At 72.9% G+C, this 53894-nt stretch carries 59 protein-coding genes and 4 tRNA genes (2 of these 63 cut by a window edge); 28 read left to right on the top strand and 35 right to left on the bottom strand.

The window, feature by feature from the left end:
• Positions 1–208 carry the 3' portion of a hypothetical protein gene (locus tag ABD249_RS06255; RefSeq protein WP_344341621.1) on the top strand. 20 nt of this gene lie to the left of the window's left edge, so only the last 208 of its 228 coding nucleotides appear in the window; the start codon falls outside the window, past its left edge; its stop codon occupies positions 206–208.
• Positions 209–361: 153 nt separating this feature from the next.
• Here ABD249_RS06255 and ABD249_RS06250 read toward each other — a convergent pair whose 3' ends face one another.
• The gene (locus ABD249_RS06250) at positions 362–979 is read right to left on the bottom strand and encodes an ArsR/SmtB family transcription factor (RefSeq protein ID WP_344341618.1); all 618 of its coding nucleotides are present in this window, start codon (positions 977–979) and stop codon (positions 362–364) included.
• Between the two features lie 84 nt (positions 980–1063).
• Positions 1064–1861, bottom strand: a complete 798-nt coding sequence (locus ABD249_RS06245) for a class I SAM-dependent methyltransferase (protein ID WP_344341615.1) — start codon at positions 1859–1861, stop codon at positions 1064–1066.
• Between the two features lie 50 nt (positions 1862–1911).
• On the opposite strand from ABD249_RS06245, the gene ABD249_RS06240 reads away from it, so the two are divergent.
• A complete protein-coding gene (locus tag ABD249_RS06240) occupies positions 1912–3942 on the top strand; it encodes a M3 family metallopeptidase (protein ID WP_344341612.1) in 2031 nt (676 codons plus the stop codon).
• A 22-nt stretch (positions 3943–3964) separates the two neighbouring features.
• Here ABD249_RS06240 and ABD249_RS06235 read toward each other — a convergent pair whose 3' ends face one another.
• A complete protein-coding gene (locus ABD249_RS06235) occupies positions 3965–4369 on the bottom strand; it encodes a DUF6157 family protein (protein ID WP_344341609.1) in 405 nt (134 codons plus the stop codon).
• Between the two features lie 48 nt (positions 4370–4417).
• Here ABD249_RS06235 and ABD249_RS06230 point away from each other — a divergent pair, with 48 nt between their 5' ends.
• The gene (locus ABD249_RS06230) at positions 4418–5227 is read left to right on the top strand and encodes a helix-turn-helix domain-containing protein (protein WP_344341605.1); all 810 of its coding nucleotides are present in this window, start codon (positions 4418–4420) and stop codon (positions 5225–5227) included.
• Here ABD249_RS06230 and ABD249_RS06225 read toward each other — a convergent pair.
• The 4 genes from ABD249_RS06225 to clpX all read right to left on the bottom strand — a co-directional run bounded on the left by ABD249_RS06225 (position 5224) and on the right by clpX (position 10465).
• The gene (locus ABD249_RS06225; protein WP_344341602.1) at positions 5224–7293 is read right to left on the bottom strand and encodes an iron ABC transporter permease; all 2070 of its coding nucleotides are present in this window, start codon (positions 7291–7293) and stop codon (positions 5224–5226) included. The two genes, ABD249_RS06230 and ABD249_RS06225, sit on opposite strands and share 4 nt — an antisense overlap.
• Positions 7290–8264, bottom strand: a complete 975-nt coding sequence (locus ABD249_RS06220; RefSeq protein ID WP_344341599.1) for an ABC transporter substrate-binding protein — start codon at positions 8262–8264, stop codon at positions 7290–7292. The genes ABD249_RS06225 and ABD249_RS06220 overlap by 4 nt, the downstream gene beginning before the upstream one ends.
• 54 nt (positions 8265–8318) lie before the next feature.
• Positions 8319–9125: an ABC transporter ATP-binding protein gene (locus ABD249_RS06215; RefSeq protein WP_344341596.1), complete on the bottom strand. Its 807-nt coding sequence runs from the start codon at positions 9123–9125 to the stop codon at positions 8319–8321.
• 62 nt (positions 9126–9187) lie between these two features.
• Entirely contained in the window at positions 9188–10465 is a 1278-nt protein-coding gene (gene clpX / locus ABD249_RS06210) for an ATP-dependent Clp protease ATP-binding subunit ClpX (RefSeq protein WP_344341593.1), read from the bottom strand.
• A gap of 147 nt (positions 10466–10612) precedes the next feature.
• Here clpX and ABD249_RS06205 point away from each other — a divergent pair, with 147 nt between their 5' ends.
• Positions 10613–11323 carry a copper resistance CopC family protein gene (locus ABD249_RS06205; RefSeq protein WP_344341590.1) on the top strand — a complete coding sequence of 237 codons (711 nt, stop codon included), beginning with the start codon at positions 10613–10615 and terminating at the stop codon, positions 11321–11323.
• Between the two features lie 67 nt (positions 11324–11390).
• On the opposite strand, the gene ABD249_RS06200 is transcribed toward ABD249_RS06205, so the two are convergent.
• The 4 genes from ABD249_RS06200 to ABD249_RS06185 all read right to left on the bottom strand — a co-directional run bounded on the left by ABD249_RS06200 (position 11391) and on the right by ABD249_RS06185 (position 14270).
• Positions 11391–12053 (bottom strand): ATP-dependent Clp protease proteolytic subunit, encoded by a 663-nt coding sequence (locus ABD249_RS06200; protein WP_344341587.1) that lies wholly within the window; start codon positions 12051–12053, stop codon positions 11391–11393.
• Positions 12050–12682 carry an ATP-dependent Clp protease proteolytic subunit gene (locus tag ABD249_RS06195; protein ID WP_344341584.1) on the bottom strand — a complete coding sequence of 211 codons (633 nt, stop codon included), beginning with the start codon at positions 12680–12682 and terminating at the stop codon, positions 12050–12052. Before ABD249_RS06195 ends, ABD249_RS06200 begins: the two co-directional genes overlap by 4 nt.
• A 123-nt stretch (positions 12683–12805) precedes the next feature.
• The gene (gene tig / locus ABD249_RS06190) at positions 12806–14158 is read right to left on the bottom strand and encodes a trigger factor (protein WP_344341580.1); all 1353 of its coding nucleotides are present in this window, start codon (positions 14156–14158) and stop codon (positions 12806–12808) included.
• Between the two features lie 37 nt (positions 14159–14195).
• Positions 14196–14270 (bottom strand) — tRNA-Pro (locus ABD249_RS06185).
• 9 nt (positions 14271–14279) lie between these two features.
• Here ABD249_RS06185 and sigK point away from each other — a divergent pair.
• From sigK to ABD249_RS06155, 6 genes are all read left to right on the top strand, one after another.
• The gene (gene sigK / locus ABD249_RS06180) at positions 14280–15053 is read left to right on the top strand and encodes an ECF RNA polymerase sigma factor SigK (RefSeq protein WP_344341577.1); all 774 of its coding nucleotides are present in this window, start codon (positions 14280–14282) and stop codon (positions 15051–15053) included.
• Positions 15053–15835 carry an anti-sigma factor gene (locus ABD249_RS06175; RefSeq protein WP_344341574.1) on the top strand — a complete coding sequence of 261 codons (783 nt, stop codon included), beginning with the start codon at positions 15053–15055 and terminating at the stop codon, positions 15833–15835. The genes sigK and ABD249_RS06175 overlap by 1 nt, the downstream gene beginning before the upstream one ends.
• Positions 15836–16021: 186 nt before the next feature.
• Complete coding sequence (locus ABD249_RS06170; RefSeq protein ID WP_344341571.1) at positions 16022–17110, top strand: type I restriction enzyme HsdR N-terminal domain-containing protein; 1089 nt, start codon at positions 16022–16024, stop codon at positions 17108–17110.
• A gap of 466 nt (positions 17111–17576) precedes the next feature.
• A complete protein-coding gene (locus ABD249_RS06165) occupies positions 17577–18251 on the top strand; it encodes a fasciclin domain-containing protein (protein WP_344341568.1) in 675 nt (224 codons plus the stop codon).
• A 160-nt stretch (positions 18252–18411) separates the two neighbouring features.
• On the top strand, positions 18412–18945 hold the full coding sequence (locus ABD249_RS06160; protein ID WP_344341565.1) for a hypothetical protein: 534 nt from the start codon (positions 18412–18414) through the stop codon (positions 18943–18945).
• A gap of 23 nt (positions 18946–18968) precedes the next feature.
• Positions 18969–19042, top strand: a tRNA-Gly gene (locus tag ABD249_RS06155).
• 6 nt (positions 19043–19048) lie between these two features.
• Here ABD249_RS06155 and moaA read toward each other — a convergent pair.
• From moaA to ABD249_RS06130, 5 genes are all read right to left on the bottom strand, one after another.
• Positions 19049–20131, bottom strand: coding sequence for a GTP 3',8-cyclase MoaA (gene moaA / locus ABD249_RS06150; protein WP_344341562.1), 1083 nt, complete (start codon positions 20129–20131; stop codon positions 19049–19051).
• 112 nt (positions 20132–20243) lie between these two features.
• Positions 20244–21395 carry a sulfate/molybdate ABC transporter ATP-binding protein gene (locus ABD249_RS06145; protein WP_344341559.1) on the bottom strand — a complete coding sequence of 384 codons (1152 nt, stop codon included), beginning with the start codon at positions 21393–21395 and terminating at the stop codon, positions 20244–20246.
• Complete coding sequence (locus tag ABD249_RS06140; protein WP_344341556.1) at positions 21392–22204, bottom strand: ABC transporter permease; 813 nt, start codon at positions 22202–22204, stop codon at positions 21392–21394. Before ABD249_RS06140 ends, ABD249_RS06145 begins: the two co-directional genes overlap by 4 nt.
• Entirely contained in the window at positions 22201–22992 is a 792-nt protein-coding gene (gene modA, locus ABD249_RS06135) for a molybdate ABC transporter substrate-binding protein (RefSeq protein WP_425546290.1), read from the bottom strand. Before modA ends, ABD249_RS06140 begins: the two co-directional genes overlap by 4 nt.
• Before the next feature lie 2 nt (positions 22993–22994).
• Complete coding sequence (locus ABD249_RS06130; protein ID WP_344341553.1) at positions 22995–23387, bottom strand: TOBE domain-containing protein; 393 nt, start codon at positions 23385–23387, stop codon at positions 22995–22997.
• A 118-nt stretch (positions 23388–23505) separates the two neighbouring features.
• On the opposite strand from ABD249_RS06130, the gene ABD249_RS06125 reads away from it, so the two are divergent.
• Genes ABD249_RS06125 through ABD249_RS06110 form a run of 4 tightly spaced genes read left to right on the top strand, consistent with a single transcriptional unit; the run spans position 23506 to position 26556 of the window.
• The gene (locus tag ABD249_RS06125; RefSeq protein WP_344341550.1) at positions 23506–24615 is read left to right on the top strand and encodes a ThiF family adenylyltransferase; all 1110 of its coding nucleotides are present in this window, start codon (positions 23506–23508) and stop codon (positions 24613–24615) included.
• Positions 24612–25847: a molybdopterin molybdotransferase MoeA gene (locus ABD249_RS06120; protein ID WP_344341547.1), complete on the top strand. Its 1236-nt coding sequence runs from the start codon at positions 24612–24614 to the stop codon at positions 25845–25847. The genes ABD249_RS06125 and ABD249_RS06120 overlap by 4 nt, the downstream gene beginning before the upstream one ends.
• Positions 25844–26323, top strand: coding sequence for a cyclic pyranopterin monophosphate synthase MoaC (moaC, locus tag ABD249_RS06115; protein WP_344341541.1), 480 nt, complete (start codon positions 25844–25846; stop codon positions 26321–26323). Before ABD249_RS06120 ends, moaC begins: the two co-directional genes overlap by 4 nt.
• Positions 26323–26556: a MoaD/ThiS family protein gene (locus ABD249_RS06110; protein WP_344341538.1), complete on the top strand. Its 234-nt coding sequence runs from the start codon at positions 26323–26325 to the stop codon at positions 26554–26556. The genes moaC and ABD249_RS06110 overlap by 1 nt, the downstream gene beginning before the upstream one ends.
• Before the next feature lie 22 nt (positions 26557–26578).
• Here ABD249_RS06110 and ABD249_RS06105 read toward each other — a convergent pair whose 3' ends face one another.
• The 5 genes from ABD249_RS06105 to ABD249_RS06085 all read right to left on the bottom strand — a co-directional run bounded on the left by ABD249_RS06105 (position 26579) and on the right by ABD249_RS06085 (position 31373).
• Positions 26579–27007, bottom strand: coding sequence for a molybdenum cofactor biosynthesis protein MoaE (locus ABD249_RS06105; protein WP_344341535.1), 429 nt, complete (start codon positions 27005–27007; stop codon positions 26579–26581).
• Positions 27004–27483 (bottom strand): MogA/MoaB family molybdenum cofactor biosynthesis protein, encoded by a 480-nt coding sequence (locus tag ABD249_RS06100; RefSeq protein ID WP_344341532.1) that lies wholly within the window; start codon positions 27481–27483, stop codon positions 27004–27006. The genes ABD249_RS06105 and ABD249_RS06100 overlap by 4 nt, the downstream gene beginning before the upstream one ends.
• Positions 27484–27533: 50 nt before the next feature.
• The gene (locus ABD249_RS06095; RefSeq protein ID WP_344342536.1) at positions 27534–29132 is read right to left on the bottom strand and encodes a molybdopterin-dependent oxidoreductase; all 1599 of its coding nucleotides are present in this window, start codon (positions 29130–29132) and stop codon (positions 27534–27536) included.
• A gap of 100 nt (positions 29133–29232) precedes the next feature.
• On the bottom strand, positions 29233–29901 hold the full coding sequence (locus ABD249_RS06090) for a Pr6Pr family membrane protein (protein WP_344341530.1): 669 nt from the start codon (positions 29899–29901) through the stop codon (positions 29233–29235).
• A 74-nt stretch (positions 29902–29975) separates the two neighbouring features.
• Positions 29976–31373 carry a GH1 family beta-glucosidase gene (locus tag ABD249_RS06085; protein WP_344341527.1) on the bottom strand — a complete coding sequence of 466 codons (1398 nt, stop codon included), beginning with the start codon at positions 31371–31373 and terminating at the stop codon, positions 29976–29978.
• Positions 31374–31443: 70 nt separating this feature from the next.
• Here ABD249_RS06085 and ABD249_RS06080 point away from each other — a divergent pair, with 70 nt between their 5' ends.
• Positions 31444–32073, top strand: coding sequence for a hypothetical protein (locus ABD249_RS06080; RefSeq protein ID WP_344341524.1), 630 nt, complete (start codon positions 31444–31446; stop codon positions 32071–32073).
• Positions 32074–32085: 12 nt separating this feature from the next.
• Here ABD249_RS06080 and ABD249_RS06075 read toward each other — a convergent pair whose 3' ends face one another.
• Genes ABD249_RS06075 through ABD249_RS06065 form a run of 3 tightly spaced genes read right to left on the bottom strand, consistent with a single transcriptional unit; the run spans position 32086 to position 34181 of the window.
• Entirely contained in the window at positions 32086–33060 is a 975-nt protein-coding gene (locus tag ABD249_RS06075) for an Fpg/Nei family DNA glycosylase (RefSeq protein WP_344341521.1), read from the bottom strand.
• 15 nt (positions 33061–33075) lie between these two features.
• A complete protein-coding gene (locus tag ABD249_RS06070; protein ID WP_344341518.1) occupies positions 33076–33558 on the bottom strand; it encodes a ribose-5-phosphate isomerase in 483 nt (160 codons plus the stop codon).
• Entirely contained in the window at positions 33555–34181 is a 627-nt protein-coding gene (locus ABD249_RS06065) for a mycothiol-dependent nitroreductase Rv2466c family protein (protein WP_344342534.1), read from the bottom strand. The genes ABD249_RS06070 and ABD249_RS06065 overlap by 4 nt, the downstream gene beginning before the upstream one ends.
• Before the next feature lie 82 nt (positions 34182–34263).
• Between ABD249_RS06065 and pepN the strand changes: the two genes are divergently transcribed.
• The 4 genes from pepN to ABD249_RS06045 are packed head-to-tail and all read left to right on the top strand — an operon-like array spanning position 34264 to position 39850.
• On the top strand, positions 34264–36810 hold the full coding sequence (gene pepN / locus ABD249_RS06060; protein ID WP_344341515.1) for an aminopeptidase N: 2547 nt from the start codon (positions 34264–34266) through the stop codon (positions 36808–36810).
• A 20-nt stretch (positions 36811–36830) separates the two neighbouring features.
• The gene (locus ABD249_RS06055; RefSeq protein ID WP_344341512.1) at positions 36831–37805 is read left to right on the top strand and encodes a mechanosensitive ion channel family protein; all 975 of its coding nucleotides are present in this window, start codon (positions 36831–36833) and stop codon (positions 37803–37805) included.
• A gap of 1 nt (position 37806) precedes the next feature.
• Positions 37807–38211, top strand: coding sequence for a globin (locus ABD249_RS06050; protein WP_344341509.1), 405 nt, complete (start codon positions 37807–37809; stop codon positions 38209–38211).
• 10 nt (positions 38212–38221) lie between these two features.
• Positions 38222–39850, top strand: a complete 1629-nt coding sequence (locus ABD249_RS06045) for an FAD-binding dehydrogenase (RefSeq protein ID WP_344341506.1) — start codon at positions 38222–38224, stop codon at positions 39848–39850.
• On the opposite strand, the gene ABD249_RS06040 is transcribed toward ABD249_RS06045, so the two are convergent.
• Positions 39847–40461: a DUF8185 domain-containing protein gene (locus ABD249_RS06040; RefSeq protein WP_344341503.1), complete on the bottom strand. Its 615-nt coding sequence runs from the start codon at positions 40459–40461 to the stop codon at positions 39847–39849. The two genes, ABD249_RS06045 and ABD249_RS06040, sit on opposite strands and share 4 nt — an antisense overlap.
• A gap of 117 nt (positions 40462–40578) precedes the next feature.
• On the opposite strand from ABD249_RS06040, the gene ABD249_RS06035 reads away from it, so the two are divergent.
• On the top strand, positions 40579–41442 hold the full coding sequence (locus ABD249_RS06035; RefSeq protein WP_344342533.1) for an acyl-CoA thioesterase: 864 nt from the start codon (positions 40579–40581) through the stop codon (positions 41440–41442).
• Positions 41443–41445: 3 nt separating this feature from the next.
• Positions 41446–42018 carry a GNAT family N-acetyltransferase gene (locus ABD249_RS06030; protein ID WP_344341500.1) on the top strand — a complete coding sequence of 191 codons (573 nt, stop codon included), beginning with the start codon at positions 41446–41448 and terminating at the stop codon, positions 42016–42018.
• Between the two features lie 29 nt (positions 42019–42047).
• Here ABD249_RS06030 and ABD249_RS06025 read toward each other — a convergent pair whose 3' ends face one another.
• From ABD249_RS06025 to msrA, 6 genes are all read right to left on the bottom strand, one after another.
• A complete protein-coding gene (locus tag ABD249_RS06025) occupies positions 42048–43574 on the bottom strand; it encodes a CoA-acylating methylmalonate-semialdehyde dehydrogenase (protein ID WP_344341497.1) in 1527 nt (508 codons plus the stop codon).
• A 125-nt stretch (positions 43575–43699) separates the two neighbouring features.
• A complete protein-coding gene (locus ABD249_RS06020; protein WP_344341494.1) occupies positions 43700–44170 on the bottom strand; it encodes an acyl-CoA thioesterase in 471 nt (156 codons plus the stop codon).
• A complete protein-coding gene (ettA, locus tag ABD249_RS06015; RefSeq protein WP_344341491.1) occupies positions 44163–45845 on the bottom strand; it encodes an energy-dependent translational throttle protein EttA in 1683 nt (560 codons plus the stop codon). The genes ABD249_RS06020 and ettA overlap by 8 nt, the downstream gene beginning before the upstream one ends.
• Before the next feature lie 20 nt (positions 45846–45865).
• Positions 45866–46306, bottom strand: coding sequence for a DUF6993 domain-containing protein (locus ABD249_RS06010; RefSeq protein ID WP_344341488.1), 441 nt, complete (start codon positions 46304–46306; stop codon positions 45866–45868).
• A gap of 62 nt (positions 46307–46368) precedes the next feature.
• The gene (locus ABD249_RS06005; RefSeq protein ID WP_344341485.1) at positions 46369–46878 is read right to left on the bottom strand and encodes a single-stranded DNA-binding protein; all 510 of its coding nucleotides are present in this window, start codon (positions 46876–46878) and stop codon (positions 46369–46371) included.
• An 89-nt stretch (positions 46879–46967) separates the two neighbouring features.
• Complete coding sequence (msrA, locus tag ABD249_RS06000; protein WP_344341482.1) at positions 46968–47492, bottom strand: peptide-methionine (S)-S-oxide reductase MsrA; 525 nt, start codon at positions 47490–47492, stop codon at positions 46968–46970.
• 86 nt (positions 47493–47578) lie between these two features.
• Here msrA and ABD249_RS05995 point away from each other — a divergent pair, with 86 nt between their 5' ends.
• Positions 47579–47815 carry a hypothetical protein gene (locus tag ABD249_RS05995; protein ID WP_344341479.1) on the top strand — a complete coding sequence of 79 codons (237 nt, stop codon included), beginning with the start codon at positions 47579–47581 and terminating at the stop codon, positions 47813–47815.
• A gap of 15 nt (positions 47816–47830) precedes the next feature.
• On the opposite strand, the gene ABD249_RS05990 is transcribed toward ABD249_RS05995, so the two are convergent.
• Positions 47831–48391, bottom strand: a complete 561-nt coding sequence (locus ABD249_RS05990) for a YceI family protein (protein WP_344341476.1) — start codon at positions 48389–48391, stop codon at positions 47831–47833.
• A gap of 164 nt (positions 48392–48555) precedes the next feature.
• Between ABD249_RS05990 and ABD249_RS05985 the strand changes: the two genes are divergently transcribed.
• The 6 genes from ABD249_RS05985 to ABD249_RS05960 all read left to right on the top strand — a co-directional run bounded on the left by ABD249_RS05985 (position 48556) and on the right by ABD249_RS05960 (position 51790).
• Positions 48556–48628 (top strand) — tRNA-Arg (locus ABD249_RS05985).
• Position 48629: 1 nt separating this feature from the next.
• Positions 48630–49280: an HAD family hydrolase gene (locus tag ABD249_RS05980; protein ID WP_344341473.1), complete on the top strand. Its 651-nt coding sequence runs from the start codon at positions 48630–48632 to the stop codon at positions 49278–49280.
• 75 nt (positions 49281–49355) lie between these two features.
• A complete protein-coding gene (gene orn, locus ABD249_RS05975) occupies positions 49356–49955 on the top strand; it encodes an oligoribonuclease (protein ID WP_425546302.1) in 600 nt (199 codons plus the stop codon).
• Between the two features lie 34 nt (positions 49956–49989).
• Positions 49990–50065, top strand: a tRNA-His gene (locus ABD249_RS05970).
• Between the two features lie 259 nt (positions 50066–50324).
• Positions 50325–51419 carry a fatty acid desaturase family protein gene (locus tag ABD249_RS05965; protein WP_344341467.1) on the top strand — a complete coding sequence of 365 codons (1095 nt, stop codon included), beginning with the start codon at positions 50325–50327 and terminating at the stop codon, positions 51417–51419.
• 17 nt (positions 51420–51436) lie between these two features.
• Complete coding sequence (locus ABD249_RS05960) at positions 51437–51790, top strand: metallopeptidase family protein (protein ID WP_344341464.1); 354 nt, start codon at positions 51437–51439, stop codon at positions 51788–51790.
• Positions 51791–51826: 36 nt separating this feature from the next.
• Here the strand turns inward: ABD249_RS05960 and ABD249_RS05955 are convergent, their stop codons facing one another.
• The 3 genes in view from ABD249_RS05955 to ABD249_RS05945 are tightly spaced (at most 42 nt apart) and all read right to left on the bottom strand, a layout consistent with a single transcriptional unit that may run on beyond the window.
• Positions 51827–52852 carry a Gfo/Idh/MocA family protein gene (locus ABD249_RS05955; RefSeq protein WP_344341461.1) on the bottom strand — a complete coding sequence of 342 codons (1026 nt, stop codon included), beginning with the start codon at positions 52850–52852 and terminating at the stop codon, positions 51827–51829.
• 42 nt (positions 52853–52894) lie between these two features.
• Positions 52895–53371 carry a nucleoside/nucleotide kinase family protein gene (locus ABD249_RS05950; RefSeq protein ID WP_344341458.1) on the bottom strand — a complete coding sequence of 159 codons (477 nt, stop codon included), beginning with the start codon at positions 53369–53371 and terminating at the stop codon, positions 52895–52897.
• Positions 53368–53894 carry the 3' portion of an energy-coupling factor transporter transmembrane component T family protein gene (locus ABD249_RS05945; protein WP_344341455.1) on the bottom strand. Its footprint extends 253 nt past the window's final position, so only the last 527 of its 780 coding nucleotides appear in the window; the start codon falls outside the window, past its right edge; the stop codon is at positions 53368–53370. The genes ABD249_RS05950 and ABD249_RS05945 overlap by 4 nt, the downstream gene beginning before the upstream one ends.

Genomic DNA, 53894 nt, shown 5'->3' with positions numbered 1-53894 from the left:
GCCGGTCGGCGACGACGCACCCGCGTCGCTGCCGCCGATCCTGCGCGAGGCCGTCGCGGCCGAGGAGCGCGCGCTCGTCGACCTCGGCGCCGACACCACCGGCTGGGGCTGGACGCTCACGTTCCTCGAGGGCTCCCCCGTCGTCGAGTGCGACGACGGCACGCGCATCGCGCTCGAGGGCGACGGGGTGCTGGTCGAGCGCGACTGACCGCTCCGGACATGACGAAGGCCCCCGCGGATCCGCGGGGGCCTTCGTCGTGTCGCGTCGCTGCTCAGCGCATCGGGCGCGTCAGGATCTGCGCGACGACGAACGCGTCGTTGACGATGGCGATCGGTCGCGTGACCGGCTGCTCGTGCTTCCTCATGGTGCTCCTCTCGTGGATGCTCGGGTGGCCCGGTCGGCGACCGGGAAGACATGGAGCTGCACGAGGACGCGCAGCGCGTCCTCGTCGCCCTCGTGGATGCGGGACGTCGCGAGCCGCTCGAGCACGAGCGCCTCGACGTCGGCGGTCAGCGCCCGCAGCTCGTCGACGGCGAGATGGCCGTGGAGCGTCGCGATGCGTGCCGCGTCGTTGACCTCCGGCGAGAAGTCGTCCTCGCCGTGGTCGATGAAGTGCTGCAGGAGGCGCGAGCCCTCGTCGCTCCAGGCGCCGAGCACCGCGGCGGCTGCCGCGCGCCCCTCGCGCATGCCGACGAGCTCGGGCGTCCACACGTCGACGGGGCCGATGGCCCGCTCCCACCAGCGCTCGCGCGCGGTGCCGCGCTCTGCGACCTCGCGCACGAAGCCCGCGCGCTCGAGCTGCCGCAGGTGATAGCTCGTCGAGCCGCTCGACTCCCCCAGCCGCTGCGCGAGCGCCGAGGCCGTCTGCGCACCGTGCGTCGTGAGCGCATGCAGCAGCGCCACCCTCAGCGGATGGGCGAGGGCCTTGAGCGAGGGGAGGTCGACGGATGCGCGCCGACCATCGTCGGCGACGGGCATGGCTCCAGCATAGCCGAGTGCAAAGCGTTCTTTGCAAAGAGGTCGCTGCGTTCGCGCAGGGCGAGCGCGGTGCGCCGCGAGGCGTCAGGCGCGGGCGACGATCCACCCGTGGATCATGGCCATCCAGCCGTCGGGATCCTCGGCCCACGCCGTCCAGGCGTCGGCGATGGCCGCGCGGTCCGCAGGCGACGCGAGGCCGCGCTCCTGCGTGCCGGTCGCGAAGCTCGACGCCACGGCCCGCTCGGCCCACTGGTGCCCCCACCACGTCCGCGCCGCATCCGACTCGAAGCACCAGGTCTCGACGTCGGTCGCGATCGTCGAGAGCTCGGCCGCCCGCGCCCACGCCTTGAGGTGGGTGCCGGCGTCGGCCTGGCCGCCGTTCGCGTCCTGCAGGGCGACGACGAGTCGGCGCCATTCGCGCAGCCCCTCGGTCGCGGGGTGGATGGCCGTGGCCGAGTAGACGACGTCGCGGGCCGCGACGATGCCGCGCGAGACGCGACGCCACTCGGCGAGCGCGGCGACGGGGTCGCCGAGGTGCTGGAGCACCTGGTGCGCGTGCACGACGTCGAACGCGTCGTCCTGCGCGTCGACGGCGTAGGCGTCGCCCACCTCGAAGCGCACGTTGCGCACGCCGGAGGCCTCCGCGAGCGCGCGAGCCTGCGCGATGACGTCGGCGCTCGCATCGATGCCGACGACCTCGCCGTCGCCGAGACGACGCGCGAGGTCGATCGTGATCGAGCCGGGCCCGCAGCCGACGTCGAGCACGCGCTGGCCCGGCTCGAGGTACGGCAGGAGGTAGGCGGCGGAGTTCTCGACGGTCCGCGCGGCGTGCGCGCGGGTGACCGACTCGTGATGCCCGTGGGTGTAGACGGCGTTCGACACGAGGCGAGCCTAGACCGGCGTCGTGCGAGGCACGCGCCTAGGCTCGTCACATGACGAACCCGTTCTTCGAGCCCTCTCCCCTGCCGTACCAGCTGCCGCCGTTCGCCGACGTGCGCGACGAGCACTACCGGCCGGCGTTCGAGGCGGGGTTCGCGCAGCAGCTCGAGGAGATCGCCGCGATCACGGCGCAGGACGGGCCGGCCACGTTCGACGACACCATCGCGCCGCTCGAGGCATCCGGCGGCATCCTCGGCCGCGTCGCGCACGTGTTCTTCGCGCTGTCGTCGTCCGACACCACGCCGTTCCTCGACGAGCTCGAGGCCGAGATCGCGCCGCGCTGGGCCTCGCACTCCGACGCGATCGAGCTCGACCCCGCGCTCTACGCCCGCGTCTCGCAGCTCCACGAGGCGCCCGACGCCTCGTGGACGCCCGAGCAGCGCTGGGTCGTCGAGCAGTGGCACCTGCGCATGACGCTCGCGGGCGCCGGGCTCGACGAGGCGAGCACGACGCGCCTCAAGGAGCTGAACCAGCGCCTCGCGACGCTGACGACGACGTTCGACCAGCAGCTGCAGGCCGACACCAACGAGCTCGCGGTCGTCGTCGACGACGCAGCCGACCTCGACGGCCTCAGCGCCGTCGACATCGCCTCGGCGGCGCAGGCCGCGACCGACCGCGGCCTCGAGGGCACGCACCTCATCACGCTGCCGCTCTTCACGGGGCACCCGTGGCTCGCGCAGCTCACGAACCGCGACGTCCGCCGCCGCGTCATGGAGGCGTCGCTCGCCCGCGGCACGCGCGGCAACGCGCACGACAACCGCGCCGTCGTGCTCGAGATCGTCGCCCTGCGCGCCGAGCGCGCCGCGCTGCTCGGCTTCGCGACGCACGCGCACGTCGTGACCGCCGATGCGACGGCGAAGACGCCCGAGGCGGTCGACGCGATGCTGTCGCGCCTCGCGCCCGCCGCCGCGCGCAACGCCCGCGCGGAGGCGGCAGACCTCCAGGCGCTCGTCGACGAGGCCGGCGAGGACTACGCGATCGCGTCGTGGGACTGGTCGTTCTGGACCGAGCGGCTGCGCACGGCGCGCTACGACGTCGACACGCAGGCGCTCAAGCCGTACTTCCCCGCCGAGCAGGTGCTGCAGGAGGGCGTGTTCGCGGCCGCGACGCAGATCTACGGCGTGACGTTCACCGAGCGCGACGACCTGCACGGCTACCACCCCGACGTGCGGGTCTTCGAGGTGCACGACGCCGATGGCAGCGCGGTCGGCCTGTACCTGCTCGACCTCTACACGCGCGACGCGAAGCGCGGCGGCGCCTGGATGAACCCGCTCATCTCGCAGAACCGCCTGCTCGACCAGCCGACGGTCGTCATGAACAACCTCAACGTGCCGAAGCCGCCCGCCGGCTCCCCCACGCTGCTGACGTTCGACGAGACGAACACGCTCTTCCACGAGTTCGGGCACGCCCTGCACGGACTCTTCGCGATCGTCGACTTCCCGAGCGTCGCGGGCACGAACGTGCCGCGCGACTTCGTCGAGTTCCCGAGCCAGGTCAACGAGATGTGGATGCTGTGGCCGGGCATCGTCGAGCGCTACGCGCGCCACGTCGAGACGGGCGAGCCCATCCCGGCCGACGTGCTCGAGCGCATCCGCGCGACCGAGACGTTCGACCAGGGTCACGGCACGAGCGAGTACCTCGCCGCCGCGCTGCTCGACCAGGCCTGGCACACGCTCGCGCCGGGCGAGACCGTCGACGACGTCGCGGCCTTCGAGCGTGCGGCGCTCGAGCGCGTCGGGCTGCTGAGCGACACGGTGCCGACGCGCTACTCGTCGGGCTACTTCCAGCACATCTTCTCGGGCGGATACTCGGCCGCGTACTACTCGTACATCTGGTCCGAGGTGCTCGACGCCGACACGGTGCAGTGGTTCGAGGAGCATGGCGCGACGCGCGAGTCGGGCGCTCGGTTCCGCGAGCGGCTGCTGGGCGTCGGCGGGTCGAAGGACCCGCTGGAGGCGTACCGCGACTTCCGCGGCCGCGACGCCGAGCTCGCCCCGCTGCTGCGTCGCCGCGGCCTGGAGTGAGCCCGGGCTCGTCGCGGGGCGCTCAGCCCCGCGACGAGCGCATCGCGCTGCGATGCTCCAGCGAGGGGTCGGCGGCGAGCCGTGCGTACTCGGGCGTGCCGATGCCCACGAGCGCCACGCGCCCCTCGGCGTCGTGGTGCGTGCCCCATCCGTACCGCTTGCCGAGCGGCGATGCGCGCAGGCACGCCTGGTCGCGTGCGAGGAACGCGGCGCGTGCCGCATCCCGATCGGCCTCCCCGACGCCCGTGCGCATCGCGTGCACCTCGAACAGCAGCTCGTCGGACGTGTAGGCGTACGGATGCGCGGCGAGCAGTCGGTGCTGCAGCTCGGCGACGCTCGGCGTCGCACGCGAGGGCGGGATCTGGGCCGCCGTGGTCGTCGAGTCGGGCGCGACCTCGATGAAGGTGCCCAGGTAGTCGGTGCTCATGGCACGATCCTCGGCGCGGACTCGGCTCGCGTCTTGCAGAATGCCGACATGAGCGAGCCCATCGACCCCGCCGGGCGCTCCGGCGTCCTCGAGCCGGCGAACCTCGAGCGGTTCTCCGCGACCTGGCACGCGCCGCATCCCGCGCTCGTCGACGTGGTCGAGACGTGCTGGCACGTGCGGTGGTCCCTCGGCGACGAGGAGATCGTGCAGCGCGTCATCGAGGCGCCCGCCGTCACGATCACGATCGAGCGCGGCGACGTGCCCGCCGCGCTCGTCCGCACGACGCCGGGCCCCAGGGCGTGGTCGCGCACGATCCGAGGCGCCGGCGAGGTGCTCGGCATCCGGCTGCGGCCGGCGGGCCTCGCCGTGGTGTCCGACCTCCCGGTGGGCGCGCCGGGCACGACGCGGGTCGACGCCGACGATCCACGACTGCTCGCGATCGCCGAGGCCATCGCGGCTGCGGACACGCTCGAGGATCGACTGCGCGTCGTCGACGACCGGCTGCGCGCGGCAGCGGCCGACCGCCCGCCGACGAGCGAGGGACTGCTCGCGAACGCCGCCGTCGCCGAGCTGACGCGAGCCGTGCACCTGCGCACCTCCGGTGTCGTCCCTGGCGCGAGCGACCGTGCGGTGCAGCGTGCCCTGCGCGCCACCCTCGGCATGGGCCCGAAGGCCGTCGCCAGACGCATCCGGCTGCAGGAGGTCGCCCGCCTCCTCGCAGCGCCCGGCGCCACCCCCGCCGCGGTCGCAGCCGAGCTCGGCTACGCCGATCAGGCGCACCTCACGAACGACCTGCGCGGCGTCGCAGGCGTGACGCCGGCCGCCTACGTCCGCTCGCTGCGGGCGCTCGGCGGCTAGCGCGCGGGCCGCCGCGACTGCAGCACGAGCAGGATGAAGTACGGCACGCCCACGAGCGACGTCATGACGCCGGCGGGCAGCTGGTCGGGGAAGACGAGCCTGCGTCCGAGCAGGTCGGCGAGGCCGACGAGCGCCGCGCCGAGCAGGATGGCGAGCGGCACGAAGCGGTGGTGGGCGGAGCCGACGAGGGCGCGCGCGGCGTGCGGGGCGATGAGGCCGACGAACGCGACGACGCCGACGGCGGCGACCGCGGTGCCGGTGAGCAGGACGGCGAGCACGAGCGCGAGCAGCTGCAGGCGCGCGAGGCGCACGCCGAGCAGCCGTGGCGTGTCCTGGTCGAGCTGCACGAGGTCGAGGTCGTGGCGCAGCGCCCAGGCGACGACGCCGCAGGCGACGATGGCGACGAGCACCGGCAGCGAGTCGTCGAAGCCGCGGCCGTAGGTGCTGCCGGCGAGCCACGTGATGGCCTTCGCGGCGTTCCACGGATCCGTGGTCGTGATCAGCATGCTCGTGAGCGCGCCGAAGGCGGCGCTCACGCCGATGCCCGTCAGCACGAGCCGCAGGGTGCCGAGCATCCGCCAGCCGACGACGACGAGGACGATGGCGGCGGCGAGGATGCCGCCGGCGAGCGCGCCGCTCGCGACGAGCCAGCCCGAGGCGCCGGAGACGAGCGTGATGACGGTGACGGCGCCGAACCCCGCGCCGTTCGCGACGCCGAGGAGGTACGGGTCGGCGAGCGGGTTGCGTGCCACGGTCTGCACGAGCGAGCCGGCGAGCGCGAGCGCGGCACCCGCGAGGACGCCGGCGACGACGCGGGGTGCCCCGGTGTCGAGGGCGATGGTCACCTGCCTGCCCGCGGCGCCCTGCAGCCAGTTGAGCAGGTCGCCCAGCAGCATGGGCCGACCGCCCACGAGCAGCGCCGTCACGACGACCGCGAGCACGAGGAGCGCCGCGGCGACCATGGGGATCCACGGGCGGCGGAACGTGGAGCGCTCGCCGAGGGCCGACATCGGCTCGGCCTGGTCGGCACCGGGCAGCGTCCGCGCGAGCACGACGAGGAAGACGGCGCCGACGATGCTCGTGACGACGCCGGTGGGCACGTCGAGCGAGGCGGTGCCCTGCAGCACGGCGCGCAGCAGCACGTCGGCGACGAGGACGAGCGCCGCGCCGGCGAGCCCCGCGATGGGCAGGGCGACGACGTGCCGGTGGAGGCCGCCGATGCGCGAGCCGGCGAGGCGGATGGCGGCGGGGGCCGCGAGCCCGACGAAGCCGATGGGCCCCGCGACGGCGACGGCGCTCGCCGCGAGCAGCACGGACGCGACGAGCGTCACGAGCCGCAGCCTCCGGACGCCGACGCCCAGCAGCGACGCGGTGTCCTCGCCGAGCGCGAGGAGGTCGAGGCGGCGCGCGAGCAGCAGCAGCGCCGCGATGGCGACGAGCACGATCGGCAGGGCCTGCGCGACCGTGCCGATGCCGTTCTGCGACAGCCGCCCGACGCCCCATGCGAAGAGGCCGCGCGTCTCCTGCTCGTTCAGCAGGATCGTGACGGTCACGACGCTCTGCAGCGCGAGCGCGAGCGCGGTGCCGACGAGGATGAGCCTCGTGCTCTGGCCCTTCCCCTGACCGATCGCGACGACGACCGCCGCGGCCACGAGGCCGCCGACGAAGGCGACCGCGGCACCGCCGACGAAGGGCAGCGTGATGCCCAGGGCCGCCGAGAGCCCGAGCGCCGCTGCCGCGCCGCCGTTGACGGCGAGCGTGTCCGGCGAGGCGAGCGGGTTGCGCACGAGCGACTGCATCGCGTAGCCGGCGACGCCGAGCGCGAGGCCGACGAGCAGCGCGGCCGCGAGCCGCGGCACGCGGCCGTCCTGCATGATCGCGTCGAGACGATCGTCGCCGAGCGCCCAGCCGACCACGTCGGCGAGCCCGAGGGACGTCGTGCCCTGCGCGAGGTGCCAGATCGACAGCGGCAGCAGCAGGGCGACGAGCGCGACCGCGAGCACGCCCACGCCGGCACCGATGCGACGGCGCTCGACGACGGGCGCGCTCGCGGTCGCGACGCTCATGCCTGGATGGCCGCGACGAGCTCGTCGAGGTACGTCGAGACGGACGAGACGCCTCCGAACAGCCAGATGCCGTCGGGCAGGCGCGCCACGTCGCCGGCCTGCACGGTCGGCAGGCCCGTGTAGATGGCGTTCGACTGCAGCGCGCCGGCGAACACGTCGCCGTCGCCGACGGTCATGTAGACGAGCCACGCATCGTCCGGCAGCGCCGTGAGGCCCTCGACGTCGGACGAGCCGAGGCCGTACTGCGGGTCGCCCTCGCTCGTCCAGGCGTTCGCGAGGCCGATGCGCTCGAACGACGCCGCGAGCAGCGACCCGCTCGCGTACGTGCGGATCTCGATCTGCCCGCCGTTCTCGAAGCCGTCGACGTGCGCGATGGGCGTGCCGGCGATCCCCGACTCCTCGACGGTCGCGGTCAGCTCGTCGAGGTGCGCCTCGAACTCGCCGATGGCGGTCTCCGCCGCCTCCGCGCGACCCGTGGCCTCGCCGACGAGGCGCAGGTCGTCCTCCATGGTCCCGATGGGGTCCTCGCCGTTCGCGCCCTCGAGCACGAGCAGCGGCGCGATGGACTCGAGCGAGTCGTAGAGCTCCTCGTCGCTGCCGGAGACGGCCACGATGAGGTCCGGAGCGACCTCGGCGATCGCGTCGATGCTCGGCTCGGTGCGCGTGCCGACGTCGACCGGGTCGCCCTCGAGCGGCGCGGCGGTGCCGGACCAGTCGACGTAGCCGTCGACGTCCGCGACGCCGGCGAGCTCGAGCCCGATGGTCTGCACGTGCTCGACCGCGACCCACTCGATCGCGACGACGTCCTCGACGTCGCCGTCGATCGTGACCTCCTCGCCGCGCGCGTCGGTGACGGTCACGGAGGCGCCGGACGTCGAGCCCTCCTCCTCGGGTGCCTCGGTCGTGCCGCAGCCTGCGAGCACGACGACCGCGGCGCAGGCGATGGCTGCGACGGACATGGTTCGACGCATGCGCCGACTCCTCTCCTCGGGCGCGCCGGACGCGCCCATCGATGCTGCGCCCGGTCAGGCGGCAGCGGGGACGCGCCGACGGCGCGTGGGGCGGACGTGCAGATGCCCGTCCATGTCGGTCGTGACGTCGATATCGACGCCGTAGGCGGCGCTCAGCCGCTCGGCCGTGAGCACCTCGCGCGGTGAGCCCGCGGCGACGATGCGACCGTCGACGAGCAGCACGGCGTCGTCGGCGACGTCGGCGGCCTGGTCGAGGTCGTGCAGCACGACGCCCACGGCGACGCCCTGCTCGGCGAGGTCGCGCACGATGTCGAGGATCTCGACCTGGAAGCGCAGGTCGAGGTACGTCGTCGGCTCGTCGAGCAGCACGATGCCCGTCTGCTGCGCGAGGCACGACGCGAGCCAGACGCGCTGCCGCTGGCCGCCGGAGAGCTCGGCGACCGGGCGCTCCGCGAGGTCGTCGACCCCGGTCGCGGCGAGCGCGCGATCGACGATCGCCGGACCCTCGGGGTCGCGGCGACGCAGCCGCCCGCGATGCGGGAAGCGGCCGTACTCGACGATCTCGCGCACCGTCACGCCCGAGGGAGTCGGGCGCGACTGCGAGAGCATCGCGACGCGCTGCGCGAGCTGCCGCTCGTCGAGATCGGCGGCGAACGCGCCGTCGCCGTAGGCGATGACGCCGTGCGACGGGCGGTGCAGGCTCGTCAGGCCGCGCAGCAGCGTCGACTTGCCGCTGCCGTTCGGGCCGACGAGCACCGTCACGCGCCCGGGCTCGAGCGTGATCGATGCGTCGTGGACGACGTCGCGCCGGCCGTAGGCGAGGCGCAGGTCGGTCGCGGAGAGTCGCTGCGGATCGGTCACCAGGTAAGGATAGCCTCACCTGACCCCGAGGGCCACATCGGCCCTCGAGCGCCCCCGCCGCGTCAGGCCGAGAGCTGCTCGATGTCGTCGGCGGTGAGCATGACGGGCGTCTCGCCCGTGGTCACCGACTCCTCCGTCACGATGACGCGCGCGATGCCCTCGACCGACGGCACCTCGAACATCACGGGAGCGAGGATGTCCTCGAGGATCGCCCGCAGGCCGCGCGCGCCCGTCTTCCGCAGCACGGCGAGGTCGGCGATCGCGTCGAGCGCGGCCGGCTCGAAGTCGAGCCGCACGTCGTCGAGCTCGAACATGCGCTGGTACTGCTTGACGAGCGCGTTGCGCGGCTCGGTGAGGATCTCGACGAGCGCGGAGCGATCGAGCGGCGACACCGTCGCGATGACGGGCAGACGACCGATGAACTCCGGGATGAGCCCGAACTTGTGGAGGTCCTCCGGCAGCACCTCGCTGAAGATGTCGAGGTCGGCCTTCGCCGACGAGATCTCGGCGCCGAAGCCGATGCCGCGCTTGCCCGCGCGGCTCGCGATGATGTCCTCGAGGCCGGCGAACGCGCCCGCGACGATGAACAGCACGTTCGACGTGTCGATCTGGATGAACTCGGAGTTCGGGTGCTTGCGGCCGCCCTGCGGCGGCACCGAGGCGACCGTGCCCTCGAGGATCTTCAGCAGCGCCTGCTGCACGCCCTCGCCCGACACGTCGCGCGTGATCGACGGGTTCTCGGCCTTGCGGGCCACCTTGTCGATCTCGTCGATGAAGATGATGCCCGTCTCGGCGCGCTTGACGTCGAAGTCGGCGGCCTGGATGAGCTTGAGGAGGATGTTCTCGACGTCCTCGCCGACGTAGCCGGCCTCGGTGAGCGACGTCGCGTCGGCGACGGCGAACGGCACGTCGAGCCGCCTCGCGAGCGTGGAGGCGAGGTACGACTTGCCGCAGCCCGTCGGGCCGACCATGAGGATGTTCGACTTCTGCAGCTCGACCTGGTCGCGCACGGCGTCGGCGCTCGAGATCGACTGCATGGCCTGCACGCGCTTGTAGTGGTTGTAGACCGCGACCGACAGGGAGCGCTTCGCCGAGTGCTGCCCGACGACGTACTCCTCGAGGAAGTCGTAGATCTCCTTGGGCTTCGGCAGGGGCATGTCGCCGTCGACGGGCGCCTCGCCCGCCTCGGCGAGCCGCTCCTCGATGATCTCGTTGCACAGCTCGACGCACTCGTCGCAGATGTACACGGCAGGGCCCGCGATCAGCTGCTGCACCTGCTTCTGGCTCTTGCCGCAGAAGGAGCACTTGAGCAGATCGCCGCTCTCTCCGAGTCGTGCCATGGCACCTCTCCGTCCCGGTTCGGGTGCCACAGAGCCTACCGCCGCGCGCTGACAGGGCCGTGCAGCATGACGCGTGGCGTCGGATCCGCCCTCCGCGGACGCGCTCGCGTGCACGCGAGCGTCCGAGCCCGCGGCTACCGTGGAGGGGTGATCCACTCCCTCGCGCTCGCCGCCGTCGCCGCGGCCCTCGTCCTGCCGATGCCGATGCACGCCTCGATCGTCGGCACGACCCCGGAGGACGGCTCGACCATCTCGACGCTCCCCGAGGCGTTCGCCGTCACGGCGAACGAGGACATCGTGGCGATCGACGGATCGAGCTCGAACCTCATCCTCATCACCGACCAGGACGGCCTGTACTACGGCGACGGCTGCATGGCCGTCGACGGCGCGACGCTCTCGACGGCGGCGACGCTCGGCGAGGCGGGCGTGTACACGATGCGGTACGGGCTCGTCTCGGCCGACGGCCACCCCATCGAGGGCGCGGCGACCTTCGCCTGGGAGCCGGGCGAGGACGCCGCAGCCGTCCCGGGCGCCGCGCAGGCCCCCGAGTGCGGCGCGGCCGCGCCCTCGGCCTCCGCGTCGGCGGAGCCGTCCGCATCCGCCTCCGCCGACCCCGGCGCGACCGCCGAGCCCTCCGCGTCGGCGACGAGCGAGCCGCCGTCGTCGTCCACGGCACCGTCGGCGTCGCCGAGCGGCGCCGAGTCGGAGGAGGACGAGGGCGGCCTGCCCTCGCTCGCCTACGTCGGCATCGGCCTCGCGCTCCTCGCGGCCGTCGCGGCCGTGCTCGTCATCACGTGGCGCCGCGGCCTGCGCCGCGAGCACGGCGCCGAGGAGCCGCGCGACCCCGACGCCCGCTGACGCGCCCGAGCACCCCGGACGCACGACGGCCCCCGCCCGATGGGCGGGGGCCGTCGTCTGCGCGAGGTCAGCCGAGCAGTGCCGGCTGGGTCTTGCGCGAGGTGAGCACCTGGTCGATGAGGCCGTACTCGAAGGCCTCCTCGGCCGAGAGGAACGTGTCGCGCTCGATGTCGCGCGACACCTGCTCGACGTCCTTCTTCGAGTGCGCCGCGAGCGTCTGCTCGAGCCATCCGCGCATCCGCAGCACCTCGCGGGCCTGGATCTCGATGTCCGAGGCCTGGCCGCGGGTCGCCTCGCCCGTGGAGGGCTGGTGGATGAGGATGCGGGCGTTGGGCAGCGCGAGGCGCTTGCCGGGCTCGCCCGCCGCGAGCAGCACGGCCGCGGCCGATGCGGCCTGGCCGAGGCACACCGTCTGCACCTGCGGACGGATGTACTGCATCGTGTCGTAGATCGCCGTCATGGCCGTGAACGAGCCACCGGGCGAGTTGATGTACATGACGATGTCGCGGTCCGGGTCCTGCGACTCGAGCACGAGCAGCTGCGCCATGATGTCGTCGGCCGACGCGTCGTCGACCTGCACGCCGAGGAAGATGATGCGGTCCTCGAAGAGCTTCGCGTACGGGTCCTGGCGCTTGTATCCGTAGGCCGTGCGCTCCTCGAACGACGGCAAGATGTAGCGTGCGCCGGGCATCTCGAGCGAGCGTCCGCCCGCCTCGAACGTCGGGGTCATCGGTTCTCCTCCTGGTCGGTGCCCGATGCGTCGGGATCGGTGGCTGCGGGGTCGGTGCCACCGCCGCCCGCGACCTCGGTCGCCGACTCGCGGAGGTGGTCGACGAAGCCGTACTCGAGGGCCTCCTGCGCGGTGAACCAGCGGTCGCGGTCGCCGTCGGCGTTGACCTGGTCGACCGTCTTGCCCGTGCGCTCCGCCGTGATCTCGGCGAGGCGGCGCTTCATGTCGAGGATGAGCTGCGCCTGCGTCTGGATGTCGGACGAGGTGCCGCCGAAGCCGCCGTGCGGCTGGTGCAGCAGCACGCGAGCGTTCGGCGTGATGTAGCGCTTGCCGATCGTGCCCGACGTGAGCAGCAGCTGGCCCATCGAGGCGGCCATGCCGATGCCCACCGTGACGATGTCGTTCGGGACGAACTGCATCGTGTCGTAGATCGCCATGCCCGCGGTGACCGAGCCGCCGGGCGAGTTGATGTAGAGGTAGATGTCCTTGTTGGGGTCCTCGGCTGCGAGCAGCAGGATCTTCGCGCAGATCTCGTTCGCGTTGTCGTCGCGCACGTCCTCGCCGAGCCAGATGATTCGGTCGCGCAGCAGTCTGTCGAAGACGGTGGGCGGGAAGGCGGTTTCAGCCACGTCATGCTCCTTCGGTCGGTTCAACACTACGGTCATGCAACGCACGCTCCAGGGCCTGTTCGCCGCAGGCGTGCGGGGACGACGAAGGGGCCGGACCGCGTGCGGTCCGGCCCCTCCGGTCGGTCACTCCTGGTCGTCGGCGGCGATGCGCGCCTCGGCCTGACGGATCGCGGCCTCGACGTCGCTCTCGGTCGTCTCGGGCTCGGTGCTCGTGAACTCGGAGAGGTCGATCGTCTCGCCGTTCGAGTCCTTGACCTCGACCTGGCCGAGCGCCCACGTGAGCGCCTTGCCGCGCAGGAGGTCGGCGAGGATCGTCGGCAGCTGGCCGTTCTGCTGCAGGATCTCGACGAGCTCCTGCGGCGGCATCTGGTACTGCTGCGCCATCTGCATGACGTACTGCGACAGCTCGGTCTGCGAGACCTGGAGGTCCTGCTCCTCGGCGATGCGATCGAAGAGGATGCCGGAGCGGATCTGCTTCTCGGTCTCCTCCTTGACCTCGGCGCGGTGCACGTCGTCCTCGAGGCGGTTCTCGCCCTCGAGGTGACGGTGCACCTCGTCCTCGACGGCCTGCGAGGGCACGGGGATGTCGGCGTCGGCGACGAGCGCCTGCTGCAGCGCCTCGCGGGCCGCCTGCGCCTGGCCGAGGGTCTCGCGACGCGCGACGGTGCTCGAGAGGTCCTCGCGGAGCTCGGCGATCGTGTCGAACTGGCTGGCCATCTGCGCGAAGTCGTCGTCGGCCTCCGGGAGCTCGCGCTCCTTGACGGCCGTGACCGAGACCTGCACCTCGGCGTCGGAGCCCGCGTGCTCGCCGCCGACGAGCGTCGACGTGAACGTCGTCTCCTCGCCCGCGGTGAGCGACTCGACGGCCTCGTCGATGCCGTCGAGCAGCTCGCCCGATCCGACCTCGTACGAGACGCCCGCCGCGCGGTCGACCTCGGCGCCGTCGATCGTGGCGACGAGGTCGAGCGTGACGAAGTCGCCGGTGGCCGCAGGGCGGTCGACGGTGACGAGCGTGCCGAAGCGCGTGCGCAGCGTCTCGAGCTCGGCGTCGATCGCCTCGTCGCCGACGGCGACCGCGGGGATCTCGACGACGCGGCCCTCGAGGGCCGGCATCTCGAACTCGGGGCGCACGTCGACCTCGATCTCGAGGACGAGGTCGCCCGAGAAGTCCTTCGCGTCGGGCCACTCGGCGATGTCGGCGCTCGGACGGCCGAGGGGCTTGATGCCCGACTCGGCGACGCCGGCGCGGTAGTGCTCGTCGATCGACTCGGACACGGCCTGGCTCAGCACCTGGTCGCGACCGATGCGCTGATCGATGATGGGAGCCGGGACCTTGCCCTTGCGGAAGCCGGGGATCTGGATCTGCTCCGCGATCTCCTTGTAGGCGGCATCGATGGCGGGGCGCAGCTCGTCCGGCGTCACCGCGATGGTGAGCTTCGCGCGCGTGGGCTCGAGCTGCTCGACCGTGGTCTTCACGTGGTCGTCTCCTGGATTCGGATCGGTGGTCTTGGAGTCGGGGCGACGGGATTCGAACTCGCGACCTCCCGCTCCCAAAGCGGGTGCTCTAGCCAGGCTGAGCTACGCCCCGTGGGCGCTCGTGCTCAGGCAGGAAGCGCACCGAGCGAGTCTAGCCCACCGTGTCCAGCGGGAGGACAGCGACGGTCGAACGGTCGGACGTCTGGACAATCCAGGTGGCGTGCGGCTCCGAACCCCTGCCATGACGACGATCGCGATGGGCTGGTCGCTACCGGCTCTGCCGCGGGCGCGTGGGATGCTGGTCGATGTGACAGCTGTCCCTGAGCCGAGCCCTGTTGTGCCCCAACGGCGCGCGACCGACGTCGACGATGCGCTGATGCGCGTCGCCGCCGGCGATCGCGAGGCGTTCGCGACGGTCTACGACGCGCTCTCCGCCCGAGTCTTCGGACTCGTGCTGCGAGTGCTCGTCGACCGATCGCAGGCCGAGGAGGTGACCCAGGAGGTGTTCGTGGACATGTGGCGCAAGGCCCCCACGTACGACTCCGCACGGGGCTCCGCCATCGGGTGGGCGCTCGCGCTCGCGCATTCGAAGGCGGTGGACCGCGTGCGGTCCTCGCAGTCGCAGCGCGACCGCGACGAGCGGATCGGCATCCGCGACTCCGTGGCGCCGTTCGACGTCGTCAGCGAGGCCGCCGACGTGCGGCTGGAGGGCAAGCGCGTCCGCGAGGCGCTCGAGACGCTGACGGAGGCGCATCGCGAGGCGATCGTGCTCGCCTACTACGGCGGGCTCACGCAGACGGAGATCGCCGAGCGGCTGCAGACGCCGCTCGGGACGGTGAAGACGAGGCTTCGAGACGGCATGATCCGTCTCCGAGCGGCAATGGGGGTGTCGTGATGACGCAGGATCGAGAGGACATCGCGGGACGGGCGCTCGACGCGCTCGACCACGAGGAGCGGCGACGCTTCGACGAGCAGGCCGACGAGGCCACGCTCGCCGAGCTCGCCGACATGCAGGAGACGGCGGCGGCGCTCGGCGCCGCGGTCGCGGTCGCGCCGCCTGCGGAGCTGCGTGCGCGCATCTTCGAGCAGGTCGCGGCGACCGAGCAGGTGCGGCCCGAGGTCGCGGTCGTGGGGGGCCGCGACGACGAGGCTGCCGCGCAGGACGCCACCGAGCGCGAGCCCGCGCACGTCGGTGCCGGTGCGTCGACGGCCGGACCGCGCGAGCTCGCGGCGCAGCGTCGCTGGTTCCAGCGTCCCGCCTCCGTGCTGGCGGCGGCCGCGGCAGCCGTCGTGCTGCTCGTCGGCGGCGTCGGCATCGGCCAGGCCATGCGCGGACCCGACGAGGTCTCGGCGCTCGTTCACGCATCGGACGTCAGCACCCAGACGGCATCGCTCGCCGACGGCACGCGCGCCACGCTGATGTGGTCGCACGAGCAGGGCGACGTGGCGCTGGTGTTCGAGGGCCTCTCTGCGCTCGACCAGGAGCAGGTCTACGAGGCGTGGCTCATGCGCGACGGCGAGCCGATCGCCGCAGGCGTCTTCGAGGGCGGCGACGGCAGCGTCGTCCACGTCCTCGACGGCGAGCTGCAGGAGGGCGACGGCGTGGCCATCACGATCGAGCCCGCCGGCGGCTCCGAGCAGCCGACCTCGCAGGCGCTGCTCGTCATGACGACGTAGCCCAGCGCTCCCGCGACTCGACGCCCCCGGTCCGCCGACCGGGGGCGTCGTCGTGCGTGCGGGGCATCGTGCCGAGGGCGTCGGCGTCGACCGGCGACCTGCTGGCTCCCGAGATCGAGTTGCGATGTACCGACAGATGAGGACTCCACAGGGATAGTCTCGGCGCACAGACCTGCAGGAGGAAACGTGGAGTTCCAAGATCGGCTCGCCGCACTGGCGACGAAGGTGTCGAACCAGGCAGCCGCGATCGGCACCGAGGAGGCGACGAAGAACGCCTTCGTGATGCCGTTCATCTCGTCGATCCTCGGCTACGACGTCTTCGACCCTCTCGAGGTGGTCCCCGAGTTCACGGCTGACGTGGGGATCAAGAAGGGCGAGAAGATCGACTACGCCATCATGCGCGAGGGCGAGGTGCAGATCCTCATCGAGTGCAAGGCGTCGACCGGTGCCCCGAAGATCGAGCACGCCTCGCAGCTGTACCGATACTTCGCGACGACGAACGCGCGCATCGCGGCGCTCACCAACGGCGTCATCTGGCAGTTCTTCACCGACCTGGATGCGCCCAACCGGATGGACGCGAAGCCCTTCCTGGTGCTCGACCTGCTCGACATCGACGACACGTTGATCACCGAGGTGCAGAAGCTGAGCAAGGCGAGCTTCGACCTGGAGTCGATCATCAGCTCCGCGGAGGAGCTGAAGTACGTCGGTGCGCTCAAGCGTGAGATCGCCGGACAGTTCCGCGAGCCGAGCGACGAGTGGATCAAGTTCTTCGCACAGCGCGTGTACGAGGGCTCCTACACGCAGCGGGTGCGCGAGCAGTTCACCGCGCTCGTGACCAAGGCCTCGCGGCAGTTCCTCACCGAGAGCGTCAACGATCGCCTGAAGACGGCCCTCGGAGCAGGTGTGAGCGTCCGCTCCGAGGCTGGCGACGCCGGTGCGGTCACGAGCGGCCCCGTCGCCCAGGGCGATCTCGACCGGGACACCGAGGTCGAGACGACGCTCGAGGAGCTCGAGGGCTATCAGATCGTCAAGGCGATCGCGTGCGGCGAGACGAAGCCGCAGCGGGTCACCCACCGCGATGCCAAGAGCTACTTCGCAGTCCTCCTGGACGACAACAACCGCAAGCCCATCGCGCGCCTGCACTTCAATGGCCGGCAGAAGTACCTGGGACTCCTCGACGAGCAGAAGACCGAGGTCCGACATGCGATCGACGAGCTGGACGAGATCTACAGCCATGCAGATGCGATCCGTGCGGCGGTGATCCGCTACCGCTGACCGCGGATGGGCTCGGCCGAGGTCGAGCACGAGGGGCGCGACACGACGACGGCCCCGCCGTCTGGCGGGGCCGTCGAGGTTCGAGCACGGCGAGGACACGAGGACAGGAGGTGCCCCCGCCGTGCGCCTAGGTCACCCGGAGGTGTGCTCGCGGGACGGAGGAGAGGGCGCGTCGCGATGCGACGTCGGCGTGTGCGCCGATCCCTGCGGTGATGACGAGCATGTGCTCCTCCTCGCGTCCCGAGTGGTTCGGCGCCGGGCGCTCGCCGGATGGGTCGCGGTTCGCGCGTGCCTCCCGCTCGCGCTCGCGGACCGGCGTGCACGCGTGCAACAGCGGGGCTGCCGACCGGATTCCCGACGGATCCGACGAGTTTCCAATCCATCGTGACGAGCACGCCGAAGCCTTGACATGCCCGGCGCTCGTCGGGAACCCGTTCCAGTGATGGACAGTGGAAGGAGAGCTGTGATGCTCACCCGAAAGAACCCGCTCACCGCCGGTCTCGTGATGGCAGGCGTCGCAACGTTCGCGCTCGTCGGCTGCTCGACCGGCACGGACTCCGGCTCGGAGGAGTCCTCGGCTCCCGAGTCGTCGGCTCCCGAGTCGTCGGCACCCGAGACCAGCGAGGCCACGGCCGACCCGGCCGCGAACCTCGTGGGCACCGGCTGCGCCGCGTACGCCGAGGCAGTGCCGGATGGCGCCGGCTCGGTCGAGGGCATGTCGCTCGACCCCGTCGCCGTCGCCGCGAGCAACAACCCGCTCCTCACGCAGCTCACCGCTGCCGTCTCCGGCCAGCTGAACCCCGACGTGAACCTCGTCGACACGCTCAACGGCGACGAGTTCACCGTCTTCGCTCCGGTCGACGACGCCTTCGCGGCGCTGCCGGCCGACACGGTCGCACTGCTCCAGACGCCTGAGGGCGCTGCGACGCTGACCTCGGTCCTCACGTACCACGTGGTGCCCGGCCAGATCGCTCCGGCCGACATCGTGGGCGAGCAGACCACGGTGCAGGGTGGCACCGTGACCGTCGAGGGCTCGGGCGACAACCTGACCGTCAACGGTGCGAACGTCATCTGCGGTGGCGTCCAGACGGCGAACGCGACCGTCTACCTGATCGACCAGGTGATGATGCCCCCGATGTGATGACGCCACTGGCGTGATCGACACGGGATCATGACGGGGTCGGCCTTCGGGCCGGCCCCGTCTGTCGTGCGTGCGGCGACGGCTGCCGCCCCGCCCCGCGGGCGTCGTGCATGCTGGATGCTCGGCCGACGCACGAGCGACAGGACACGGAGGCGCGACCATGGGACTCCCAGGCGACCTCGACGCGCGTCCCGGCCTGCGGCCGCCGCGCGATCCTCGACGCAACGAGTGGTCGCTCGTCGACCTCGGCGTCGGCTGGCTCGCCGGTGCCGCGACCATGACGGTCGTGGCGCTGATCGTCGGTGCCGTCGCCGGGCTGTCCGACGGCGGGACGGACTGGATCGGCGGAGCTGCCATCGCCGTCCTCTTCGGCCTGCCGGTGCTCGGCTGCTACGGCATCCCGATCGCAGCCGTCGCCGCGTCGCTGCTGCGTCCGGTGCGTGCGGAGTGGATCCACCTCGCGGTCTTCGCGGGCCTCGGCGCCATCGGCTGCGCGCTGTTCTCGCTCGTCATGAGCGAGGGCGGCATCGGACTCATCCCCGCCACGCTCCCCTACGGCGTCCCCTCCGCGGTCGTCGCACGCCTCGTCGCGAAGCGCATCGCGATCCGAGGGCACGACGCCAGGACGCGGGGCGCATCGAGGATGCCGGACCGGGCCGAGCCGGCGGACCCGGGCGGCCCTGCGAGCGTGTAGCGTGGAGTCGCCGGTCAGGCGCCGGGGATGTAGCTCAATGGTAGAGCCACAGTCTTCCAAACTGTTTACGCGGGTTCGATTCCCGTCATCCCCTCCACCGGCGTCAGCCGCCGATGGCGTTCATGCCGCGAGACGGCTGCAGGAAGCTCGGGTCGTCGATCGCGTGGCCGGGCAGCTTGCCGCGGATGCAGGCGCGCAGCACGCGGTCGATCGCCGCGTCGCTCGCGTCGTCGCCGCGCAGCACGGGCAGCAGGTCGTACTCGCTCGTCGAGAAGAGGCAGTTGCGCAGCTGGCCGTCGGCCGTGAGGCGCAGCCGGTCGCAGTCGCCGCAGAACGGCGCCGTGACCGACGCGATGACGCCCACGGTGTGCGGCTCGCCGTCGCTCGCGGTGCTGCCGAGCGTCCACCGCTCGGCGGGCGCCCCGCCGCGTCCGAGCACGGGCGTCAGCGTCCAGCGCTCCTCGAGCGCCGCGAGGATCTCCTCGCGCGTCACCATCGTCGTCCGGTCCCACGTGTGCCCGGCGTCGAGCGGCATCTGCTCGATGAAGCGCAGCTGCGCGTCGTGCGCGATCGCGAACTCGACCAGCTCGACGATCTCGTGGTCGTTGACGCCCCGCATCGCGACGGCGTTGAGCTTGAGCGGTCGCAGCCCCGAGGCCTGCGCGGCGCGGATGCCGGCGAGCACGTCGTCGAGCCGGTCGCGTCGCGTGAGCGCGCGGAAGCGCTCGCGGTCGATGGTGTCGATCGAGATGTTGAGGCGCCGCAGCCCGGCGTCGACGAGGTCGGGCAGCATCTCCTCGAGCCGGATGCCGTTCGTCGTCATCGTGAGCTCGAGCGGCTCGCCGTCGATGCCGACGATGCGGCCGAGCCTGCGCACGACCTCGACGATGTCGGGCCGCAGCAGCGGCTCGCCACCGGTGAGCCGCAGGGTCGTGATGCCCGCCGCGGCGGCGACGCGCGCGACGTGCTCGATCTCGTCGAGCGTGAGGATGCTGCTGCGGGCGAGCCACTCCATGCCCTGCTCCGGCATGCAGTACGTGCAGCGCAGCGAGCAGCGGTCGGTGAGCGAGATGCGCAGGTCGCGGTGGACGCGACCGAAGCCGTCGAGCAGCGGTCCGGTCGTCGCGTCGCCGGCGTCGGCGAGCGGGACGGGACGTCGCCCGATCACGACCGGGGTGACCGTCATGAGGGCTGCTTCGGGCGCATGCGTCGACGCTACCCCGCCGTGCGCGCGCCACCGAGCGCTCGAGCCTGCTTCCGCCCGTGGCAGAACGGGCAATCCGATGTCGCGAGGAGCCTCAGCGGCGGAGGAGGCGCACGTGCCGACGGTCGATGCGCAGCACGACGCGATCGCCGGGCGCGAGCGCGAGCTCGGCCATCGCCGCCACGGGCACCTCCGCCGAGACGGACGCCGCGTCGACGCGCGGCCCCGGCTGCGCCCCGGCCGATCGACCGTCAGCGTCGACGGGCGTCGTGACGACGCGGACGCCGCCGACCGTCGCCTCGAGCCGCACGACCCGCGCCCGCCATGCGTCCGAGCCCGCGCCCGCATCGGCGGTCGCGCCGTCGGCCGCGTCGATCCGCACGGCGGACGGCGGCAGCACCGCCACGAGCGGCGTGCCGTCGACGGCGGCCGCCGCGACGGACGCGGCATCGTCGGCCTGCAGCACGAGGCCGGAGACGTCGTGCACGAACGCGCCCCCGCTCGCGACGCCCTCGAGTCGATCGAGGCCCGCGAGGGCGGCGGCGAAGCGCGTGGCGGGCACCGAGAGCACGTCGCGCGTCGCACCCACCTGCGTCACGCGTCCGTCCTCGAGCACGACGAGCCGCGCGGCGAGCGCGACGGCATCGACGGCGTCATGCGTCACGAGCACGGCGGTCGTGCCGCTCGCGGCGAGCTCCGCCACCAGCAGCGTGCGGACGTCGGCGGCCGTCTCGGCGTCGAGCGACGTGAGGGGCTCGTCGAGCAGCACGATGCTGGGCGCCGCGGCGAGCGCACGGGCGAGCGCCACGCGCTGCTGCTGGCCGCCGGAGAGCGCCGCCGGTCGCGCCGTGCCCAGCTCCGCGAGCCGGACGCGGTCGAGCCAGGCCGACGCCTCCGCGCGCGCCTGCGCACGCCCGATGCCGCGCGCCCGCAGCGAGAACGCGACGTTCTGCGCCGCCGTGAGGTGCGGGAAGAGGCGCGGCTCCTGCCCGAGCAGCACGACGCCGCGTCGCATGGGGGGCACGTGCGCGCGACGCGCGCCCGGCTCGTCCACCGTGCGGTCGCCGACGCGGATGCGGCCGGACGTCGGGCGCACGAGCCCGGCGAGCGCCCCGAGCAGCGTCGACTTGCCGGCGCCGCTCGGCCCCATGACGGCGACGATCTCGCCGGCTGCGACCTCGAGCGTCGCGTCGAGCCGGAACCCGCCGCGATCGACGACCACGTGCGCCTCGAGCGCGGCGCTCACCGCACGGCTCCCGGCCGCCACGCGCGCACGAGCAGCAGCACGGTCACCGCGGTGACGAGCAGCAGCAGCGACAGGGCGACGGCCGTGCCCTGCGAGACGCCGGCGCCGTTGAACGCCGTGTAGATCGCGAGGGGCATCGTCTGCGTCACGCCCGGCGCGTTGCCGGCGACGAGCGCCGTCGCCCCGAACTCCCCCACGGCCCGTGCGAAGCACAGCACGATCCCGGCGACGAGGCCGGGCGCGGCGAGCGGCAGCGTGACGCGGGCGAGGATGCGCCAGCGGCCCGCGCCGAGCGCCGCCGCGGTCTCCTCGTAGGCGACGCCCGTCGATCGCAGCGACCCCTCGACGGCGAGCACGAGGAACGGCAGCGCGACGAACGTCTGCGCCAGCACCACGGCGGTCGTCGTGAACGGGATGCGGATGCCCCACTCGGCCAGGAGCGGTCCGAGCCACCCGGTGCGGCCGAGGAGGAACAGCAGCGCGACGCCGCCGACCATGGGGGGCAGGACGAGCGGCACCGTCACGATCGCTCGGAGCAGCGCCGCCGTGCGGGTGCCGGCTCGCGCGATGGACAGGGCGATGGGCACGCCGAGCACGACGCACGCCAGGGTCGCGACGAGGGCGGTGCGCAGCGAGAGCCACAGCGCGGCGAGCGCGGTCGGCGACGTGACGTCGGCGAGCAGCGTCGACCACTCGACGCGGCCGACGAGCGCGACGAGCGGCACGACGAGCAGCGCGAGGCCGAGCACGGCCGGCACGAGCAGCACCTGCGGCACGAAGCCGCGCGGCTGCGCGTCGAGGCGGCTCATGGTGCGCCGAAGCCGAGGCCCGAGAGCACCGCCCGTCCTTCGTCGTCGAGCACGAAGGCGACGAACGCGTCGGCGATCGCGGCGTCGCCGGCGTCGTCGAGCGCGACGATCGGGTACGTGCTCACGACGTCCTCGGTGCCGTCGACCGCGACGGTCTCGACGTCGGCGGTCGTGGCGGCGTCGGTGACGTAGACGAGCCCGGCGTCCGCCTCCCCCGCGGCGACCTTCGTGAGCACGGCCGTGACGGACTGCTCGGCGCTGTCGATCGACGCGACGACGCCGGCCTGGGCCAGCAGCGCCTCGGAGGCGGCGCCGCACGGCACCTCGGGCGCGCACAGCACGACGGCGAGGTCGGGATCGGCGAGGTCGTCGAGGCCCGTCACGCCGCCCGGGTTGCCTGCGGGCACCACGAGGGCGAGCGTGTTCGTCGCGAACGGCTCGGGCTCGACCGCGAGCCCCGCCTCGACGACGCGCGCCATCGTCGCCTCGTCGGCGGCGGCGAAGACGTCGGCGGGCGCGCCCTCGACGATCTGGGTCGCGAGCGTCGAGGAGCCGTCGTACGAGATGGGCAGCACGTCGACCTGCGGGTGCAGCGCCTCGAACTCGGTCGCGAGCTCGTCGAACGCGGCGGTGAGCGAGGCCGCGGCGAAGATCGTGAGCTCGCCGGAGAGCTCGCCGGCCGTCGCGCCGTCGTCGTCCGCGGGCGCATCCGCCGCGGGCGACGCGCATCCGGACAGCAGGGCGAGGGCGACGACGCCGAGGGCGACCGCGGGCAGCGGGGCGCGCACGATCAGCCGGCCGGCGCGTCGACGATGACGGTCGTCGCCTTGACGACCGCGACGGCGAGGGATCCCGGCTCGAGCCCGAGCTCGTCGACGGCCTCGGCGGACATGAGGGAGACGACGCGGTGCGGACCCGCCTGGATGTCCACCTGCGCCATGACGCCGTCGCGCTGCACGCGCGTGACGAGCCCGACGAAGCGGTTGCGGGCGCTCGAGAGCCGATCGGAGGGGTCGGCGGCCGCCTGCGCGAGGTCGGCGGCGTGCGCCGCGAGCGCTGCGCCGGGGATGCTGGTGGGTGACCCGCCGGTGGTCGGCAGCGTCCCGTGCTCGACCCATCGGCGCACGGTGTCGTCGCTCACGCCCAGCAGGCGCGCGGCCTCCGCGATCCGATAGGTCGTCATGGCGCCATCGTAGCCGCATGTGCGGCAGGATCGTGCGCTTCGATCCGCACATGCGGGACGAGCGCCGACGCGAGCGACCGTCGCTCCGACCGGACGACCCACGGCATAGCCTGATCCCATGCCCCTGCCCCCGCTGGTCGAGCCGGTCGCGGCGCTCTCCCCCGCCGAGCGCGAGCGCACCGCGCGACATGCGGTGCTCGCGGGCTTCGGGGAGCTCGGGCAGCGCAGGCTCGCCGCGGCGCACGTCGCGGTCGTCGGGGCCGGAGGCCTCGGCTCGCCCGTGGTGCTCGCGCTGGCCGCGGCCGGGGTCGGCACGATCACGATCGTCGACGACGACGTCGTCGAGGCCTCGAACCTGCAGCGCCAGGTGATGCACCGGCACGAGGACGTCGGCGCCCCCAAGGCGGCGTCCGCCGTGCGCGTCGCGGCGGGCCTCGCCCCCGAGGTCGAGGTGCGAGCGGTGCAGCGACGGATCACGGCGGAGAACGCGCTCGAGCTGCTCGCCGGCGCCCACGTCGTCGTCGACGGCACCGACACCTTCGCGACCCGCGCGGTCGTCGCGGCAGCCACCGAGTCGCTCGGCGTGCCGCTCGTGTGGGGCGTGCTGCAGGAGTTCCACGCCCAGGTCACCGTGCTGTGGTCGGCGCCGCCCGCCGGCGCGCCCGCCGTCACGCTCGCCGACCTCTACCCGCCCGACCGCGTCGGGGAGGTGCCCACGTGCGCGCAGGTCGGCGTGCTCGGCGCGCTCTGCCTGCAGGTGGGCGGCCTCATGGCCCTCGAGGTCGTCAAGCTCGTCGCCGGCATCGGCGAGCCCCTCCTCGGCCGCGTCGTCGTCATCGACGCGCTCCGTGCTCGACAGACCGAGGTGCCGCTGCGCGCGTCCACGACGGCCCCGGGCACCCCGGCGACGCCGCCCGCTGCCGCCGCGCCTCCCATCCCCCACCTGAGCGTCGATCAGACGCTCGCGGCACGGGATGCGGGCACGCGGCTCCTCGACGTGCGCGAGCCGGAGGAGACGCGGCTGGGCACCATCCCGGGCTCGACGCTGCTGCCGCTCGCGACGCTCCTGGCGGACCCCGCGGCGATCGGGCCCGGCCCCGTCGTCGTGGTGTGCCAGCGCGGCGCACGCGCGCTCCGGGCGGCGCACGCGCTGCGCGCCGTCGGCGTCGAGGCATCCGTCCTCGCCGGCGGCATCGAAGCCCTCCCGAACGAGGGGGGCCGTCGGTGAGCGAGCTGCGCAGCGTCGAGGAGCATCTGGCGACCGTGCTGGCCGCCGTGGTGCCGCTGCCCACGAGCGCCGTCTCGCTCGCCGACGCCCACGGCCTCGTGCTGCGCGAGCCCGTGCGCGCGGCCATCGACATCCCCGCCTTCGACAACTCGTCGATGGACGGCTTCGCCGTGCGGCTCGACGACGTGGCGGCCGCCGGCGAGGACACCCCCGTGACCCTCGCGGTCGTCGCCGACCTGCCCGCCGGCTCCCCCGACGATCCCCCGCTGCACGCGGGCGAGGCGGCGCGCATCATGACCGGCGCGCCCATGCCGACCGACGCCGACGCCATCGTGCCCTTCGAGGACACCCTCGGGGGTCTCGACGACTCCCTGTCGACGACCGTCGTGCTCGCCGCTCCCCGTGCCCGCGGCGCGTTCGTGCGCCGCGGGGGCCAGGACGCTCGCGTCGGCGACGAGATCCTCGCCGCCGGCGTCCGCCTGGGGCCCCTGCAGCTGTCGGCCGTCGCGGCCGCGGGCGTCGCGACCGTCGTCGCCGCGCGGCGACCGCGCGTCGCCGTCGTCTCCACCGGCTCCGAGCTCGTGGCCGCCGGCGACCCCGTGCGCCGCGGGCAGATCCCCGACTCGAACGGCATCCTGCTCGCGAGCCTCGCAGCCGAGGCCGGCGCGACCATCGTGCACCGCGGCGCCGTCGACGACGACGGTGCGGGGCTCCGCGCCCTGCTGGCCTCGCTCGTCGGCGCCGCCGACGTCGTGCTGCTCTCCGGCGGCGTCAGCGCCGGCGCCTACGAGGTCGTGCGGATGGAGCTCGCGAGCAGCATGGACTTCGTCCGCGTCGCGATGCAGCCCGGCAAGCCGCAGGGCTTCGGCCGCCTCCCCGACGGGCCGCTGCTGTTCGGCCTGCCCGGCAACCCCGTGAGCTCCGCCGTCTCCTTCGAGACGTTCGTGCGCCCCGCGCTGCTCGCGATGCAGGGGCGGAGCGACCTCGCGCGCCCCGTGCTGCGCCTGCCCGCCGCCGTCGCCTGGACGACGCCCCCGGGGCGCCGACAGTACCTGCCCGCCGTGATCGACCGCACGGATCCGACGCGGTGGACCGTGGCGCCCGCGACGGCGGGCGGATCGGGATCGCATCTCGCCGGCGGGCTCGGCCGCGCGGAGGCCTACGCCGTCGTGCCGGCCGACGTCGCGGCGGTCGCGGTGGACGACCTCTGCGATGTCATGCTGATCGCATGAGCCTCACGCATCTGGACGCCGCCGGCAACGCCCGCATGGTCGACGTCACGGCCAAGCAGCCGACCGTGCGCGCCGCCACGGCCCGCGGGAGCGTCCGATGCTCGCCCGAGGTCGTCGCGACGCTGCGCGACGGCTCGGCGCCGAAGGGCGACGTCCTCGCGGTCGCCCGCATCGCCGGCATCCAGGCGGCCAAGCGCACCCCCGACCTCCTGCCGCTCGCGCACGTCATCGGCGTGCACGGAGCCGTCGTCGACCTGCGGATCGTCGACGAGGGCGTCGAGATCGCCGCGACGGTGCGCACCGCCGACCGCACGGGCGTCGAGATGGAGGCGCTCGTGGCCGTGTCCGTCGCGGCGCTCGCCGTCGTCGACATGGTGAAGGGCATGGATCGCTCGGCCTCGATCGAGCACGTGCGCATCACCGCCAAGGAGGGCGGGCGCTCGGGCTCGTGGACGCGCGACGAGGGCGACGCCTGATGGCGCGCGTGCGGTACTTCGCCGCGGCCGAGGAGCTCGCCGGGTGCGCGCAGGAGCAGCGCGACGAGCCGACCCTCGCCGCGCTCCGTGCGTCGCTCGCCGCCGAGCGCCCCGGGCTCGGCGACCTCCTGCCGCGCTGCGCCGTGCTCGTCGACGGCGTCCGCACCGACGCGGACGTCGCGCTCGCTGCCGACGCGCTCGTCGACGTGCTGCCGCCCTTCGCGGGCGGCTGACGCCGGCGACGGCGCGACGGGATCAGCCCCCGATGCCCTTCCAGGCGGTCGTGCCGTCCGCCTCGACCTGGCGCTTCCAGACCGGGAGGTCGGTCTTGATGGCCTCGATGATCGTGCGGCACACCTCGAACGCCTCGGCACGATGGGGCGACGAGACGGCGATGACCACGGCGGCGTCGCCGACGGCGAGCCTGCCGATGCGATGGCTCACGGCCGCCCGAGCGGGCGTCCCAGCCACGGCCCGCTCGGCGATGGCGCGCAACGTCCGCTCGGCGTCGGGATGCGACGAGTACTCGAGCGCGACGACCGCCGTCGAGGCATCCGGGTCGTGATCGCGCACGCGCCCGACGAACGACGTCGTGGCGCCCGCCGTCGCGTCGTCGACGGCGTCGAGGTGCTCGGCGACGTCGAGCGCACGGTCGCTCAGGCGCGCGATCGGGACGGCGCTCACGGGTGGTCGGCGCCGTCGAGCTGGCGCACGACGTGGCTCGCGACCGACAGCACGACCGGCATGCCGGTGGTGACGGCGTTGGGCGATCCCGGCAGGTTGACGACGAGCGCCCCCTGGGCGATGCCCACGAGGCCGCGCGAGAGCATGCCCTGCGGCAGCTCGGCCGCGCCGAGCCTGCGCAGCTCCTCCGCGATGCCCGGCACGTCCTGCTCGATGACCTGCGCCGTGCCCTCCGGCGTCTCGTCGCGCGGGGCGACGCCCGTGCCGCCGGTCGTCACGACGACGCGCGCACCCGCCGCGATGGCGGCGCGCAGGGCTGCGGCGACGCTGTCGGCGCCGTCGGGCACGATCGTCGCGGCGTCGCACGCGAAGCCCGCGCCCTGGAGCGCTGCGACGGCGATGGGGCCGCCCGCGTCATGGCGCTCGCCGCCTGCGGACCGGTCGGACACGGTGATGACGGCTGCTCTGTGCGACATGGCCACAGACTAGGCCCGCGCCGCCGCGGCGCGCGCGGGCGTGCCGTGCGTCACGTGACGGTGATGAGGGGGCGCTGGATGCCGCTCGACCCGTTCGGCGCGATGGGCGCGCGCTCCTCGATCTGCGTCTCGCCCGCCTTGTTGACCGCACGGCACGCGATGTAGTGCGTGCCGGGCGTCGCATCCCACTCGAGCATCCACTGCACCCACGTGTCGTCGTTCACGGGGTTCGAGAGGGTCGCGGCCTGCCACTCGCCGTCGTCGATCTTGACCTCGACGCGCTCGATGCCCACCGTCTGCGCCCACGCCATGCCGGCGATCGGCACGGTGCCCGCGGAGACGGGGGTGCCCACGCGCGGGGTGTCGACTCGCGACGAGAACTTGATGGGCGCCTCGGCGCTGTAGCCGCGCGGCGTCCAGTAGGCCTCGTCGTCGGCGAAGGTCGTCACCTTCAGCTCGGTGACCCACTTCGTCGCCGACACGTAGCCGTAGAGGCCGGGCACGACCATGCGCACGGGGAAGCCGTGCTCGAGCGGCAGCGGCTCGCCGTTCATGCCGACGGCGAGGATCGCGTCGAGCCCCTCGTCGGTGAGCGAGGCGAGCGGGGTGCTCGCGGTGTAGCCGTCGACGCTCGTCGAGAGCACCATGTCGGCACCCTGCTGCGGCCCGGCCATCGCCAGCACGTCGCGGATCGGCAGGCCGAGCCACATCGCGTTGCCGACGAGCCCGCCGCCGACCTCGTTCGACACGCACGTGAGCGTGATGGCGTACTCGTCGAGACCCATGTCGAGCAGGTCGCGGAAGGTCAGCTCGACGCGCTGGTCGACCATCCCGTCGATGACGAGCGTCCACGAGTCGGGATCGATCGTCGGCACGGTGAGCGCGGTGTCGACGCGGTAGAAGTCGTCGTTGGGGGTGAAGAGCGGGCTGATGCCGGGCACGTCGAGCTCGGCGCCGTCCGGGATCGCCACGGTCGCGCCCGGAGCGGGCAGTCGCAGGGCGCGGCGGATGGCCTCGACCGACGACGTCGCCATGGTGACGGTGCGTGCACCGATGCCGACCACGACGGCCGCGACGCTCGTGACGCCGGCGAGGACGAAGAAGCGGCGGCGGTCGACGCCGGGTCGCGGCGCGTCGACGTGCTCGCCCGCCTGCGTCCGCTGCGTGCGGCGTGCGGAGGTCGCGGTCGTCGCGTCGCGCCAGGCGCGGAGCCTGCGGACGAGGAGCACGAGGACGAGGCACGCGACGACCGCGCCGAGCACGGGCGGGAGGAAGCCGAGCGGCTCGGCGCCGGTGCGCGTGAGCGTCGCCGCGGTCGCGAGGGCGCCGGCGATGCCGAGGATCACGAGCCCGAGCGGCGGGCGCACGAGCTGGAGGATGCCGGCGAGGGCCGAGGCGATCACGACGGCGAGGCCGAGGCCGGCGAGCAGCGCGACCTTGTCGTTCTCGCCGAAGGTCGCGATCGCGAACTCCTTGAACGGCTGCGGCACGATGTCGATGACGAACGAGCCGACCGCGAGGATCGGGCTCGCCGACCGCGCCGCGAGGAGCGCGACGAGCTCTGCGAGCGCGAGGAAGACGGCGCCCGAGACGATGCCCGAGAGGGCCGCCCATGCGAGGAACCGCTTGGTGCTGGGGCCGGTGGCCATGGTGTCCTGCTCTCCGCCGTCGAGATCGTCCATCAGTGGTTCGGAGCGGCGGCCCGAACGGATGCGCGACCGCCCCGGATGCCTCGCGGCGAGCCCCGCGTCACGCGGTCGAGGCGACGGGCGGATCGGTCTCCGCCTCGTCCTGCCAGCGCCGCTCGCTCAGCCAGTTGCCGATCGCGCGGATGCCGAGCGCGAGGATCAGGAAGCCGACGACCATGCCGACGCACAGCAGCGCGACGCCACCGTAGCCGCCCGAGGCGGCCGGGTCGAAGAACGGGTACGGGTAGAACCCCGTGATGGCGCCGCGGACGACGGCGGCGATCGCGTACACGGCCGGCCAGATCATCCACCAGCCGACGACCGACAGCGGCAGCCTGCGCCGCGGCGGCCACAGGATCCAGTCGACGAGCCCGAGCACGGGCAGCAGGAAGTGGAGGATGCCGTTGACCCATGGCAGCAGGTCGCCGAGGTCGACGTCGCGCAGGAGGGTGTTGAAGACGAGCCCGACGAAGAGGATGTAGACCACGACGCCGCCGCGCAGCGCGACGTCGGTCGCGCTCGGATCCGTGCGTCCGTCGATGAGCCGCACCGCGCTCACGACGAACACGATCGCGATCATGATGTTCGACAGGTTCGTGAAGTACGAGAAGAAGTTGAGGACGCTGTAGCCCGCCGGGATGTGGACGGCCAGCAGCTGGTAGCCCATCGCGAACAGTGCGAGCGTGGCTCCCGCGAGGCGGAGCACGATGGCGGCGGTGCGAGAGCTCATGGGGGAACCATAGCCCGCGCGCAGGGCATCGGCTCGGAGGTGCGCGGCGGAGCTGCCGAGGATCCGCCTCCGCGTCAGAGCGTGCGGTCGCGCGCGATGCGCTGGAACGCGAGCGCCGAGTCCTTCAGCGTGCGCTGCTGCGTCTCGTAGTCGACGTGCACGAGGCCGAAGCGCTTGTGATAGCCCCACGCCCACTCGTAGTTGTCCATCATCGACCAGTAGAAGTAGCCGTCGACCGGCACGCCGGCGTCGATCGCGTCGAGCACCGCCCCCAGGTGCGCCTCGAGGAACGCGACGCGCTCGGCGTCGTGCACCCCGCCATCCTCCGCGACCACGTCGTCGTAGGCGGCGCCGTTCTCGGTGACCCACATGTCGACCATCGCCGGGCCCGTGTACTCGGCGTGGATGCGCTGCAGCAGGCGCGTGAGCCCCTCGGGCTGCACCTCCCAGCCCATCGACGTCGTCGCGAGGCCGCGCGGGTGCATGTGCACGCCGTCGGCCGCCGGATAGGGCGAGCGGATGGCGCGCGACGTCGGCGCGTCCTGCTGCAGCTCGACGGCAGGCGGCTCGAACGAGACGGCGTCGCCGTGGTAGTAGTTCACGCCCAGCACGTCGATCGGCGAGGAGATCGAGCCGAGGTCGCCCGGCTGGATCGCGTCGGCCAGGCCGAGGTGCCCGACGTCCGCCAGGAGGTCCTCCGGGTACTCGCCGCGGAAGATGGGGTCGAGGAAGAAGCGGTTGAACTGCCCGTCGATGCGACGTGCGGCGTCGCGGTCGCCCTCGCTCTGCGGGTCGACCGGGTCGGCGACCGTGAGGTTGAGCGTGATGCCCACCCATGCGTCGGGCGCGTGGCCGCGGATGACGTCGACGCCGAGGCCGTGCGCGAGCAGCAGGTGGTGCCCGGCGACGAGGCCGTCGCGCACGCTCTGCCGACCGGGCGCGTGCGCGCCGGCCGTGTAGGACAGGAAGGACGAGCACCAGGGCTCGTTGAGGGTCGTGATCGTGGGCACGCGGTCGCCGACGGCCTCGACGACGGTCGTGGCGTACTCGACGAATCGGTCGACGGTCTCGCGCGACGTCCAGCCGCCCTTCGCCTCGAGCGCCTGCGGCAGGTCCCAGTGGTACAGCGTGAGCCACGGCGCGATGCCCTGCTCGAGCAGCTCGTCGACGAGGCGTCGGTAGAAGTCGAGGCCCTCCTCGTTGACGTCGCCGCCGTCGGGACGCACGCGCGACCAGCTCGTCGAGAAGCGGTACGACTGCGCACCCATCTCGGCCATGAGGGCGACGTCGTCGGGGTACCGGTGGTAGTGGTCGCAGGCGACGGCGCCGTCGTGGCCGTCGACGACGGCCCCGGGCACGCGAGCGAACGCATCCCAGATCGAGTCGGTGCGACCGCCCTCGTGGGCGGCTCCCTCGATCTGGTAGGCCGCCGTGGCGACGCCGAGCGTGAAGTCGGAGGGAAGGTGGCGCACGCGCTCAGGCTACCGACCTATCGTGGAGGTGGGCGACGCGACGTGCGGCGTCCAGCGACGCGTCAGGAGCATGGTGCACGAGAAGACCCGTCCGAGCGCTGGGCGCCGGCTCGCAGGCATCGGCATCGTCGCCGTGTTCGTCGGCCTCATCGTCGCGTGCGTGCCCGCTCCCGTGGTCGCGCCGACCGATCCCGACATCCCCAACGCGTCGTCGACGCCGGCGTTCCCGAACCTCACGAACCCGCCGACGACCGCGGGCCCGAGCACGCCGCCCACGCCGACGACGGCACCGGGCGACTTCGCGTACGGCGACACGATCGTCATCCACACCGACCAGGGCACGACGTGGGAGATCACGCCGCTGCAGTCGATCGACCCCGCCGACTCCGTCCTGCAGGCGAACGGCTACCAGCCGACGCAGGGCAGCCGCGCCGTCATCCTCGAGCTGACCATCCGCAACGTCGGCGTCGTGACGACGCACCCGTACTACGACATGGCCTTCGCCTACCAGCCGGACAACGCCCCTCGGTACGACCAGAACTCCGGCGCCCTCGTCGCCGCGCCCGACGACCTCGGCTACTACCCCGAGATCGCGATCGGCGAGTCGGTGACGGCCGAGATCGTCGTGCAGGTGCCCGAGAGCGCGCCCGAGGGCTCGTGGGTCATCGGCGACGGCACGAGCGAGTACCGCTTCCGCTGACGCGGGCCCGGCTCACACCTGGCAGCCGGGGCACCAGTACAGCTTGCGCTGCTGCATGAGCTCGAGCGCGACGGTCGAGCCGCAGCGCAGGCACGGCAGCCCCTCGCGCTTGTAGACCCAGTGACGGTCGGCGCGGCTCGCCATCGCCGCCTCGAGCCGCTTGCCGCGGAGGCGATCGATCGTGAGCATCTGGCCCGTCTCGACGCCGATGCGCAGCAGACGCACCCAGTCGCGCCACAGGCCCTGCAGCTCGTCCTCCGTGAGCGACGAGCCCGTGCGGTGCGGCGAGATGCGCGCGCGGAAGAGCAGCTCGGCGCGGTAGACGTTGCCGATGCCCGCGACGACGCTCTGATCCATGAGCAGCTGGCCGATCGCCTGCCGCGAGCGTCCGGCGCGTGCGACGAAGCGTCGCTCGGCGGCCGCCTTCGTCTCGAAGAGCGCCTCGGGGTCCGGGCCGAGCCGCTGCGCGACGGCCTCGACCTCGCTCGGATCGAGGACCTCGCACGCGGTGGGGCCGCGCAGGTCGGCGACGGCGGAGGGCGTGAGGATGCGCACGCGCACGGCGCCGACGGGCTCGGGAGGGAACGCGACGGCCTCGAGCCGCGCGTCGGACTCCCCCATGCGCAGCCGGGCGAGGCGCGGCGCGCCGATCGACGCGAGCGACTCCTCGTGCGCACCGTCCGCGATGGTGCCGCGCATGCCGGTCTGCCCGGCACGACCGCCCGCCGAGCGCAGCGTCGCGTCCTCGGTGATGCGGCCCGCGAAGTCCCACGCGCCGTAGAGGCCGAGGTGCACGTGGAGCCAGCGACCGTCGAAGTCGAGCAGGAGGTGCTTGCCGATCGCCCGCGACGCCGTCATCGTGCGGCCGTCGAGGGACGCGGCGCCCTCGCTGAAGCGCCCCTGCGGCGACGAGAGCGCGCATGCGTCGCCGACGAAGTTGGCGTCGAACTGGCGCGCGATGCGGTGGACGGAGTGACCCTCGGGCACCGTGGTCGCCTGCGACTACTCGAGCAGGCCGGCGATGCGGCCCGTCGTCTCGTACTCGGCGAGCTGCGCGATGCGACGCGCGTGGCGCTCGACGCCGGGGAACGGCGTCGCGACGAAGAGGTCGATGAGCGCGAGCACCTCGGCCTCGTCGTGCTGCCGCGCGCCGATCGCGATGACGTTGGCGTCGTTGTGCTCGCGGGCGAGCCGTGCCGTCGCCTCGCTCCACACGAGCGCGGCGCGCACGCCCTCGACCTTGTTCGCGGCCATCTGCTCGCCGTTGCCCGAGCCGCCGAAGACGACCCCCAGTGCCTCGACGCCCGCGCGCTGGTCGGCGACGACCGCTCGCGCGGCGTCGATGCAGAAGGCCGGGTAGTCGTCCTCGGCGTCGTACGACGTCGGCCCGTGGTCGACGACCTCGTGGCCGGCGGCGGCCAGGTGCGCGACGAGGGTCGTCGAGTACTCGAAGCCCGCGTGGTCGGTCGCGACGTGGATCCTCATGCGCCGTCGGCCTCGTCGTCGGCGGAGCCGCTCGTCGCCTGGCCGTCGTCGAAGATCGGGTCGCGGGTGCGCGAGCGCTTGAGCTCGAAGAAGCCGTCGACGCTCGCCGCCGCCACGATGCCGTCGAAGAGGCGCAGGGCCTCGTCGCCCGTGGGCGCCGGGCTCACGACGGGGCCGAAGAACGCGACGCCGTCGACCGAGACGACGGGCGTGCCCACGTCGTCGCCGACGAGGTCGATCGCCTCCTGGTGGCTCGCGCGCAGCTGCGCATCGTGCGCGTCCGTCTCCGTCGCGAGCGACGCGTCGAGGCCCAGCTCGGCGAGCGACTCGGCGACGATCGCGTCGAGGTCGCGTCGGCCGCCGGGGTGGATGCGGGTGCCGAGCGCGTCGTACAGCGGCTTGACGTGCTGCGCGCCCGCCGTCTCCTGCACCGCGATCGCCAGGCGCGTGAGGCGCAGCGAGCGCGGCATGAGCCGCGCGTAGGACTCGGGGAGGTCACGGCCCTCGTTGAGGATCGAGAGGGACATCACCCGCCAGTCGACCTCGAAGCCCCGGACGTCGGCGACCTCGCCGAGCCATCGGGACGTCATCCAGGCCCACGGGCAGGTCGGGTCGAACCACATGCGTACCGTCGTCGTCGTCACAGGACCAGCGTAGCCGCGCGACTACGCTGGACGGACGCCCACGGACCATGGAGGAGCGAGCGTGCCCGGAGAGAACCTCACCCGTCAGGAGGCCCAGGAGCGCGGTGCGCTCGTCGACGTGCGCTCGTACGACGTGGCCCTCGACCTCACGACCGGCGACGAGGTGTTCCGGTCGACGACGACCGTGCGCTTCGCGGCGCACGTGCCGGGAGCCTCGACCTTCGTCGACCACATCGCGCGCGACGTGCGCAGCGTCGTGCTCAACGGGGTCGAGCTCGACGTCGCGACCGTCGTCGACGGCCCCCGCATCCTGCTCGACGACCTCGCCGCCGAGAACGAGCTCACCGTCGTCTCCGACGCGCTGTACGTCAACACCGGCGAGGGCCTCCACCGCTTCGTCGACCCGGTGGACGGCGAGGTCTACCTCTACTCGCAGTTCGAGGTACCCGACTCGCGCCGCGTCTTCGCGGTCTTCGAGCAGCCCGACCTCAAGGCGACGTTCCGTCTCACGATCACGGCGCCCGCGCGCTGGCAGGTCGTCTCGAACCAGCCCACGCCCGAGCCGACGATCGACGGCGAGGTCGGCACGTGGCGCTTCGGCGAGACCCCGCGCATCTCGTCGTACATCACGGCGCTCGTCGCCGGGCCCTACTGGGTCACGCGCGACTCGCTCACGAGCGCCTCGGGCGAGGAGATCCCGCTGGGCATCTTCTGCCGCGCCTCGCTCGCCGAGCACATGGACGCCGACGCGATCTTCGCGACCACGAAGGCAGGCTTCGCGTTCTACGAGGAGCAGTTCCAGGTCCCGTACCCGTTCGCGAAGTACGACCAGCTCTTCGTGCCCGAGTTCAACGCGGGTGCGATGGAGAACGCCGGCTGCGTGACGTTCACCGAGGCGTACGTCTTCCGCTCGAAGGTCACCGACGCCATCCGCGAGCGCCGGGTCGTCACGATCCTGCACGAGCTCGCGCACATGTGGTTCGGCGACCTCGTGACGATGCGCTGGTGGAACGACCTGTGGCTCAACGAGTCGTTCGCCGAGTGGGCGTCGACGCTCGCGACCGCCGAGGCCACCGAGTGGACCCACGCGTGGACGACGTTCCAGGCCATGGAGAAGACCTGGGCCTACCGCCAGGACCAGCTGCCCTCGACGCACCCGATCGTCGCCGAGATCCGCGACCTCGAGGACGTGCAGGTCAACTTCGACGGCATCACGTACGCCAAGGGCGGCTCGGTGCTGAAGCAGCTCGTGGCGTGGGTCGGCATCGAGTCGTTCATGCGCGGCCTCGGCGAGTACTTCCGCACGCACGCCTTCGGCAACACCGAGCTGTCGGACCTGCTCGTCGAGCTCGAGGCCGCCAGCGGTCGCGACCTGTCGGGCTGGGCGTCGCTGTGGCTCGAGACCGCGGGCGTCAACACGCTGCGGCCCGAGATCGAGACGACGCAGGACGGCATCGTCACCGCCTTCTCGATCGTGCAGACGGCGACCGCCGAGCACCCCACGCTGCGCCCGCACCGCATCGCCGTCGGCTTCTACGACGAGCGCAAGGGGCGCCTGCAGCGCATCCACCGCGTCGAGCTCGACATCGACGGCCCCTCGACGACGGTGCCGCAGCTCGTGGGCCACGAGCGCCCCGCGCTCGTGCTCATCAACGACGACGACCTCGCCTACGCGAAGATCCGACTCGACGACGCCTCGATGTCGGTCGCGCTCGATCGCCTCTCCCGCATCGAGGACCCGCTCGCCCGCGCGCTCGTGTGGGGCGCGGCATGGGATGCGACGCGCGACGGCGAGACGCCCGCGAGCGACTACGTCGAGCTCGTGCTCGCGAACATCGGCGCCGAGACGGAGTCGACGACCGTGCGCCTCGCGCTCGCGCAGCTCGGGCAGGCCGTGCGCACGTACGTCGCGCCCGAGCGCCGTGCGGGGCTCATCGAGACGACCGGCGACCGCCTGTGGCAGCTCGCCCGCGCCGCGGACGCCGGCTCCGACCTGCAGCTGCAGCTCGTGCAGGCCTTCGCGGGCCTCGCATCGTCGCCCGCGCACGTCGCGACCCTCCAGGGGCTGCTCGACGGCTCCGAGACCCTCAAGGGCCTCGAGGTCGACGCCGACCTGCGCTGGCAGATCCTCGACGGCGTCGTGCTGAACGGCGCCGCGGGCGATGCCGAGATCGACGCGCTGCTCGCGACCGACGACACGGCGACGGGTCGACAGCTCGCCGCCCGCGCCCGCGCGACCATCCCCACCGCCGAGGCGAAGGAGCGGGCGTTCGCGTCGGTCGTGGACGAGGCGGGCTCGTCGAACCTCATCGTGCGCTACACCGGCATGGGCCTGCAGCACGTGAACGACCCCGCCGACCTCGCGACGCTCGTCGACCGCTACCACGACGCCCTCATCCCGATCTGGGAGTCGCGGACGTACCAGATCGCCGAGGGCCTCATCGTCGGCCTCTACCCGTCGGTCGTCGCGACGGAGCAGCTCGCCGCGGCGACAAGGCGCTGGCTCGACGCCCACCCGGACGTGCCCGCGCTGCGCCGACTCGTGGGCGAGCAGCTCGCGGGCGTCGAGCGCGCCCTGCGGGTGCAGGAGCGAGACCGGCAGCGGTGATGGCGGCGACCCTCGCGCTCGTGAGCGACCCGACGGCCGTGCCGAGGGACCTCGTGACCTGGCTGTCGGCCACCCTCGGGTTCTGGTGGCAGCCGGTCGCGATCGTCGTCGTGCTGCTCGTCGCTCCGGTCGTGTGGTGGCTCGTGCGCATCGTGATCGATCGCGTCGTCCGCAACATCGTCTCGGGCGTCAAGCGCAAGGCGTCGGTCGCCGACACGGAGGCCCTGCACCGCTCGCCGCTCTACCACGTGCGGATCGTGCAGCGCACGAAGGCGATGGGCGGCGTGCTGCGCACCGTGGCGGCCTGGGTCATCGTGCTCGTCACGATCATCTCGATCCTGTCGATCGTCGGCGTCGAGGGCTCCGCGCTCATCACGGCGGCCGGCCTCTTCGCCGCCGCCCTCGGCATCGGCGCGCAGAACGTCGTGAAGGACGTGCTCACGGGGCTGCTCATGGTGCTCGAGGATCAGCTCGGCATCGGCGACATCGTCGACCTCGGGCTCGCGACGGGCGTCGTCGAGCAGGTCGGCATCCGCGTCACGCAGGTGCGCGACGTCAACGGCACCCTCTGGTACGTGCGCAACGGCGAGGTCAACCGCGTCGGCAACATGTCGCAGGGGTGGGCGCGCGTCATCGTCGACCTCGGCGTGCCGTACGCGTCGGACGTCGACGCGGCGCAGGAGCGCATCCTGCGCACCGCCCGCGAGCTCGCGGCCGAGCCCAAGTGGGCCACGCGCGTGCTCGACGAGCCCGAGCTGTGGGGCATCGAGTCGGTCTCGGCCGACGTCATCGTCGTGCGCGTCACGATGAAGGTGCGCACCGCATCGCGCGACGACGTCGCCCGCGAGCTGCGCTCCCGGCTCGCCCGAGACCTCAAGGCCGCCGGCATCCCGCTGCCGTCGCTCGAGCAGGTCGTGCTCGAGGGCATCGACGGCGCGGCGAGCGTCGCCGGCTCGCGGCCGCCGCGCACCGCCGAGCTGCCGAGGCAGGACTGACGTGACGACGTTCTACGACGAGGTCGGCGGCCGCGCGTTCTTCGAGCGGCTCGTCGACGCCTTCTACGAGGGCGTCTGGACCGACGAGGTGCTGCGGCCCATGTACCCGCAGGACGACTACGACGGCGCGAAGGAGCGGCTCACCGGCTTCCTCGAGCAGTACTGGGGTGGCCCCGGCACCTACAGCGAGCAGCGCGGGCACCCGCGGCTGCGGATGCGCCACGGCCCGTTCCCCATCGGTCCGGAGGCACGCGACCGGTGGCTGCACCACATGATGGCCGCCGTCGACGTCGTCGATCCCTCCCCCATGCACCGAGCGCTGCTCGTCGACTACCTCGACCGCGCCGCCCACGCGATGGTCAACCGGAACCCGGCGTTCCGCACGGGTCCGACCCTCGAGACCTAGGAGCCGCAGGATGTCCCGGACGCACAGCGACGTGCTCGTCATCGGCGCGGGCCTCGCGGGCCTCGTCACGGCCCGGGAGGCGCTGCTCGCAGGGCGCTCCGTCACGATCGTCGACCAGGAGCCCGCGGCATCGTTCGGCGGACAGGCGTGGTGGTCGTTCGGCGGGCTGTTCCTCGTCGACTCCCCCGAGCAGCGACGGTTCGGCATCCGCGACTCGTACGACCTCGCGCGCGACGACTGGCATCGCACCGCCGGGTTCGAGGAGACGGGCGACGAATGGGGCGCGCAGTGGGCGGATGCCTTCTGCGCCTTCGCCGCCGGCGAGGCCGGGCCGTGGCTGCGGCAGCTCGGCGTCCGCATCTTCCCCGTCATCGGTCACGCCGAGCGCGGCGACGGCACGCGCGGCAACTCGGTGCCGCGGTTCCACATCGTCTGGGGCTCCGGGCCGGGAGTCGTCGCACCGTTCACGCGTGCCGTGCGCGACGGCGTCGACGCGGGGCTCGCGTCGGTGCGCATGCGGCACCGTGTCGATGCGCTCGTCGTCGAGGGCGGTCGCGTCACGGGTGCGCGCGGCGCCGTCCTCGCGCCCGACGTCGCGGTGCGGGGCGAGCCCTCGAGCCGTGCGGTCGTCGGCGAGTTCGCGCTCACCGCAGACCACGTCGTCGTCGCGACGGGCGGCACCGGCGGCGCGCTCGAGGCCGTGGCCCGCGACTGGCCGGACCGGCTCGGCTCGATGCCGGCCGCGCCGCTCGTCGGCGTCCCCGCGCACGTCGACGGCCGCGGCATCGACATCGCCGAGGCCGCAGGAGCGCGCGTGGTGCACCGCGACCGCATGTGGCACTACACCGAGGGCCTCGCGAACTGGGATCCCGTGTGGCCGAACCACGGCATCCGCATCCTCCCCGGGCCGTCGAGCCTGTGGGTCGACTCGCTCGGCGATCGGCTGCCCGCGCCCTGCTACCCCGGGTTCGACACCCTGTCGACGCTCGAGCACCTGCGCCGCGGCGGCCACGAGCATTCGTGGTTCGTGCTCACCGAGACCATCCTGCGCAAGGAGATCTCGCTGTCGGGCTCCGAGCAGAATCCCGAGTTCTCGGATCGCAGCATCCGGCTCGTCATCGACCGCATCCGCAACGGCTCGCAGGGCGTGCAGGGCTTCCTGCACCACGGCGAGGACGTCGTCGTCGCCCCGACCCTGCCTGCGTTGCTCGAGGGCATGCGCGCCCTCGAGCCCGGGCTCGACGCCGGGCGCGTCACGGCCGCCGTCGCCGCGCGCGACGCGGCGATCGACGACCCGGGCTCCGACCCGCAGATCGCGGCGATCCTTCGCGCACGCGAGCTGGTCGGCGAGCGGCTCGTGCGCACGGCAGCGCCGCACCGCCTGCTCGACGAGGCCCACGCTCCGCTCATCGCCTTCCGCCTGCGCACCCTCACGCGCAAGTCGCTCGGCGGCATCCTCACCGACCTCGACTCGCGCGTGCTCGGCGCGGACGGACCGATCCCGGGCCTGCACGCCGTCGGCGAGGCCGCGGGCTTCGGCGGCGGCGGCGTCCACGGCTTCCGCTCGCTCGAGGGCACCTTCCTCGGCGGCTGCCTCCACTCCGGGCTGCGCGCCGGTCGCGCGATCGCGCGCGGCTAGCGAGCGAGCACGTCGCCGAGGCGCGTGGAGGCGCGCGTCCATGCGCCGACGCCCGAGACCTCCACGGGGTCGGCGCCGAGGAACCCGAGGCCGTCGAGCGCGGCGCAGTGGCCGAGCGTCAGCTGCTCGCCGTCGAGCCCCTGCCCCCAGACGGCGCGGCGCACGCGCCGCACGACCGCGTCGCCCGGGCTCGCCGGCAGCTCGCGCTCGATGCGGGCGGCCGCGGCGCTCGCGCCGAGTCGCACGTCGTCGGCCGACACCTCGCCGAGCGGTCGCCATCCCTGCCTCGGCGCCGAGATCGATGCCCACGCCGGCAGCGTCGCGGCAGCGGGCACGTCGAGGTCGGCGCCGTCGCCCAGGGCCTCCATCACGGCGTCGGCGGGCACGACCGCGTCGAACTCCGCCGCCTCCCGCATGCGCACGACCCGCACGCCGAGGATCGTCGGCCCAGCATCGAGCAGGCCGCTCGAGACCGTGAGGGGCACCGTCACGAGCACGAGGTCGCCGTGGGCGGTGAGCCGCACGCTCGTCTCGCCGAAGCGCCCGGCACGGCCGAGCAGCGTGCGCACGTCGGCGCGCGCGCGATCGTCGAGCACGAGCAGGGAGGGCATGCCTCCAGGGTACGGCGCACCGCGCACCGCGGCACGGTGGACGTCGTCCCGCTGGCTAGGCTGGCACGCGTGAGTGGAGCCGCCCCCGACCTGCCCCCGCCCCCGCCGTCCGACCCGATGGCGCTGCTGCGCGAGACGCTCGACCTCGTCGACACCGGCGCCCGCACCAGCGAGGACATCTTCACCGGCCCGAGCCACTGGATGCCGCTCGGGCGCGTCTACGGCGGGCAGGTCATGGCGCAGTCGGTCGTCGCGGCGCAGCGCACCGTCGCGGCCGACCGCAGCATCCACTCGGTGCACGGCTACTTCCTGCGCCCCGGCGACGTGTCGAAGCCCATCACGTTCTCGGTCGATCGCATCCACGACGGCCGCTCGTTCGCGACGCGCCGCACGCAGGCCTACCAGGGCGGCGTGCCGATCCTGTCGATGATCGCATCGTTCCAGGATGACGACGCGGGCGCCGAGAGCCAATCGCCGATGCCCGAGGGCATGCCCGACCCCGACTCGCTGCCCTCGGCCTCCGAGCTGCTCGGCGGCATCGACCACCCCGTCGCGCAGCACTGGTCGCGCGGCCGCCCGTTCGACCTGCGCCACGTCGAGGGCCCCATCTACCTCCACGATCGCGACCGGCCCCGCTCGGGCGTGCAGCACGTGTGGGTGCGCGCCGTCGGCGCCCTCGGCGGCGACGACGCCATGCATCGCGCCGCGCTCGCCTACCTGTCCGACTACGCGATCCTCGAGCCCGTGCTGCGGCTCAACGGCTACGCGTGGTCGTCGCGCGACATCAAGGTCGCGAGCCTCGACCACGCCGTGTGGTGGCACCGCCCGGCACGCGTCGACGAGTGGCTGCTCATGACGCTCGAGGTCTCGTCGACCGGCGGGGGCCGAGGGCTCACGCAGGCCCGCATCCACGCGCAGGACGGCACGCACGTCGCGACCGTCGCGCAGGAGGGCATGGTCCGGCTGCCCATCGAGGGCTGAGCCGTGCTCGCACCCATCGACGCCGCCGTCGCGACGGCGACCCTCGACGCCGCCCTGCCGCAGCGCACCGAGCGCCTCGTCCTGCGCCGCTTCGCGCCGGAGGATCTCGACGCCTTCCGCGCCTACCAGACCGATCCGGGCACCGTGCTGCACCTGTGGCGACCGATGCTCTCCGAGGAGCAGATGGTGGCGCGCGTCACGATGCCGCCCGTGCTCGCCGCGGACGGCGACGCGTACGGGATCGCGGTCGAGACGGATGGCGTGCTCGTCGGCGAGACGGTCGTGAGGCTCATCGACGCGGCCGGGAGGCAGGCGGAGATCGGCTGGATCCTCGCACCCGAGCACCGCGGCCGCGGCTACGCGCTCGAGGCCGCCCGCGTCGCGCTCGACCTCGCCTGGGCGATCGGCGCGCATCGCGTCACGGCCGTGCTCGACCACGAGAACGCCGCGTCGGCCCGCGTCGCCGAGCGGCTCGGCATGCGCCGCGAGGCGCTGCTGATCGACGACGGCGTCAACCCGGCGACGGGCGCGTACGGCTCGAGCGAGATCTGGGCGATCCTCGAGCCGGAGCGCTGACCTGCCCGGTCGGCGCTCCGTCCCGCCCGTCAGTTCTGGGGGAAGCCCAGGTTGAGCCCGCCGTGGCTCGGGTCGAGCCAGCGGCTCGTGACGACCTTCTCGCGCGTGAAGAACTGGTAGCCGTGCGGGCCGTACGCCTTGCCCTGGCCGAAGATCGACGACTTCCAGCCACCGAACGAGAAGTAGCCGACCGGCACGGGGATCGGCACGTTGACGCCGACCATGCCGACCTCGACCTCGTGCTGGAAGCGCCGTGCGGCACCGCCGTCGTTCGTGAAGATCGCCGTGCCGTTGCCGTACGGGTTCGCCGCGATGAGCGCCATGCCCTCCTCGTAAGAGGCGACGCGCACGACCGACAGGACCGGGCCGAAGATCTCGTCGCGGTACACCGCCGACGACGGGTCGACGTGGTCGACGAGGGTCGGGCCGAGCCAGAAGCCGTCGGCCTCGCCGTCGACCTCGACCTCGCGGCCGTCGGTCACGAGCGTCGCGCCGTCGGCCACCGCGACGTCGAGGTACCCGGCGACCTTGTCGCGGTGCACCTGCGTGATGAGCGGCCCCATGTCGCAGCCGCGCGTGCCGTCGCCCGTGCGGATGCCCGCGATGCGGTCGCGGATGCGCGCGACGAGCTCGTCGGCGACGGACTCGACGACCACGACGACCGAGATGGCCATGCACCGCTCCCCCGCCGAGCCGAAGCCGGCGTTGACCGCCGCGTCGGCGGTGACGTCGAGGTCGGCGTCGGGCAGCACGAGCATGTGGTTCTTCGCGCCGCCGAGGGCCTGCACGCGCTTGCCCTCGCGCGACGCCGTCTCGTAGACGTGCTGGGCGATGGGCGTCGAGCCGACGAACGAGATCGCGGCGACGTCCGGATGCGTCAGGAGCGCGTCGACCGCCTCCTTGTCGCCGTGCACGACGTTGAGGACGCCGTCGGGCAGGCCCGCCTCCTGGTACAGCTCGGCGATGAGCACCGCGGCGGAGGGATCCTTCTCGCTCGGCTTCAGCACGACGGCGTTGCCGGCCGCGATCGCGATGGGCGCGAACCACAGCGGCACCATCGCGGGGAAGTTGAACGGCGAGATGATGCCGACGACGCCGAGCGGCTGCCGCAGCGAGTACACGTCGACGCCCGTCGACACGTTCTCGGTGTACTCGCCCTTCGTGAGCAGCGGGAACGCCGTGGCGAGCTCGACGACCTCGAGGCCGCGCGCGACCTCGCCGAGCGCATCCGAGACGACCTTGCCGTGCTCGGTCGTGATCGTCTCGGCGATCTGCTGCCTGCGAGCGGCGACGAGCTCGCGGAACGCGAACATCACCTGCTGGCGACGCGCGACAGACGTCTCGCGCCACTCGGCGGCCGCCGCCTTCGCGATCGCCACGGCCTCGCCGAGCTCGTCGGCCGTCGCGAGCGGGACCTCGCGGATCTGCCTGCCGAGCGCCGGGTTGAACACCGGCGCCGTGCGGCCGCCCGTCGCGATGCGCCGCTCGCCCCCGATCCAATGCGGGATGGGCTCGAACGTCGTCGTCGACGCCTGCTCGTGGGCGGCCTGGCTCATCGCGGATCCTTCCGTCGGTGCTCGCCAGCGTACTGGGGCGCGGACGCCGCGACGGCGCGCGCCGCGCAGCGTCGGCAGCCGGGTCGGCGACGGACGGTCAGCTGCGGACGGTCAGCGGCGCACGGTCAGCGGCGGAACGCGAGCGGCTCGCCGACGAACGGGGCCCATGCTGCGCGCTCGTCGTCCGAGAGCCTGCGCGGCCGGCCCGAGTCGACGTCGACCATGACGAACGTCGACGCAGCCCGCACGGCGATCGTGCCGGCGGGCTCGTCGCGCACCTCGTAGCAGAGCTCGACGCTCGAGCCGCCGATGCGCGAGAACCACATCTCGACCTCGAGCGGCGCACGCCGATACGGCACGGGCGCGAGGTACTCGACGTGATGGCTCGCGATGAGCGTGAGCGTGCCCGCGTCGAGACCGGGATCGAGGATGGCCGTCGCCGGCGCATCCTCGTCGCCCGTGCGGAAGAAGGCGCGGACGCGCGCCTCCTCGAGGATCGTGAGCATCGTGGAGTTGTTGACGTGCTGGAAGGCGTCCTGATCCCTCCAGCGCATCGGCACGGCGACGCGCATGCGCGCGCCGACGGCCTCAGTCACGCGTGAGCTTGCGATACGTCGAGCGGTGCGGCTTCGCCGCGTCGGCGCCGAGACGCTCGACCTTGTTCTCCTCGTACGCCTCGTAGTTGCCCTCGAACCAGTGCCAGTTCGACGGGTCCTCGTCGGTGCCCTCGTAGGCGAGGATGTGCGTCGCGGTGCGGTCGAGGAACCACCGGTCGTGCGTCACGACGACCGCGCAGCCGGGGAACTCGAGCAGCGCGTTCTCGAGGCTGCCGAGGGTCTCGACGTCCAGGTCGTTCGTCGGCTCGTCGAGGAGCAGGAGGTTGCCGCCCTGCTTGAGCGTGAGCGCGAGGTTCAGGCGGTTGCGCTCGCCACCGGAGAGCACGCCCGCCTTCTTCTGCTGGTCCGGCCCCTTGAAGCCGAAGCGCGAGACGTAGGCGCGGCTGGGGATCTCGACGCTGCCGACCTGGATGTAGTCGAGGCCGTCGGAGACGATCTCCCACAGGGTCTTCTGCGGGTCGAGCTGCGACCTGCCCTGGTCGACGTACGAGATCTTCACGGTCTCGCCGATCTTGAGGTCGCCCGCGTCGAGCGGCTCGAGACCCACGATGGTCTTGAAGAGCGTCGACTTGCCGACGCCGTTCGGGCCGATGACGCCGACGATGCCGTTGCGCGGCAGCGTGAACGAGAGCCCGTCGATGAGCACGCGGTCGCCGAAGCCCTTGTGCAGCTGCTTCGCCTCGAGGACGAGGGATCCCAGGCGCGGCCCCGGCGGGATCTGGATCTCCTCGAAGTCGAGCTTCTTCGTGCGCTCGGCCTCGGCGGCCATCTCCTCGTAGCGGGCGAGGCGCGCCTTCGACTTGACCTGGCGCCCCTTGGCGTTCGAGCGGACCCAGTCGAGCTCCTCGGAGAGGCGCTTGGCGAGCTTCGCGTCCTTCTTGCCCTGCACCTGCAGACGCTCGCGCTTCTTCTCGAGGTAGGTCGAGTAGTTGCCCTCGTAGGGGTAGAGGCGGCCGCGGTCGACCTCGCAGATCCACGTCGCGACGTGGTCGAGGAAGTACCGGTCGTGCGTGACGGCCATGACGGCGCCGGGGTACTTCGCGAGGTGCTGCTCGAGCCACTGCACGCTCTCGGCGTCGAGGTGGTTCGTGGGCTCGTCGAGCAGCAGCAGGTCGGGCTTCTCGAGCAGCAGCTTGCACAGCGCGACGCGGCGACGCTCGCCACCGGAGAGGTTCTCGATCGACCAGTCGCCGGGCGGGCAGCGCAGGGCGTCCATCGCCTGCTCGAGCTGCGAGTCGAGATCCCACGCGTCGGCGGCGTCGATCTCCTCCTGCAGCGCGCCCATCTCGGTCATGAGCGCGTCGAAGTCGGCGTCGGGGTTGGCCATCTCGGCGGAGATCTCATTGAAGCGCTCGATCTTGCCGCGCATCTCGCCGAAGGCGTCCTGCACGTTCTCGAGCACGGTCTTCGACTCGTCGAGCTCGGGCTCCTGCATGAGGATGCCGACGGTGTTGCCCGGCGTCAGCCGCACCTCGCCGTTCGAGGGCTGGTCGAGACCGGCGATGATCTTGAGGATCGTCGACTTTCCCGCACCGTTCGGACCCACGACGCCGATCTTCGCGCCCGGCAGGATCGCCGTCGTCACGTCGTCCAGGATCACCTTGTCGCCCACGGTCTTGCGGGCGCGCACCATCGAATAGATGTACTCGGCCATGGGGACGAGTCTACGGGTCGCTAGGGCACGTACGGCGCCACGAGGCACGTGCCCGTGCCGAGCGCCGGGACGACGACCGACGTGGGCGCGCCCTGGCCGACCTGGCCGAGCAGGCACTCGGCGTCGATGCGCACGGCGACCGTCATGAGCGCGACGGGCTCGCCCTGCACGTCGCGATCGTCGCTGCGCTCGATCGCCGCGGCGTCGAACCCGGCGGCGACGAGCGCCTCGACCACGGCGTCGCCGTCGGGCTGGCCCGCGACGTCGGTCGCGGCGAGCACGTCGGCGAACTGCTGCAGCCTCGCCTCGGCGGGGGTCGGCTCCTCGCTCGGCGCGGCCGACGCGCTCGGCTCCGCGACGCTCTGCGAGGGCGAGGGCGCCGGCGCCTCGTCGGCCGAGCAGCCGCCGAGCGCGAGCGCAGCGACGATGCCCGCTGCGAGCAGTGCTGCCTGGCGACGCATCGCGCTCCCCTCGTGGTCGGCCGCACGGCGCGACCCGCGCCAGCCTAATCGAGCCAGGCGCCTCAGAACGGCGGCTCGACGTCGGCGCCGACCAGCACGGGCTGCGCCTCGGACGTCGCGCCTGCCCCCGGCGCGGCCCAGCCCTGCGCGTCGACGGCGGGCTCGGGCGCGCCGTTCCCCGGCGCGGCAGGCGCCTCCGCAGTCTCGGCGGCGGCCCGCGAGCGCCGCTGGAACGACGTCGTGCCGAAGCGCAGCGAGTGCCCGATGGCATCCGCGTCGATCTCGACGGTCGTGCCCGGCCGCTCGCCGTCGCCCCAGGTCGCGATGCGGAGCCGGCCGGTGACGAGCACGGGGTCTCCCTGGCGGATGGAGTCGACGACATGGGCGGCGAGGTCGCCCCACACGGCCACGGAGTACCAGTTGGTGCCGGCGTCGGACCACTGGCCCGTCGCCGGATCCTGCCTGCGGAGGGTGGATGCGACGCGCAGGTTCGCGACCTGGCGTCCGGACGGGATGGTGCGCAGCTGGGGCGTCGAGCCGGCGGTGCCCTCGATGGTGATGCGATCGGTCATGGCAGCAGCGTGGGTCCGACCCGCGTCGCGCGTCGGTGGCGATCGGCCCGCTGTGGCCGGAGGGCGCCTGTGCGGGACGCCAGGACGGCTCAGCGCCGGATGCGGTCCGCGAAGGCGGCGCGGATGGCGCGCACCTTCGGCGCGGCGACGGCGAGGCAGTACCCCTGCGTGGGGTTCTTCGCGAAGAAGTCCTGGTGGTGCTCCTCGGCATCCCACCAGTGGCCGAGCGGCTCGATCGTCGTGACGATCGCGTCGGGCCACCACTCGGCCGCGCGCTCGCGAGCCGCCGCGAAGCGCTCGCGCTGCGCGTCGTCGACGGGGAACATCGCCGAGCGGTACTGCGTACCCACGTCGGCACCCTGCCGGTCGAGCTGCGTCGGGTCGTGCATCGTGAAGAACATGTCGAGCACGACGTCCTCGGGCAGCACGGTCTCGTCGAAGACGACGCGCACCGCCTCGGCGTGCCCGGTCAGGCCCGTGCAGACCTGGTCGTAGCTCGGTCCCGGCAGCCGCCCGCCCGTGTAGCCGGAGACGACCTCCTCGACGCCCTCGACCACGCGGTACGCGGCGTCGAGGCACCAGAAGCATCCACCGGCGACGACGACCTCACGCATGGCTCGAGCGTAGCCGCGCGGCGTGTCGGTGGTCGCACGTACGTTCGAGGGACACCGGGGCCGGCCGGCGACGAGAGGAGGGACGCATGTCCATCACCGCCTATCTCCCCGCACGGTTCGGCATCGCGATGTCGCAGGTCAACGCCTCGATGTGGAGGGTGTCCCGCGCGAGCGGCGACGTCATCGGCCACATCGAGCGGCTCCCCGGCAGCGACGGCGATCGCTTCCGCGCGCGCCGACTGCTGCCGAGGAGCCATCGATACCTCTCCCTGGGCGAGTTCTGGTCGATCGACGACGCGATCGACTGCTTCCGCCAGGGCTGAGGCGACCCGAGGGTCCTACTGCTTGATCGCGGAGATCTCGACCTCGACCTTGACGTCGTCGCCGAGCATGAGGCCACCGGTCTCGAGCGTCTGGTTGAAGGAGATGCCGTACTCCTCGCGGCTGATCGTGAAGGTCGCCGTGGCACCGACGCGCGTGTTGCCGAACGGGTCGCCGCCGAAGCCGCCGACCTCGAGCTCGAGCGTGATCTCGCGCTCGACGCCGCGGAGCTGGATGATGCCGTCGACGAGGTAGTCGCCGTCGACGACGCGCGCGCCCGTCGACCGGAAGGTCCACGTCGGGTGCTCGTCGGTCGAGAAGAAGTCGCCCGAGCGCAGGTGCGCGTCGCGGTCGGCGTTGCGGGTGTTGATGGTCGTGGGGTCGACGGTCGCCTCGACGGTCGACGCGTGCGGGTCCTCGGCGAGGACGATCGTGCCCTCGATGTGCTCGATGATGCCGCGGACCTTGGCGACGACGTGGCGCACCGAGAAGCTGACGGACGAGTGGCTCGCGTCGATGACGTACGTGCCGGCGACGTAGCCGGGGATCTGCGAGGCGGTGATGGTGGTGTCGGTCATGGTGACTCCTTGGGAGGGTTCGAGGGATGCGCACCGCCGGAGCGAGTGCTTCGATTTCGAACAACCCTGCCCCATCCCGATCCATTCCCGATCCGTCGGATCGGCATGTCGGGGCACTCGCGCCCGACGCCCGCGGCGCGGCACCTCGTAGGATCGAGGGCATCGCCCTCGTAGCTCAATGGATAGAGCATCGGCCTTCTAATCCGACGGTTGCGCGTTCGAGTCGCGCCGGGGGCACATGACGCACGCAGTCTGCTTCGACATGGATGGCACGCTCGTCGACACCGAGCCCGTCTGGCACCGCTCCCTCATCGCGATGTGCGCCCAGGAGGGCGTCGAGTGGACCCAGGCGGACTGCGATCAGTACGTCGGCCTGCCCATGGAGCTGTGGATCGCGGACATGCGCTCGCGCGGCATGCCCGGCACCGACGACGACCTGCGGGGCCGCGCCATCGCGATGGTCGCGGAGGCGGTCGGCGACGACGTGCCCTGGCTGCCGGGCGCCCGCGAGCTGCTGTCGGCGCTCGTCGACGCCGGGGTGGCGACCGCGCTCGTCACGAACGCCGGGCGCGCGAACGCCGCTGCCATCGTCCGCGCGGCGCCGTCGGGCTCGCTCACGGTCGTCGTGACGAGCGACGACGTGCAGCAGGCCAAGCCGCATCCCGAGGCGTACCTCGCGGCCGCCGCAGCGCTCGGGGCGGACCCGGCTCGATCGATCGGGGTCGAGGACTCCGGCGCCGGCGCCCGCGCTGTCGTCGCGGCCGGCATGGAGCTGTGGTTCGTGCGCAGCCACTCCCCGCACCCCGGCTTCGCGCCGGCGCGATCCGTCGCCACCCTCGCCGAGGCGACCGCCGACGAGGTCCTCGCGGCGTTCGCCCGACTGCGCTGACCCGCTCGAGGTCCCGCGACGGCTAGGCTCGACGCCGTGCCTGCCGCTGACCGCATCGTCTGGATCGACTGCGAGATGACGGGCCTCGACCCGTCGATCGACGAGCTCGTCGAGGTCGCCGTCCTCGTGACCGACTTCGAGCTGCGGGTCGTCGACCCCGGCATCGAGCTCGTCATCAAGCCCTCGGACGCCGCGCTCGAGCAGATGGGCGAGTTCGTCCGCACGATGCACGCCACGAGCGGGCTCGACCGGCTGATCCCGCACGGCCTGCCGCTCGCGGAGGCCGAGCGCCAGGTGCTCGAGTACATCCGCCGCTTCGTGCCGCTCGAGCGCTCCGCCCCCATCGGCGGCAACACCATCGGCACCGACCGCACCTTCCTCGCGCGCTACATGCCGTCCGTCGACCAGCATCTCCACTACCGGTCGATCGACGTCTCGAGCATCAAGGAGCTCGCCCGCCGCTGGTACCCGCGCGCCTACTTCCAGTCGCCCGAGAAGGCCGGCGGCCACCGTGCGCTCGCCGACGTCCTCGAGTCGGTGCGCGAGCTGCAGTACTACCGCAAGGCCGTCTTCACGAGCGACGAGGTCACGAGCGAGAGCGCTCGCCGCGCCTCGGAGGAGGTCGTCGCGGCCTTCGCCGACGTCGTGTCGTCGAACGCCCCGGAAGTGTCGTAGACTGTCCTGGTTGCGCCGCGAGGCGCACCGCATGGTGGGTATAGCTCAGCTGGTAGAGCGCCTGGTTGTGGTCTAGGAGGCCGCGGGTTCAAGCCCCGTTACTCACCCCATGCAGACGAAGGCGGCACCCCACGCGGGGTGCCGCCTTCGTCGTTCCCGGCCGCGGCATCCGCCCCCGCGCCCTGCGCACGCCGCCCGTGACGGCAGGCTGGTACGGAGCGCCCGGCGCATCGGATGGCATCGTTCGCGCCACGCGAACACCCATGCGGATGCAGGCATGGATCTGCGTACGGCATACGCAGTCGAGTAGCCTGGAGTCATCGAATCGGCAGGGATCGGATCGGTGACTCGACACGGCAGGAGCCGCGCATGACGATTGCCCTCGATGGCCTCGGACCTGTCCGGACGACGAAGTCCAGCGGAGCAGCACGCGGCCCGAGCACGTTCTCGTCGCTCGCCGCGAGCGTCCGCGACGCAGGCCTCCTCGAGCGCGCTCGTGGGTTCTACCTCTTCGTGGGCATCGCGCTCACGGTCGCCCTCGCCGGCCTGTCCGTCGCGTTCGTCCTGCTGGGCGACTCGTGGTGGCAGCTGCTCGTCGCCGGCGCCCTCGGCCTCCTGCTCACGCAGTTCGCCTTCCTCGGCCACGAGGCCTCGCACCGCCAGATCCTCGCGTCGGGCCCCGCGAACGACCGCCTCGGCCGCATCCTCGCCGTCGGCATCGTCGGCATCTCGTACGCCTGGTGGATGACGAAGCACACGCGCCACCACGCGAACCCGAACCGCCGCGAGCACGACCCCGACGTCGCGTGGGACACGGTCTCGTTCCTCCCCGAGGACGCGGCCCGCCAGACGGGCATCCTCGCCTTCATCACGCGTCACCAGGGTGCGCTGTTCTTCCCGCTGCTGACCCTCGAGGGCATCAACCTCCACTTCCGCGGCCTGCAGCTGCTCGTGTCGAAGGAGGCCGTGCCCGGTCGCTGGATCGAGCTCGGCATGATGGCGGCCCGCTGGGCGGTCTACCTCACGGTCCTCTTCGCCTTCCTGCCGCTCGGCATGGCCTTCGCCTTCCTCGGCGTGCAGCTCGCCGTGTTCGGCGTCTACATGGGCGCCTCCTTCGCGCCCAACCACAAGGGCATGGACCTCGTCGGCGCCGACGAGCGCCTCGACTTCCTCACGAAGCAGGTCCGCACCTCGCGCGACATCACCGGCGGATGGTGGGCGACGACGCTCTTCGGCGGCCTGAACCACCAGGTCGTGCACCACCTCTTCCCGAGCATGGCGCGCCCGAACCTGTCGAAGGCCCGCGATCTCGTCCGCGAGCACTGCAAGACGCACGGCATCCCGTACACGGAGGCGACGCTCGTCGCCTCGTACGCCGCGGTCATCCGCTACCTCAACGAGGTGGGCCTGCAGGCGCGCGACCCGTTCGACTGCCCGCTCGTGCAGCGCTTCCGTCGCCGCTGACCGGTAGCGTCGCCGGCATGCCCATGCCGTTCGCCATCAGCCCCGACGAGTTCGAGGGCATCGTGACCGACGAGCTCGACGCACTGCCCGACGACATGGTCGACGGCCTCGACAACGTCGTGTTCCTCGTCGAGGACCGGCACGAGACCGAGGACCTGCTCGGGATCTACGAGGGCGTCGCGATCACCGATCGCGGGCAGTACGGCTTCGGCGAGCTGCCCGACCGCATCGTCGTGTTCCGCGAGGCGCATCTCGAGCGCTGCTCGACGATGGACGAGCTGCACGACGAGGTGCACACGACGCTCGTGCACGAGATCGCGCACTTCTACGGCATCGACGACGACGAGCTGCATCGCCTCGGCTGGGCGTGACGGGCGTCGGCGCCGCGAGCGATCGCGGCGCCGAGCTCACTCCCCCGGCAGGACGACGCCCAGCTGGCGACGCACGTCGTCGAGGATGCGCATGACCCGCAGCGTCTCGCTCCAGGGCACCTCGGGCGTCTCGAGCGCACCGGCGCCCACGGCCCGCGCGAGCGCGACGGCCTCGTAGCGCAGGCCGTGCTCGCGCTCCTGCGGCTCGAAGGCGTCGAGCACCTCGCCGTCCGGCGCGACGAGCCGGATGGTCGTCGGGCGGTAGAAGTCGCCGTCGAGCTCGAGTCGCGCCTCGGTGCCGGCGACGACCGCGGCCGTCGGCGACTTCGCCGACATCGACGCCTGGCACGTCGCGAGGACGCCGCCTGGTCCGGTGAGCGTGACGACCTCCTGCTCGTCGACGCCGAGCGGCGTCAGCGCGCCCACCGCGTGCGCGGCGTCGACCGTCGGCAGCAGCATCGCGGCGAGGTGGATCGGGTACACGCCGAGGTCGAGCAGCGCGCCGCCGGCGAGCGCGGGCTCCGCGAGCCTGGCCGGGCCGTCCGGCCACAGCAGCTGCCCGTGGTCCGCGGTCACCGAGCGCAGCTCGCCGAGCACGCCCTGCTCGACCGCCTGCCGCACGACGTCGTAGCCGGGCAGGTAGCGCGACCACATCGCCTCGGCGACGGCGACGCCCGCGTCGCGCGCGGCGTCCAGCACCTCGACGGCCTCGCCCGCGTTGCGCGTGAACGCCTTCTCGACGAGCACGGCACGGCCGGCGTCGATCGCGGCGAGGGCGTGCTCGTGGTGCGCCGAGTGCGGGCTCGCGACGTAGATGGCGTCGAGATCCTGCGCGAGCAGCCAGTCGTGGTCGCCCGATCCGGCGATGCCGTGCCGCTGCGCGAACGCCGCGGCGCGATCCGCCGACCGCGAGCCGACCGCGACGACCTGCTGGCCCGTGCCCTGCTGCAGGGCGTCGACCATGGCCGAGGCGATGCCGCCCGGGCCGAGGATGCCCCAGCGGAGGCTCGGCGCCTCGCGGGGGTCGAGGGTGCGGGGTGCCGGCAGTCGTCGCTGAGCCATGCCGCCATCGTGGCATGCCGCGCGCCGTGGGACGAGCCCGGATCAGCGGCAGCCGCGCACCTCGGTCGCGAGGTCGCGGGAGCGCTCGCGGGCGTAGAAGGCGTCCTCCTGGGCACGCCATCCCTCCCACCAGTCGTCGGCGCCGTCGCGCGCGAGGGCGCGCGAGCGCCGCGTCGGCTCGTCGCACTCGAGCCAGGTCGCGCGCTCGGCGAGCGGCGCGGAGGCACGCGACAGCGCGCCGCAGCCCTCGAGCACGAGCGCCGAGCCGGCCGGGAGCCGGTGCTCCTCGGCGCGAGCGCCTGCCGCCCAGTCCCATCGCCGCCACACGGCGTCGTCGCCGCGCACGAGCGGGGCGAGGATGCGCTCGAGCGCGTACGCCGAGCCCTCGTCGAGGCCGCCCCAGCCCGGGTAGAGGTCGTCCATGTGCACCACGGTCGCGCCGAGCTCGACGGCGAGCGCCTCGGCGAGCACCGTCTTGCCCGAGCCCGACCTGCCGTCGAGCAGCCAGATCCGGCTCACGTGCCCACCAGCCGGAAGGAACCCGTGGCGATCGACGTGCCGAGCGCCGCGACGACGACGAGCACCGTCGCCCCCAGCAGCACGGCATCCGCCGGCCCGAGCCGCGACGGCCGCGCCCACGTGCGCTCGCCGTGCCCGAAGCCGCGGGCCTCCATGGCGGTCGCGAGCCGTCCGCCGCGACGCACGGCGATGACGAGCATCGTGAACGCCATGCCCGACCAGCGGCGGATGCGCCCACCGTCGCCGAGCCCGCGCGCGCGTCGCGCAGCCGCCAGCGCGTCCCAGTCGTCGCGCAGGACGCCGAACAGCCGGATCCCGGCGAGCGCGGCGAGCACGAAGCGCGCCGGCAGCCGCAGCACCTGCGCGAGCCCATCGCCCAGGCGCGTGGCGTCGATCCCGCCGAGGATCGCGAGGGTCGGCACGCCGATGGCGAGGACGCGCAGCACGATCGCGACGGCGAGCGCGATGGAGTCGTCGCTCACGACCGCGAGCCACACGCGCAGGTGCACGCGGCCGGCGGGCT

Source organism: Agrococcus versicolor, assembly GCF_039531815.1.
In the GTDB taxonomy this organism is placed as follows: domain Bacteria; phylum Actinomycetota; class Actinomycetes; order Actinomycetales; family Microbacteriaceae; genus Agrococcus; species Agrococcus versicolor.
The sequence above is the reverse complement of the archived record's forward strand: the minus strand, read 5'-3'. Positions and strand labels throughout refer to the sequence as shown.

What these genes read in the sequence shown, in the direction of transcription:
- ABD249_RS06080 (WP_344341524.1), top strand. Translation starts at nt 31,444, where the DNA reads ATGGTGCACGAGAAGACCCGTCCGAGCGCTGGGCGCCGGCTCGCAGGC.
- ABD249_RS05990 (WP_344341476.1), bottom strand. Translation starts at nt 48,391, where the DNA reads ATGACCGACACCACCATCACCGCCTCGCAGATCCCCGGCTACGTCGCC.
- ABD249_RS06230 (WP_344341605.1), top strand. Translation starts at nt 4,418, where the DNA reads ATGAGCGAGCCCATCGACCCCGCCGGGCGCTCCGGCGTCCTCGAGCCG.
- ettA (WP_344341491.1), bottom strand. Translation starts at nt 45,845, where the DNA reads ATGGCCGAGTACATCTATTCGATGGTGCGCGCCCGCAAGACCGTGGGC.
- ABD249_RS06040 (WP_344341503.1), bottom strand. Translation starts at nt 40,461, where the DNA reads ATGCCCTCCCTGCTCGTGCTCGACGATCGCGCGCGCGCCGACGTGCGC.
- ABD249_RS06090 (WP_344341530.1), bottom strand. Translation starts at nt 29,901, where the DNA reads ATGAGCTCTCGCACCGCCGCCATCGTGCTCCGCCTCGCGGGAGCCACG.
- ABD249_RS06225 (WP_344341602.1), bottom strand. Translation starts at nt 7,293, where the DNA reads ATGAGCGTCGCGACCGCGAGCGCGCCCGTCGTCGAGCGCCGTCGCATC.
- moaA (WP_344341562.1), bottom strand. Translation starts at nt 20,131, where the DNA reads ATGACGGTCACCCCGGTCGTGATCGGGCGACGTCCCGTCCCGCTCGCC.
- ABD249_RS05980 (WP_344341473.1), top strand. Translation starts at nt 48,630, where the DNA reads ATGACGCACGCAGTCTGCTTCGACATGGATGGCACGCTCGTCGACACC.
- ABD249_RS06035 (WP_344342533.1), top strand. Translation starts at nt 40,579, where the DNA reads ATGGCGCTGCTGCGCGAGACGCTCGACCTCGTCGACACCGGCGCCCGC.
- ABD249_RS06165 (WP_344341568.1), top strand. Translation starts at nt 17,577, where the DNA reads ATGCTCACCCGAAAGAACCCGCTCACCGCCGGTCTCGTGATGGCAGGC.
- ABD249_RS06100 (WP_344341532.1), bottom strand. Translation starts at nt 27,483, where the DNA reads ATGTCGCACAGAGCAGCCGTCATCACCGTGTCCGACCGGTCCGCAGGC.
- ABD249_RS06240 (WP_344341612.1), top strand. Translation starts at nt 1,912, where the DNA reads ATGACGAACCCGTTCTTCGAGCCCTCTCCCCTGCCGTACCAGCTGCCG.
- ABD249_RS05960 (WP_344341464.1), top strand. Translation starts at nt 51,437, where the DNA reads ATGCCCATGCCGTTCGCCATCAGCCCCGACGAGTTCGAGGGCATCGTG.
- ABD249_RS06160 (WP_344341565.1), top strand. Translation starts at nt 18,412, where the DNA reads ATGGGACTCCCAGGCGACCTCGACGCGCGTCCCGGCCTGCGGCCGCCG.
- ABD249_RS05965 (WP_344341467.1), top strand. Translation starts at nt 50,325, where the DNA reads ATGACGATTGCCCTCGATGGCCTCGGACCTGTCCGGACGACGAAGTCC.
- ABD249_RS05955 (WP_344341461.1), bottom strand. Translation starts at nt 52,852, where the DNA reads ATGGCTCAGCGACGACTGCCGGCACCCCGCACCCTCGACCCCCGCGAG.
- ABD249_RS06065 (WP_344342534.1), bottom strand. Translation starts at nt 34,181, where the DNA reads ATGTGGTTCGACCCGACCTGCCCGTGGGCCTGGATGACGTCCCGATGG.
- ABD249_RS06110 (WP_344341538.1), top strand. Translation starts at nt 26,323, where the DNA reads ATGGCGCGCGTGCGGTACTTCGCCGCGGCCGAGGAGCTCGCCGGGTGC.
- ABD249_RS06005 (WP_344341485.1), bottom strand. Translation starts at nt 46,878, where the DNA reads ATGACCGATCGCATCACCATCGAGGGCACCGCCGGCTCGACGCCCCAG.
- ABD249_RS06175 (WP_344341574.1), top strand. Translation starts at nt 15,053, where the DNA reads ATGACGCAGGATCGAGAGGACATCGCGGGACGGGCGCTCGACGCGCTC.
- clpX (WP_344341593.1), bottom strand. Translation starts at nt 10,465, where the DNA reads ATGGCACGACTCGGAGAGAGCGGCGATCTGCTCAAGTGCTCCTTCTGC.
- ABD249_RS06125 (WP_344341550.1), top strand. Translation starts at nt 23,506, where the DNA reads ATGCCCCTGCCCCCGCTGGTCGAGCCGGTCGCGGCGCTCTCCCCCGCC.
- ABD249_RS06130 (WP_344341553.1), bottom strand. Translation starts at nt 23,387, where the DNA reads ATGACGACCTATCGGATCGCGGAGGCCGCGCGCCTGCTGGGCGTGAGC.
- ABD249_RS05995 (WP_344341479.1), top strand. Translation starts at nt 47,579, where the DNA reads ATGTCCATCACCGCCTATCTCCCCGCACGGTTCGGCATCGCGATGTCG.
- ABD249_RS06070 (WP_344341518.1), bottom strand. Translation starts at nt 33,558, where the DNA reads ATGAGGATCCACGTCGCGACCGACCACGCGGGCTTCGAGTACTCGACG.
- ABD249_RS06235 (WP_344341609.1), bottom strand. Translation starts at nt 4,369, where the DNA reads ATGAGCACCGACTACCTGGGCACCTTCATCGAGGTCGCGCCCGACTCG.
- ABD249_RS06200 (WP_344341587.1), bottom strand. Translation starts at nt 12,053, where the DNA reads ATGACCCCGACGTTCGAGGCGGGCGGACGCTCGCTCGAGATGCCCGGC.
- msrA (WP_344341482.1), bottom strand. Translation starts at nt 47,492, where the DNA reads ATGCGTGAGGTCGTCGTCGCCGGTGGATGCTTCTGGTGCCTCGACGCC.
- ABD249_RS06045 (WP_344341506.1), top strand. Translation starts at nt 38,222, where the DNA reads ATGTCCCGGACGCACAGCGACGTGCTCGTCATCGGCGCGGGCCTCGCG.
- orn (WP_425546302.1), top strand. Translation starts at nt 49,356, where the DNA reads ATGACGGGCCTCGACCCGTCGATCGACGAGCTCGTCGAGGTCGCCGTC.
- ABD249_RS06250 (WP_344341618.1), bottom strand. Translation starts at nt 979, where the DNA reads ATGCCCGTCGCCGACGATGGTCGGCGCGCATCCGTCGACCTCCCCTCG.
- ABD249_RS06220 (WP_344341599.1), bottom strand. Translation starts at nt 8,264, where the DNA reads ATGCGTCGAACCATGTCCGTCGCAGCCATCGCCTGCGCCGCGGTCGTC.
- moaC (WP_344341541.1), top strand. Translation starts at nt 25,844, where the DNA reads ATGAGCCTCACGCATCTGGACGCCGCCGGCAACGCCCGCATGGTCGAC.
- ABD249_RS06010 (WP_344341488.1), bottom strand. Translation starts at nt 46,306, where the DNA reads ATGCGTCGCCAGGCAGCACTGCTCGCAGCGGGCATCGTCGCTGCGCTC.
- ABD249_RS06140 (WP_344341556.1), bottom strand. Translation starts at nt 22,204, where the DNA reads ATGAGCCGCCTCGACGCGCAGCCGCGCGGCTTCGTGCCGCAGGTGCTG.
- ABD249_RS06025 (WP_344341497.1), bottom strand. Translation starts at nt 43,574, where the DNA reads ATGAGCCAGGCCGCCCACGAGCAGGCGTCGACGACGACGTTCGAGCCC.
- ABD249_RS06095 (WP_344342536.1), bottom strand. Translation starts at nt 29,132, where the DNA reads ATGGCCACCGGCCCCAGCACCAAGCGGTTCCTCGCATGGGCGGCCCTC.